Origin of the sequence: Roseicyclus sp., from assembly GCF_965662675.1 — a bacterium.
GTDB lineage: Bacteria > Pseudomonadota > Alphaproteobacteria > Rhodobacterales > Rhodobacteraceae > Roseicyclus.
This window is the reverse complement of sequence record NZ_CBFIIK010000010.1, coordinates 1-45,886: the sequence shown is the minus strand read 5'-3', so window position 1 is coordinate 45,886 and position 45,886 is coordinate 1. Positions and strand designations below refer to the sequence as shown.

The window sequence follows — 45,886 nt, the reverse complement described above, 5'->3', positions numbered from 1 at the left end:
GCCGGCGCGCAAAAGCAGGTCGATGATGTCTTGACCGCCCGCGCGGCATAAATCCGCCGGTTACTCGATTTCAAAGCCCGTCGCGCCTATGGCGCGGCGGGCTTTGTTGTTAAAATCATCCCGTTTATTGTGTCATGCCATCGGCCACGGCCGATGCACAGGAAGGATGAAGATATGCGTCTCAAGTTTGGCGCGGCCCTGATCTCGGCCGTCGTTTTGCTCTCTGCCTGCCAGCCCACACCACAAAATCAGGCCGCGCTGGGCGCGGTTTTGGGCGGCGCTGCGGGGCTCGCCGTGGCCGAGTTGACCGATGCCAATCCGCAATGGACAGCGCTTGCCGTGATCGGTGGCGCTGCGGCCGGTTCAGTGGTGGCACAGAACCAGACGACCAATGAATGTGCCTATGCTGACGGGCGCGGCGGCTATTTCGTGGCGCCCTGCCGCTGAGGCGCTGAAGATCGGCGCGCGGCGGGGTTGAGTTCCCGCCGCGACTCGGTGCAGGTCAAGACCAGCATCGAGAGAGGGACGCCGCGGATGAAACGATCCACCATTAACGCGATCATGGCCGAGGCGGATGAATTCATCCGCACCTTCGGTTTTGTCCTGCCGCCCTTCGCCTATTGGACACCCGAGCAGATGCGCACCAACCGTGAGGCCGCCGCGGCCCTGATCGCGGGGCGCATGGGCTGGGACATCACCGATTACGGGCAGGGCCGCTATGATGAGATGGGCCTGTTCCTGTTCACGCTCCGCAACGGGCGCTTGGCCGATCTGCAACGCGGCGGCGGCATGTGTTACGCCGAGAAACTGTTGATCTCCAAGCAAGATCAGCTTTCGCCGATGCATCGCCACTATCTCAAGGCCGAGGACATCATCAATCGCGGCGGCGCAAGCTTGGCGGTGGAGCTTTACGGCTCGGCCCCGGATGGGGCGTTCGACCCGCAGGCGGGCGGGCGCGTGATCTGTGACGGGATCGCGCGCGATTACGCCCCGGGCGAGGTGTTGATGCTTGCCCCGGGCGAAAGCGTCACGCTGATGCCCTGCGATTGGCATGCTTTCTGGGGCGAAGGCGGCGATGTGCTGATCGGCGAGGTCTCGACCGTCAATGATGACGAGACCGACAACTGGTTCCGTGACCCCATCGGCCGCTTCGCCGCCATCGACGAGGATGAGGCGCCGACGCATCTGTTGGTGTCGGATTACGGGACATGGCTGGCCTGAACTGGCACCCTGCGCTGCGCGCGCAGGCGCGGCTTGCCACGTGTCAGAGCGCCCGCCAGCCGATATCGCGCCGATAGACCCCATCGGGCCAGTCGATCCGTTCGACCATCCCGTAGGCGCGCGCGCGCGCCTCGGCCAGCGTCGCACCGCGCGCGGTGACGTTCAGCACCCGCCCACCATTGGCCCGGATCGTACCGCCCTCGGCCTTTGTCCCTGCGTGGAAAACCATGTTGTGGGAATCCTCCGGCAAGGCGTCGAGCCCGCCGATCACGCTGCCCTTGGCATAGCTACCCGGATAGCCCTTGGCCGCCATCACAACGGTCATGGCGTGATCATCGGCCCAATTCACCGCCATCTCGGCCAGCCGTCCCTCGGCGCAGGCCAGCATCAGGTCGAGCGCTTGGCCCCCCAAGCGCATCATCAAGACCTGACATTCCGGGTCGCCGAAGCGCGCATTGTATTCCACCAGCCGGGGTTGGCCGTTCTCGATCATCAGCCCGGCGTAAAGCACACCGCGATAGGGCGTGCCGCGCCGCGCCATCTCGGCGATGGTGGGTTTGACGATCTGGTCCAGTGCCAGCTGGGCCACGGCATCCGACAGGATCGGCGCGGGCGAATAGGCCCCCATGCCACCGGTATTGGGCCCGGTGTCGCCATCGCCGATGCGTTTGTGGTCTTGCGCGGTGCCGATGGGCAGAACGGTTTGTCCATCGCTCAGCACGAAGAACGAGGCCTCTTCGCCTGTCATGAACTCTTCGATCACAACTTCGGCGCCGGCCGCGCCGAAGGCACCGCCGAACATGTCGGTGATCGCGTCATGTGCCTCGGCGATGGTTTGAGCCACGACAACGCCCTTGCCTGCGGCCAGACCATCGGCCTTGATCACGATGGGCGCACCATGCGCGGTGACATGGGCGCGCGCGGCTTGCGCATCGGTAAAGCGCGCCCAGCCTGCGGTGGGCGCAGCACAGGCGTCGCAAATCTCTTTGGTGAAGGTCTTCGATGCCTCGAGCCGTGCCGCCTCCCGCGAGGGGCCGAACACCAGTACGCCAGCGGCCGCCAGTGCATCGGCCACGCCTGCGGCCAGCGGTGCCTCGGGGCCGATGATCACGAAATCGATCGATTCCTCGACAGCGAAGCCGACCACCGCTTCGCCATCCTCGACATCAAGCGCCGCGCATTCCGCGATCTTGTCGATCCCGGCATTGCCCGGTGCCACGATCAAACGGTCACATTTCGGGTTTTGCAGCACCGCCCAAGCCAGCGCATGTTCGCGCCCGCCACCACCGAGGATCAGGATGTTCAATTCCACCGCTCCGCTTGCTAGGATGGGGGTGCAATAGCGGGCCTTTCGGGGCGACACAACCAGCGGAGCCGGGCAAAGCATGGATGATCTGATCGAGGGCGACGGTCCGGGCCCCAACCCCGGCAATGCCCCGGAATTCACGGTTTCGGAAATCTCGGGCGCGGTGAAGCGCACGATCGAGGGCGGTTTTTCTCATATCCGCGTGCGCGGCGAGGTGGGCCGCCTATCCTTGCCGCGCTCGGGCCATGTCTATCTCGATCTCAAGGATGATCGCAGCGTTCTTGCCGCCGTGATCTGGAAAGGCACCGCCGCCCGCCTGACCCATCCGCCCGAAGAGGGGATGGAGGTGATCGTGACGGGCCGCCTGACGACCTTCCCCGGTCAGTCGAAATACCAGATGGTGATCGAGGATCTGCGCCCCGCGGGCGCGGGTGCGCTGATGGCCATGCTCGAAAAGCGGCGGTTGATGCTGGCGACCGAGGGGCTGTTCGATCCGGCCCGCAAGAAACCGCTGCCCTTTTTGCCCGGTGTGATCGGTGTCGTCACCTCGCCTTCGGGCGCGGTGATCCGCGATATCCTGCATCGGTTGCGCGACCGCTTTCCGCGTCATGTGCTGATCTGGCCCGTGGCCGTACAAGGCGCCAATTGCGCGCCTGAGGTCGCCCGCGCGATCCGGGGCTTCAACGCGATCACCCCCGGCGGTCCGATCGCGCGCCCCGATCTGATCATCGTGGCGCGTGGCGGCGGTAGCCTTGAGGATTTGTGGGGCTTCAACGAGGAAATCGTGGTGCGCGCCGCCGCTGAAAGCGCGATCCCGTTGATCTCGGCGGTGGGCCACGAAACCGATACCACGCTGATCGACCATGCCGCCGATCACCGCGCGCCTACGCCCACTGCGGCGGCCGAACGCGCGGTGCCGGTGCGGATGGACCTGCTCAATTGGCTGCGCCAACAAGATGGTATCCTGACCCGCGCCATGACCAGCGCGCTGGGCGCGCGGCGTCAACGCCTTGCCGATTTGTCACGCGCCTTGCCGCGCCCCGAAAGCTTGCTGGATGCAGCGCGTCAGCGCCTCGATCTGGCGGCGGCGGGGCTGGCACCGGCGCTCCGCCATCGCGGCAGCTTGGCGCGTGTGCGTGCCGATGGGGCGGCGGCCCGGCTTGGCCCGGCGCTTGAACGCACCTTGGCGCGCAAACGCCTTGGGCTTGGTCAAGCGGCCGCACGCCTCCACCCGGCGGCACTCAACGCCCAAACACGGCAGGCCCGCACCGATCTTGATCGGCTGATGCGCCGCCTCGATCCCAGCCGCGAGGCCCGCCGCTTGAGCGAGGCGCGCGCCCGTCTGGCCGATCTGGTCGGCCGCCTCGACCGAACGGCGGGACACACCATCGCCATGCGCCGTGAACAACTTGGTGCGCTTGACCGGCTTCATCGCACCTTGGGCTACACCGAGACGCTCAAGCGCGGCTACGCGGTGGTGCGCGCGGGCAAGGCCGTCGTTACGACAGAGGCCATGGCGCGTGGTCATGCAGCGCTCGAGGTCGAATTCGCCGATGGCAAATTGGCCGTTACCCCCTTGGGGGCCACGCCCAAGACCGCGCCGAAACCCGCACCGCCCAAAGCCGGCCCCGATCAGGGCCAGCTCTTTTAGCGCACAGGCCATCTTTGCTTCAAAAATACTCAGCAGCCGTTGCCACCCGCAGGCCACGCTTTGCGGAGCGGGCCCGTCATGATGCCCGCGAGACAGGCTCAGGTGCCGTAGGCGCGTGTCTGTCCCTGCACATCCTCGGCCGCGGCAATCAGCGCATCGGCGATGAAATCCAGCTCCGGCTTTGTCAAACGCACTGGCAGGCGCACGTCGCAGGCGCGCATCAGCATCGCACGCGTTTGCGGCAGGTCGGGCGTCTGGCCGGGAATGAAATGCCAGTTCCAGAAGGCGCGCGCATTGTCGGTCGACAGGCCGAAGATCTGCACCTTGACGCCGCGCGCCTCGGCAGCGGTGGCAAAGGCGCGCGCGTCGGCATCGGTGTCAAATCCCACCAGGTTGAACTGGATCGAGTCCGGCGCGCGATCCTCGGGCGCCAAGGGCGGGGGCACATCGAGCCAAGGCGAGCCGTTCAGCCGCCCCGCGACATAGTCGTGATTGGCCAGCCCATCGCGCACCCGGCGGGCAAGCTCGGGCAATTGCGGGCGGATCACCGCCGCCGACAAGTTTTGCAGCCGCATATTGTAAAGCGGCAACTGGTTTTGCCAGCGCGCAAAAGCCATCGCCAGTTCCGGGTCATTCTGCCCCTCGGGGCCTTTGTGCTTTTTCCAGTTATGCTCGTAAGCGCCTGACATGATCACGCAGCGCGCCGCCAGATCGGCATCATCGGTGATCAAGATGCCACCCTCGCCCGCATTGATCATCTTGTAGGATTGGAAGGAGAAACAGCCGATCTTGCCGATAGTCCCGATCTTGCGGCCATGCCACAGCGTGCCCAGCGAATGGGCCGCATCCTCGATCACCGGGATACCGCGCGCGTCGCACAGCGCCATGATGGCGTCCATGTCCGAGGTGTGACCGCGCATATGGCTGATGATCACGGCCTCGATCGTGTCATCGAGCTTGGCTTCGAAATCACCCATGTCGATGCGATAATTCTCGCCCACCTCGACCAGAACGGGCTGGAGGCGCGCATGCACCACCGCCGAAGGCACGGCCGCGAAGGTGAAGGCCGGGATCAAGACCCTTGCCCCCGGCGTCAGGCCCAATGCTTCGAGCGACAGAAAGATCGCCGCCGAGCATGACGATACGGCAAGCGCATATTTCGCGCCCAAGAGATCGGCGAATTCGCGCTCAAGCAGGGCCACAGGCGCGTCAGAGGGGGCGGTGTAGCGGAAAAGGTCACCCGATTGCAGCAGCCGGTCGATCTCGGCACGCGCGGATTCGGGGATCGGTTCGGCGTCGTAGACATTGGGTGCCAGCGCCATGGTTTCACCTTTTTGAAAACTACTATTCGGGAAATCTTATCCTGTCGGCCATGCGAAATCCAGCATGTCGTGGCGTCGTCATGAAAGCTTCACAGATATGGTGCGTGTCAGACGCCCAGCCTGTCGCGCAGGGCAAACCATGTCATGGCCAGCGTCAGGATCGGCGCACGCAGGCCAGCGCCACCGGGAAAGCGCCCCACCGGCAAAGCGGCCAGCGTCGTCAGCCCATCCTCTTGGCCCATCACGGCTTGGGCCATCACGCGCCCCGCCATGCCCGATAGCGCGACCCCATGCCCCGAAAACCCCGCCCCCGAGATAATGTTGGGGGCGACTTGGGCCACATGGGGCAGGCGCGACATGGTGATGCCAAGCGCGCCGCCCCAGACATGGGTGATGCCCACGCCCGCCAGTTGCGGGAAAAGCCGCAGCATGCGCGCCACCAGTGCGGTCTTGATGTCGCGCGGATAGGCGATGGAATAGCTTTCCCGCCCCCCGAACAGGAAGCGCCGTTCGGCGCTGAAGCGGTAGTAATTCACCACGAATTTGGAATCGGAAACCGCGATGTCGTCAGCCAAGACATCTTGCCAACGGTCGGGCAGGGGATCGGTCGCCGCGATGAAAGAGTTGATCGGCATGACGCGGGCATTCACTGCAGGCAAGATATTGGGCAAATAGCCATTGCCCGCGACGATGACATGGCCTGCCGTGACCTGTCCCTTGGGGGTTGTCAGCACGATCTTGGCACCGGGCGTGACCGACAACACCTCGGTCGTCTCGTAGATCACCGCACCCGCCGCCTCGGCCGCGCGGGCCAAGGCACGCGCATAGGCCAGCGGGTGCAGATGCCCGCCCGAAGGATCGAAGCCGCCACCGACATAAAGCGGCGATTTCACCAGCGCGCCGAATGCAGCGCGCTCCATGATGGTGATGTCCTGGCCATAGTGGTGGGCCATGTGATCGGCCTCGGCGCGCAGGTGATCAAGATCGGCCAAGCGATATTCGCCATGTGCCAGACCGGGACGAAACGCCGCCTCGGGCGCATGGGTTGTGCAGAAATCGCGCAGTTGATCCTTTGCCGCCTCTGACATGTCCCAAAGCGCGCGGGCGGTGCTTTGGCCCAAGCGCGATTCAAGCCAGCTTTGCGGCTTGTTGAAGCCCGATTGCACCTGCCCGCCGTTGCGCCCTGATGCACCGAAACCAACGCGGTGCGCCTCGAGGAGCATCACCTTGCGGCCCGCGCGCGCCAGCGTCAGTGCCGCCCAAAGCCCGGTGTAGCCCGCCCCGATGATCACCACATCGGCGCGATGCGCGCCCTGCAGTTCTGGGCGCAGCGGTTCGGGTGGCAAGGATGCGGCATACCAGCTGGGCGCATGTTCGCCGCGCGTATCGTTTCGATAAAGCGGGTTCATACGTTCAAGAGCAGATGCTGACGCTCCCACGGCGAGATGACTTGCAAGAACTCGTTATGCTCCAGCTCTTTAACGGCTGAATAGACGCGGCAGAACTCTTCGCCCAGCGTGCGTTGGATCGTCTTGTTGGCGCGCAATAGCCCCAGCGCGTCGCCCAAGCCCCGCGGCACGCCGCTTTGCAATTGATAAGCATCGCCCGCGAAAGGATCGGAAGGGCCGGTTTTCTCGATCAGCCCAACCAGCCCGCAAGCCAGCGATGCGGCGATGCCTAGATAGGGGTTGCAATCCATCCCGGGCAGGCGGTTTTCCACCCGCCGCGCCGAAGGCTCCGACACCGGCACGCGCAGCCCCGTGGTGCGGTTGTCGCGCCCCCATTCCAGATTGATCGGGGCTGCGAAATCGGGGACGTAGCGGCGATAGCTGTTCACATAAGGCGCCAAGAGCGCGATGACCGCGGGCATGTTGCGCTGCATGCCGCCGATGAAATGCATGAATTCCGGCGTTTCCGTACCATCGGGGTTTGAAAAGATATTCTCGCCCGTTTTCAGGCTGACCACCGAGTGATGGATATGCATGGCCGAGCCCGGTTCCCCCTCGATCGGTTTAGCCATGAAGGTGGCATAGCAATCATGACGCAGCGCCGCCTCGCGGATCATGCGTTTGAAAAAGAACATCTCGTCGGCAAGTTTCACCGGATCGCCATGGCGCAGGTTCAACTCGATCTGGCCCGCGCCGCCCTCTTGCAAGATCCCGTCGATTTCAAGGCCCATGGCTTCGGCGAAATCATAGATATCGTCGATCACCTTGCCGTATTCATCGACTGCCGACATGGAATAGGCCTGACGCGCGGCCGCGCGCCGCCCCGAGCGGCCCATCGGCGGCTCGATCTCGCGGGCGGGGTCGGTGTTGGGGGCGACAAGGTAGAACTCCATCTCGGGGGCGACGATGGGGTCAAGGCCCATCTCGTTATAAAGCTCCACCACCCGTTTGAGCACATTTCGCGGTGCGAAGGGCACGGGGTTTCCCGCCTGATCCTTGATGTCGTGGATCACCTGCAGCGTGGTATCGGCTGTCCAAGGCGCGGGTGTGGTGGTCGAGAAATCAGGCGTCAGGATCATGTCGGGTTCGGTGAACCCATCGGCGACATCATCGGCCCAATCGCCGGTGATGGTTTGGAAAAAGATCGAATTGGGCAGGTAGAAAAAGGGCTGGCGGGCGAATTTGCCACCGGGCATGGCCTTGCCGCGTGCGATGCCCGCCAGATCGGCGACGATACATTCCACCTCGTCGATGGCGCGCCCCTCAAGATAACTGCGCGCAACATCGGGCAATTTTTCCAACAGCTCGTGGACGGATTGCGAACTCATGCGCGCACCTCTTGGGCAAAGGGGATGCGGGTCGCGGGCGCGCCCTCCAACACATCGGCGAGCCAATCGCCGATCATTGCGCTGTTGACGGGGCGATCCAGATCGGCGCGCGCTTGGGCCAGCATCTCTGGCGGCACGGTGGTGGGGCGGTTGTCGATCAGCGCATCGATTACGCTGGGCGGAAATTCTGGGTGGGGCTGAATGGTCAAGATATGCGCGCCATGGGCCAAAACGGCGTTTTGGGTAAAGCTGTTGGCGCCCAAAACGCTGGAGCCTGGGGGCAGGGTCACGACCTGATCTTGGTGCCAGGCAAATAGAGAGACATCGCGCCCGCCGATCTGGTAATTGCGATGGCCCGCTGACCAGCCGCCGGTGAACTTCTCGACCCGACCGCCAAGGGCTTGGGCGATGATCTGGTGACCGAAGCAGATGCCCACCATGGGCTTTTGCAGGTCGCGGATATCGCGGATCAAGTCCTCGAGCGGGGCGATCCACGGGTGATCCTCGTAAGCGCCATGACGCGAGCCGGTGACGAGCCATGCATCCGCATCATCCGGGCCGGAGGGAAAATCCATATCCACCACCGAGAATGTGCGCAGGGTAAAGCCGCGATTGGCGAACAGCTTGCCGAAAAGATCGGTATAGGTGCCATCGCGTGCTGCGACCTGTTCGGGAACATGGCCGGTCTGAAGGATGCCGAGGATCATGATTTGGCTCTTTTGAAAGAATACCCACAAGCTATGCCTGCCCGCGTCGCCGGGCAAGGGGGCGCGCTTAGCGGATCAGTTGTGGCCGGATACGCAGCCGCGTGCGCTGTGTATTGGGCAGGTGACGATTGAGGCGCGCATTGATCAGCGCGAACACCGCGATGATCACCAGTGTCAGCGCCACGAAGTAAAGCGCCACGATGGGATAGGGGATGAAGGGGTTGAAGGTGCGGTCGGCGAAGTAGTTGGCGTAATAAAGCGCATCGCCGCGCTGTTGAAAGGCGGGGAAGGACGAGAAGAACACCAGCGCAGTGGCATGGAAGAGAAAGATCGCCTCATTCGTATAGGCGGGCCAAGCGAGCCGCATGGTGGTGGGGAAGGTGATGCGCCGAAAGCGTTTCCAGCCCGACAGACCATAGGCATCGGCGGCTTCCAGATCGCCCTTCGGCACATTCCTGAGCGCGCCGTAGAAAATCTCGGCCGAATAGGCGGATGTGTTGAGGAAAAGCACGATCAGCGCGCCCAGCCACGCACGCGCGAACCAACGGGTTTCTGCCGCGATCTCGACCCCCAACAGCGTGAATTCGATGCCCACACGCGGCAGCATCACGAAAGCTTCATAGGCCATGAAGAATTGAATGAAGAGTGGCGAGCCTCGGAAGATGAAAATGAACCATTCGGCGGGCTTGCGGATCAGGCGGCTGGGCTGGGCCTTGGCCACGGCCAGCGCCACGGCGAAGAAAAAGCCGAAACTGAGCGCCAGAATGCCAAAATAAACATTCCACATCATGCCCGAGCCGATCAGCACGAATTGTTGGCACAAGCTGATATCAGCCTGCGGCAAAAGCCGCTCGCCGATCCCAAGCGCGCGCAGCCCATATTGTTCCAGCGCCTCTGCGCAGATCATGTCGTGGCCTTTCGGAACGCCTCGCCCGCCGCTGTCGCCTGTCCGCGCGACAATCGCACGGTCAAGCGCGCCAGCCCGATCTCGGACACCCGCGTCAGCAAGAGGTAAAAGACCAACAGCGCCAGGAAATACCAAAACCGCCAGTCGGGGTGGGGGTATTGGTAGGCCGAATTGCGCGAGCCGCCCAGTTCACGCGCCCAATAGACGATGTCCTCGATCCCCAAAAGGAACAATAGCGGCGTGGCCTTGATCAAGATCAGCCAGATATTGCTCAACCCCGGCAGGGCATAGATCCACATCTGCGGCACGAGGATGCGCCAGAACACTTGCCCGCGCGACATGCCATAGGCGGCAGCGGTTTCCAGCTGCGCATGGGGGACCGCGCGCATCGCGCCGTAAAGCACATTGCCGCAAAAGGCGCCAAAGACGATGGCATAGGTGAAGACCGCCAAGCCGAAGCCGTAAAGCTCATGCACCCATTGGGGCGCGTTGCTCGATGGGGTGCGTGCTTCGGGGCAAACCAGGAAATTGGCGCCTTGGCGGATATCCTCGGTCCAATCGGGGCAGGCGATCTGGTGGCGCAGATATTCGATGCCCTGGTCGAGCACGAGGATGAAGAAGAGGAAGAAGACGATATCGGGCACGCCGCGCACCATGGCGGTGTAAAGCTTGCCCAGCCATGCGACCGGCAAGATCGGGCTGCGCGATGCGGCGGCTGCCGCGAAGCCGAAGGCAAGCGAGACAGGGGCCGTCACGGCCAAAAGCGCGAAAACGACGAGAAAGGACTGGTAGAACAGGAAATGCGCGCCGTTGGTCAGGTAGCAGCTGAACCAACGGAAGGTCTCGAGGGTCGCGGGATCGGTGCAGAACTCGAACATGCGCTCTTTCGGTCAGATCGCGGGGGGCGCTGCCCCCCTTCGCGCTTGCGCGCACCCCCCGGAGTATTTGGGAAGCAAAGATTGAGGCGGCGTTAACCTTGATGGAACGGAAAAGGGGGGCGGGCGCATGGCCTGCCCCCCAAGCCCATGGATCAGAAGGTTGCGGCGCCCTCGCCGAACCACTGCAGGATCAACGCGTTGAGCGAGCCGTCTTCCTTCATCGCGGTGATGGCGGCATCAAAGGCTTCGCGACGCGCGTCACCCTCGCGCAGCGCCATGCCGACACCGCCGCCGAGCTGGACGGGCTCGCCCACGATCATCAGATCGGCGTCTTCATCTGCGATGGGCAGAAGGTAGTCGCCATCGGCGAAAACGGCGTCGGCCTCGCCGTTGCGGACGGCGGCGACGGTTTCATCGGGGGTGGCGAACTCGATCAAGGTCGCGCCGGAGGCAGCGATATAGCCCGCCTGGATCGTGTTGGTCTGGGCTGCGATGACGGCACCCTCAAGCGTGAAATCCTCGGACATGCCCATGAAGAGCGAGGAAGCGGGCGGGTAGTAGGCTTGGGTAAAATCGACGATCGCCTCGCGTTCCTCGGTGATCGACATGCCCGCGATGATGGTGTCGTAATTGCCGCTCGTCAGGTTGGGGATGATGCTGTCCCAATCATTGGTGACCCATTCACAGGTCAGCTGCGCGCGCGCGCACATCTCGTCGCCCAGATCGCGCTCGAAGCCTGCGATCTCGCCTTGGTCATTGATGAAGTTGTAGGGAGGGTAGGCGCCCTCCGTGCCCATGCGCACGACGTCTTGGGCGCTTGCAGCACCGGCTGCGATGGCCAGAAGGCTGGCGGTCAGTATCAGGTGTTTCATCTTGGTCTCTCCCGGTTCTTTGTTGGGGTCGGTCTTGCCTCAGGCCGCTTTGAAATGGCTGAGGAATTGCTGCAGGCGCGCGGATTGCGGGGCGCCGAATAGGGTGTCTGGCGGGCCTTCTTCTTCGATCTTGCCTTGGTGCAGGAAGATCGTCCGGCTCGACAGGTCGCGGGCCATGCGCATGTCATGGGTGACGAGGATCATGGTGCGCCCTTCTTCGGCGAGCGCGCGGATCACGCGCACCACCTCTTGTTCCAATTCGGGGTCGAGGGCGGAGGTGGGTTCGTCGAAGAGCAGGGCGCGCGGTTCCATGCAAAGCGCGCGTGCGATGGCGGCGCGTTGTTGTTGGCCGCCCGAGAGCTGTGCGGGCCAAGCATCTGCCTTGTCGGCGATGCCCACTTTCTCGAGATAGGCGCGCGCGCGGGCCTCGACCTCGGCCTTGGGTTGGCCAAGGACGCTGACCGGGGCCTCCATCACATTTTGCAAGATCGTCATATGCGACCACAGATTGAACTGCTGGAAGACCATCGACAGGTTGGTGCGGATGCGGCGGATCTGTTCGGTATCGGCGGGGCGGCGGCTGGCGCCTGCGCCCTTCCAGCGGACCGGCTCGCCCTCGAAGATGATCTCGCCCGCTTGGCTGTCTTCGAGCAGGTTGGCGCAGCGCAAAAGCGTCGACTTGCCCGAACCCGATGAGCCGATGAGCGCGATCACCTCACCGGCATGGGCGGTCAGGTCGACGCCACGCAGAACCTCGAGCGACCCGAAGCTTTTGTGCAGGCCGCTAATCTGGATGACCGGTAATGTGGCAGCGCTTGCCGCAGGCATGCAGGCGATTTCCCCGTGCTGATCGTGGGATTTGCACTTAACCGTCATGCGATTGCAACAGTGATGTGGCAATTGACCTTGGGTCAATGCCTGCCTTCTTTGCATCGCTTGGGTGTATGCTCAAGGATCGGGCGGCAGCGGCAGCGCGAGATAGGCCGCCTTGTCGATCTGCACGATGCCGCGCAGATCGAGCGCTGCGCGCGCGGCCGGATCAAGCCGTGCAAGACCTTGTGAAACGGCTTCCGCCACCGCAGATGGCGGGTGCGCAAGGGCGGTGATCAGCGGCAAGCCGGGGGTGGGTGGCGTTCGCGCGATCTCGAACGCCGGGTCCGCCCCCGCGTGGCGCAGCAATAGCCGCCAAGTCTGCGCATCGATCGCGGCCAGATCCGCCAAGCCATCGGCCACCGCGCGGGCCGAGGCGGCATGGGCCCCCGTCACCGTCACGTGGCCGAACGCGATATCGTGCGCGACGGTCCATGCCGCGAGGGCCGCCCAGCCCGATTGGCTGAGCGGGTCGTTGATCGCGAGCCTTGGGCGATGGGGCAGCGGGCCGGGCCGCGCGATGATGACCGAGTTGTAATGGCCGGGCGGGCAGCCGGGCAGGTCGTAATCGGGCGTGGCGACAAGTGCCACCTTGTCATGCAGATGCGCTCGAAAAGGTAACCCGCAGGTCTGTGCCAAGACCAAGCCCGGATCTTGCCACATGGCCCATGGATCGCCATCGCGCACCAGCGTGTCGGGGGCGGCGATCTGCATGCCGCGCAGCGCGTCGCGAATATGGCCCCAGAATGTATCGCTCGCCCAGCGGATCTCTGGGCGGTCATACATGGGAAGGGCCGCGATCATCGGGTCGGCTAGCCGCTGTAATGGGTCTGTTCGACCCGCAGCCGGGCAAGGTTGCTGTCGCGATCATTGACGCCGAGCATGGGCGCGACCATGCGCAAAAGCGCGTCTTCTTCATGGTCGCGGGTGCCATCGGCGAGGGCCACGAACCACATCGCCTCGATCACTTGCACACGGTCCTCATAGGGCACGCAATCCTTGATCGCGCGGGTAAAGCGCACAGTATCGGGGGCGGCAGCCTCGAGCGCTTCTGCCTCAGCACGCAGCGCAGTCGCGGCGCTGTCCGACAAGGCGTAGCGATGGGCCAAGGCGCGGTCGATCTGCATCTGTTCGATCACGGCATAATCGCCATCGGTGCGGGCCACGCGCACAAGCAATGCTGCCAGCGCAAGGCGTGCGTCGCCATTGGGCAGGGGGGCGGGGTCTGTGGCCGTCAAGCGGCGGATCAGGTCAGTTATCATGGTGACCGATATAGGCCCGCTTGGCGGCGCTGGAAAGCACCCTTGGCGCCGATTGGGTGCGCATCATGCCCCAGCGGCCTTTTCGCGAATCCTTTGACAGCTTGCCAAGTGCTGCGGTATGAATTGAACAAGCGTTCAATTAATGGAGGGGTTGGCGCCATGTTTCTTGGTTCGATGCGGTTCGATCTGGGCGAAGAGGTCAACGCCTTGCGCGACATGGTGCATGCTTGGGCGCAAAAGCGCATCAAGCCACTGGCAGCCGAGACCGATCGCGAAAACGCCTTTCCCAACGCGCTATGGCCCGAAATGGGTGCGCTGGGCCTGCTTGGGATCACGGTCGAAGAGGAATTCGGCGGCGCGGGCATGGGCTATCTGGCCCATCTGGTCGCAGTCGAAGAGGTCAGCCGCGCCTCAGCCTCCATCGGGTTGAGCTATGGGGCGCATTCCAATCTCTGCGTCAACCAGATCCGCCTGAACGGCACCGCGCCGCAAAAGGCGCAATTTCTGCCCGGGCTGGTCTCGGGCGAACATATCGGCGCGCTGGCCATGTCGGAGGCCGGGGCAGGCTCTGATGTCGTGGGCATGCAACTGCGCGCCGAAAAACGAAACGATCGCTACGTTCTGAACGGCACGAAATATTGGATCACGAACGGCCCCGATGCCGACACGCTGGTCGTCTATGCCAAGACTGACCCGGCCGCTGGCTCCAAGGGGATCACCGCCTTCATCGTGGAAAAGACGATGAAGGGCTTCAGCGCCTCACCGCATTTCGACAAGCTGGGCATGCGCGGCTCGAACACTGCCGAGTTGATCTTCGACGATGTCGAAGTGCCGTTCGAGAATGTGCTGGGCGACGAGGGGCGCGGTGTGCGCGTCTTGATGAGCGGGCTGGATTACGAGCGCGTCGTGCTTTCGGGCGTCAATATCGGCATTATGGCGGGCTGTCTCGACGAGGTGATGCCCTACATGGTCGAGCGCCGCCAGTTCGGGCAAAGCATCGGGAATTTCCAACTGATGCAGGGCAAGATCGCCGATATGTACACCGCGATGAATTCGGCCCGTGCCTATGCCTATGAGGTGGCGAAGGCCTGTGACCGGGGCGAGGTCACCCGCGCCGATGCCGCCGCTTGCGTCCTTTATGCCAGCGAAGAGGGGATGAAGGTGGCCCATCAGGCGGTGCAGGCGATGGGGGGCGCGGGCTTTTTGGCCGATGCGCCCGTCGCGCGCATGTTCCGCGATGCCAAGCTGATGGAAATCGGGGCAGGCACCTCCGAGATACGGCGCATGCTGATCGGGCGCGAATTGATGGCGGCGATGGCATAGGTGGGCGTGTTGCGTGGTCTGATCCTTCCATTGATTGCGGGTCTGGTCGTGGCAGGGGCGTTCGGCCTGTGGCTGGGTTTGCGCGCCCTGCCGCCCGGCGAGACCGCGATCATCGAAGCACAGGCCGCGCGCTATGTCGCCGAAACGGGCGGCCAGCCCACCGATTGCGCCGCGCGCCCGGCCGCGATCGCAGGGGTGCGGCTGGTCGTGACCTGCCGTGCCGATTGGGCCGTGGCGGTCGATAACTGGGGGCGCGAGGTCGCGCTGCCCGATTTGGGGCCGAAGACATGAGGCAACATCATGCGCAGCGTAGGATCTCGCGCCAGAGGGGGGGCACGCCATGCGCCTGACATCGCAGTTCACCGCCACCGCGCAGGAGGCGCGCGACAACCGCGCGGCCCATCTGAGCGCCTTGGACGAGATCGCACAGGCCGCCGCCTTGGCCGCCGATGGCGGGGGGCCAAAAGCGCGTGATCGCCATGTCGCACGCGGCAAGATGTTGCCGCGCGCGCGGGTGGCCAATCTTCTGGATGCGGGCGCGCCCTTTCTCGAGATCGGGGCGCTGGCGGGCCATGATCTGCACGACGGCGCGGCCCCTTGTGGCGGGCTGATCGCCGGTGTCGGTCTGATCGAAGGGCGGCAGGTCATGGTGATCTGCAACGACGCCACGGTGAAGGGCGGCACCTATTTTCCGATCACCGTGAAAAAGCACCTGCGCGCCCAAGAGATCGCCGCCCAATGCCGCCTGCCTTGTGTCTACCTTGTCGATAGCGGCGGTGCCAACCTGCCCAATCAGGACGAGGTTTTCCCCGACCGCGATCATTTCGGCCGGATCTTCTACAATCAGGCGCAGATGTCGGCAGCGGGCATCGCCCAGATCGCGGTCGTGATGGGATCATGCACTGCGGGCGGTGCCTATGTGCCGGCCATGTCGGATGTCTCGATCATCGTGAAAGACCAAGGCACGATCTTTCTGGCAGGGCCACCCTTGGTGCGCGCGGCCACGGGCGAAATCGTCAGCGCCGAGGATCTGGGCGGCGGCGATGTGCACACGCGCCTCTCGGGTGTGGCAGATTACCTGGCCGAGGATGATGCCCATGCGCTGGCGCTGGCAAGGCGGGCTGTGCGGTCGCTGGGGCAGGGCGGAGGCGGCACTTGGATTGCACCCACCCTACGGGGCCGCGATCCGGCCTATGATCCGGATGAATTGCTGGGGGTCGTGCCCGCCGCGTTGAGCACGCCCTATGACATCCGCGAGGTGATCGCGCGCATCGTCGACGACAGCTGGTTCGATGAATTCAAACCCCGTTTCGGCGAAAGCATCGTGACGGGGTTCGCCCAAGTGATGGGCATGGATGTGGGGATCGTGGCCAATAACGGCGTGCTGTTTTCCGAAAGCGCGCAAAAGGCGGCCCATTTCGTGCAGCTATGTTCGCAGCGCAAGATCCCGCTGGTGTTCTTGCAGAACATCACCGGCTTCATGGTCGGCCGCAAATATGAAAACGAGGGCATCGCGCGGCACGGGGCCAAGATGGTGACGGCGGTGGCGACCACGGCGGTGCCGAAGATCACCATGCTGGTGGGCGGCTCGTTCGGGGCGGGCAATTACGGCATGGCTGGGCGCGCCTATTCCCCACAATTCCTGTGGGCCTGGCCCAACAGCCGCATATCCGTGATGGGCGGCGCACAGGCAGCAGGCGTGCTTGCAACCGTCAAGCGCGACGCGATGGAGCGCGCGGGCCAAGACTGGTCGGCCGAGGCCGAGGCCGAATTCAAGCGCCCCACGATCGAGATGTTCGCGCGGCAATCGCACCCGCTTTATGCATCGGCGCGGCTGTGGGATGACGGGGTGGTCGATCCGCGCAAGTCGCGCGAGGTGCTGGGGTTGTCGCTGGCGGCGGCGCTCAATGCCCCGGTGGAGGAGACGCGCTTTGGCGTCTTCCGGATGTGAGGGCTGGTAGGTCTTGTGCTTGGGGGCTTCGCCAAAGGCTGCGGGTCCCCTAGCGATCATTGGGAAACAGGGAACATGGTGACATTGGCCGAGGTGAAGGCGCGCTATCCGGGGGCCGAGACCTACCGATTTGGTGAAAGTGCAGCGTTATCTGACGCATTGTTGTCGCTGGTCCGGGCGGGCAAGAAGCGCGCCACCTGCGCCTCGGACGCGGAGATCGCGGCGGGAGAGGCGCCGGCGGTGGTCGGGCGCTGCGATATCGTACTCGATTTCGAAGATGTGCCGCAGCTGGTGACAAGGACGCTGGAGTTGGTGCGGGTGCGCTTCTGCGACATGACCGAGAAGATGGCGCTGATGGAGGGCGAGGACGAGAGCCTCGCCGATTGGTGCGCAGGGCACGAGCGCTACTATCGGGGGCTCGGCATTTTCGACCCGGACATGTGGCTCATTTGGGAGCGGTTCGAGATTGTCGAGGACCTGAGGGAGGGACGCTGATGTTCCGAAAGATCCTGATCGCGAACCGGGGCGAGATCGCCTGCCGCGTGATCGACACCTGCCGCAGGATGGGTGTGGGCACGGTGGCCGTATACTCCGACGCGGATGCGCGCGCCCGGCATGTGGCGATGGCCGACGAGGCGGTGTGGATCGGCAGGCCCAAGCCCTCCGAAAGCTACCTGAGGGGCGATACGATCATCGCCGCGGCGCGGGCGACGGGGGCGCAGGCGATCCATCCGGGCTACGGGTTCCTGTCGGAGAACCCGGGTTTCGTGGAGGCGGTGGAGGCGGCGGGGCTGGTGTTCATCGGCCCATCGGCGGCGGCGATCCGGGCGATGGGGCTGAAAGATGCCGCCAAGGCGCTGATGGCGCAGGCCGGTGTGCCGGTCGTTCCCGGCTATCACGGCGACGACCAAGACCCCGCGCATTTGGCGAATGCCGCCGATGCCATCGGCTACCCGGTTTTGATCAAGGCCGTTGCGGGCGGCGGCGGCAAGGGGATGCGTTCAGTCGGCCGCGCCGAAGACTTCGCCTCCGCGTTGCAGAGCGCCAAGGATGAGGCGGCCGGCGCCTTCGGCAATGACGCTGTTCTGATCGAAAAACTCATCAATGCCCCTCGCCATATCGAGGTGCAGATCTTCGGCGATGGCACGCGCGCGCTGCATCTGTTCGAGCGGGATTGCTCGCTCCAGCGTCGCCACCAGAAGGTGATCGAGGAGGCGCCAGCACCCGGCATGACCGCGGAAATGCGTGCCGCGATGGGGCAGGCGGCGGTGCGGGCCGCCGAGGCGATCGGCTATGCCGGTGCAGGCACGGTCGAGTTCATCGTCGACGGCTCCCGCGGGCTGCGCCCGGACGGGTTCTGGTTCATGGAGATGAACACGCGGTTGCAGGTCGAACATCCGGTGACGGAGGCGATCACCGGCGTCGATCTGGTGGCATGGCAGTTGCGCGTGGCGGCTGGCGAGGCGCTGCCTTGCGCGCAGGCGGATCTTGCGATCACCGGCCATGCCTTCGAGGCGCGGCTTTATGCCGAGGATGTGCCCGCGGGCTTTTTGCCTGCCACGGGGCGTCTGACGCATCTGCGGTTTCCCGATGCAGTGCGCGCCGATACCGGGGTCAGGGCAGGCGACGAGATATCGCCTTGGTATGATCCGATGATCGCCAAGATCATCGTCCATGGGCCGACGCGCGCCGTGGCGCTGCAGCAGCTCTCAGCCGCGCTGGCTGGTACGCAGGTGGCGGGGTCGGTGACGAACCTGTCCTTTCTGCGCAGGCTGGCCATGCATGCCGATTTTGCCGTGGGCGATGTCGATACGGGGCTGATCGGGCGCGATCTCGATGCTCTCGCGGCGGCCCCCGTCCCTTGCCCGCGCGTATGGTCGCTTGCCGCAATGGGTGCGCTTGGGCTTGACGCGGTGGCGGGGCCGGTCAGCGGTTTCACGCTATGGGCGCCGCTCAAGCGGCAAGTGGCGCTGCGCCATGAAGGCGAGACGCAGTTGTTGGCAGTCGAGCTGTTGCCCGGCGGGGTGGGCCGTGTCGATGTCGCGGGGGCTGTACATCTCGTGGCGCGCGGGCCTACGGGCTGGCGGATCGACGGTGCGCCGGTTGCGGCCGAAATCGTGAACGCGGCGGCGACGGTGAGCGTTTTCTGGGACGATTGCTACAGTTTCGATATCGTTGACACCTTGGCGGTGGCCAGCGCCGCCACGGAAGGGGCGGGCCGGATTGCCGCGCCGATGCCGGGGCTCGTCAAGGCGGTCTTCGTGGCTGCTGGCGACAGCGTGGCGGAAGGCGACAGGCTGGCCATCCTCGAGGCCATGAAGATGGAACATGTGTTGGTCGCCGGTCGCGATGGGATCGTGGCCGAGGTACTGGTCGATGCCGGTGCGCAGGTCGCGGCCGGAGCGACCTTGATCAACTTGGCGGAGGAGGATGCATGATCCGCTTGCATCACGTGCCATGGGGGCGCTCGTTCCGGGTGATGTGGCTCTTGCGGGAGATGGGCATCACCCCTGACGAGATCATCCGTTACCGCATCGGCGCGCCCGAGATGCGCGCGCCGGGGCTGATAGGTGTCTCGCCCGCGGGCCGCATCCCGGCGCTGGAAATCGATGGGATCACGATCTTCGAAAGTGCCGCGATCTTGCAATATTTGTGCGAAACGCGCCCCGCGCTTGGTTTCGGTCGGGCGCCGGGTCATGTCGAGCGGGTGCGCTATCTCGAGGCATTGGGATTTGCCGAAACGCAAGCCAGCCTGATCGAACAGTTGAACCTTAACCACCTATTCTTGCGCCCGCCCGCGCGGCCATCGGCGACGGTGGTCAAGCTCAATACCCTCAGGCTTGCTGATACGCTGCGCGCGCTCGAGGGGATGGTGCAAGGCGATTACCTGCTGCCATCGGGTTTTTCTGCGGCGGATGCGATGCTGGGCTTCAACCTGTTCGCAGCACCCTTTTTTGTGCGGATGGACCCCTACCCGACGCTCCGCGCCTATTGGGAGCGTCTGCAGGCGCGGCCCGCTTTTCAAGCCGCTGCAGCGATCGAGGGGCCGCAGACATTCTATGCGCAGGATTTCTACCCGGTGCCGGTCGATGGCTGAGCGAGTCGAGATTTTCGAGGTCGGCCCGCGCGACGGGTTGCAGAACGAAAAGCGCCTGATCCCTGCTGCCGACAAGATCGCGCTGGTCGATGCGCTGTCGCGTGTCGGGTTTCGCCGGATCGAGGTGACGAGTTTCGTCAGCCCCAAATGGGTGCCGCAAATGGCCGATGCGGCCGAGGTCATGGCCGGGATCGCAAGGGCTCCGGGGGTGCGCTACGCAGCACTTGCGCCGAACCTCAAGGGTTTCGCGGCGGCAGTGGCGGCGGAGGCCGATGAAGTGGCGATTTTCGGCGCGGCGTCCGAGGCGTTCTCAAAGGCCAATATCAATGCCAGCATCGCCGAAAGCCTTGACCGCTTTGCCCCGGTGGTCGCGGCGGCGCAGGACTTGGGCATGCCGGTGAGGGGGTATGTGAGCTGCGTCGTGGCCTGCCCCTATGCCGGGGACATCGCACCGGAGCAGGTGGCGCGTGTCGCCGCGGCGATGCGGGAGATGGGGTGCTACGAGGTCTCGCTTGGCGACACGATCGGTGCGGGCCGGCCCGAGACAGTGGCGCGGATGCTCGACGCGGTGGCGCAATCAGTGCCTGTGGATCGCCTTGCGGGGCATTTCCATGATACCGGGGGGTGGGCACTTGCGAATATCGATGCGGCCCTCGATCTTGGGCTTCGGGTATTCGATGCGGCCGTGGGTGGTTTGGGTGGCTGCCCCTATGCGCCGGGTGCGCCGGGCAATGTGGCCACGGAAGCAGTCGCGCGGCACCTTGCGGCGCGGGGCTATGACACGGGGCTGGATTTCGATGCGCTGGGCGCGGCGGTGGGCTTGGCCAAGGGGATGCATGATGGAAACGCTTGATCTTGATGTGGACGGCGATGGCGTGGCTTGGCTGCGGTTGAACCGGCCCGCCGTGCATAACGCGATGGATGCCGAGATGATCGACGCCTTGACCCAAACGGCCGGTCGCTTGGGGCGCGATCCGGCGGTGAGGGTGGTGGTTCTCACCGGGAATGGCGCGTCATTTTGTGCCGGGGGCGATCTGGGCTGGATGAAAGCACAGATGGCGGCCGATGGGGCGAGCCGGGCGAAGAATGCAACGGCTTTGGCGCAGATGCTTTCAGCGCTCGACACCATGCCAAAGCCCTTGATCGGTCGTGTGCAGGGGCAGGCTTTTGGTGGTGGGATCGGCTTGATCAGCGTCTGTGATGTGGCCATCGCCACGCAAGATGCGCGATTGGGGCTGACCGAGGTGCGGCTGGGGCTGATCCCGGCCACCATTGGCCCCTATGTCGTTGCCCGGATGGGGGCTGCAAGGGCGCGCGAGGTGTTTTTCTCAGGGCGTCTGTTCGATGCCGATGAGGCGGTCAGGCTGGGTCTATTGGCGCGTGCCGTCCCCGCCGCGGGCCTGGATGCGGCGATCGCCGCCGAGATCGCGCCCTATCTGCGCGCGGCACCCGGTGCTGTTGCGGCGGGAAAAAAGCTGGTGGCCGATCTGGCCGCGCCCATCGACGCGGCGGGAATTGCCATGACGATCGACGCGTTGGTGTCGCGATGGGAAAGCGAAGAAAGCGCCGAAGGGATCACTGCGTTTTTCGAGAAACGCCCGGCGCGATGGGTCCGATAGACATCTGTTTGGGGGGTGCGAATTTTCGGACGAAAATTCGGGGGGCGCTGCCCCCGCCGCGGCTTTGGGCCGCGTCTCCCCCGGGATATTTATGAAACGAAGAAGCGAAGAGGGTGAGATGCAGGCTGTTTGGTATGAAGACTTCGGTGCGGCGCATGATGTGCTGCAACTGGGTGAGATGGCGACGCCGCAGGCGGGGCCGGGCGAGGTTTTGGTCGCGCTCAAGGCATCTGGCGTGAACCCGTCCGATGTGAAGCTGCGCGCTGGTGCGCGGGTGGGCGCCATGATGGTCTATCCGCGTGTCGTGCCCCATTCCGATGGCGCTGGTGTCATCGAAGCGGTCGGTGCCGGTGTCGATCCGGCCCGGATCGGTGAGCGGGTCTGGGTTTGGAACGCGGGCTGGCAGCGGGCCTTGGGCACGGCTGCAAGCCATGTGGCCTTGCCCGCCGAACAGGCGGTGCGCCTGCCCGATGCGACGACTTTCGCCGAAGGGGCGTGTTTTGGCATTCCGGCGATGACCGCATGGTATGCGGTGATGGGCGATGGGCCTGTCGCGGGTCAGACCGTTCTTGTGACGGGCGGGGCGGGCAGTGTGGGGCGCTACGCGGTGCAGATGGCGCGGGCCGCCGGCGCGCGGGTGATCGCCACCGTTTCATCGGCGAGCAAGGCGGCGCATTCAACCGCGCAGGAATGGGTGAATTATCGTGATACCGATGTCGCCGAGGCGGTGCGCGAGATGACCGGTGGGGCGGGTGTCGACCGGATCGTGGATGTCGATTTCGGCGCCAATCAAGCTGCCAATCTGGCCTTGATCAAGCCCGGCGGCACGATCGCGGCTTATGCCAGTGCCGCGGATATGTCGCCGACGTTGGATTTCTATCCCTTCATGTTCCGCAACACGCGGCTGCATATGCTGATCGTTTACCAGCTTGCCGGTGCGATGCGGCGGGCGGGCGAGGTGCAGGTGACGCGGTGGTTGGAGGCGGGTGTGCTCGACCATGCCGTTGTGCCCGGTGGCGGGCTTGCCGATTGCGCGCATGCCCATCAGTTGGTCGCGGCAGGCGAAAAATTGGGGACGGTTGTGCTGGACATCTGACCCCGCCGCCGTGTTAGCGTGCCGTCCGGGAGGCGCGCAGGGCCCCGAAGGTCTTGCCGCGTGAAGGGGAGGGATCAGATGACTGGCTATCCAAATCGGCATGCCGCGGTGGTGATCGACGCGGTGTCGATCACCCAAAAGCTGATGGAAGGTCGGGTCGGGCGGCGCGACGAAACGGCCATCATCGATGGGCCGAGTGGTCAGGTAATGACGGCTGGCCAGATGATCGAGCGCATAGAACGGCTGGCTGGCGGGTTGACCGAGCGTGGGGTTCTACCCGGCGGCACGGTCGCGATCTTGGCGCCGAACATGCCCGACTACCCGGTCGTGTTTCACGGTGTGGCCTGGGGCGGGGGCACGGTGACGACCATCAACCCCAGCTATACCGCGCCTGAAATTCACTACCAGCTCAACGATGCAGCGGCGGTGATGCTGGTGACGATACCCGCCTTTGCCGAGATCGCGCGCAAGGCCGCGGAAGGCACGGCCGTGCGCGATATCGTGGTGATCGGGGCGCAATCGGGGCTGTCGCTCGAGGATATGATGGGCCAGCCGATGCGTGAGCAGGCGCCGATCGACCCCGAAACGCATGTTGTCGTCTTGCCCTATTCATCGGGGACGACGGGCCGGCCCAAGGGTGTGATGCTCACCCATCGCAACCTCGTGGCCAATGTGACCCAATCGGGGGCCGTATCGGGCGTGACGCCGCAAGATGTCGCCATCGCGTTTTTGCCGTTCTTTCACATTTACGGGATGACGGTGTTGATGAACCTGTTCTTGCAGCAAGGTGCGCAGCTGGTGACGATGCCGCGCTTCGATCTGGAGATGTTCTTGCGCCTGATCGAAACCCATCGTGCGACGCGGCTTTATATCGTGCCGCCCGTGGCGCTTGCCTTGGCCAAGCATCCGCTTGTCGATCAACATGATGTCTCGAGCGTGGTCGAGATTTTCTCGGGTGCGGCCCCCTTGGGCGCAGAGACCGAGAAGGCCATCGCCGCACGTTTCGGCGCGCGCGCGGTGCAGGGTTATGGCATGACCGAGTTGAGCCCGATCTCGCATATGACGGTGGCCGGACATATTCGCCATGGCTCCAGCGGGCAGGCCGTGCCGCTGACCGACTGCCGGATCGTCGATCCGTCCGATCTGCGCGATCTGCCCCCCGACACGGAGGGCGAGCTTTGGATTCGCGGCCCACAGGTGATGAAGGGCTATCTGAACAACCCCGACGCAACCGCCGAGACCTTGACCCAAGATGGCTGGTTGCGGACCGGCGATCTCGCGATCATCGACGCGGATGGGTTCATGTTCATCCGCGACCGCTTGAAGGAGCTGATCAAGGTCAAGGGCTTCCAAGTTGCCCCCGCCGAGGTCGAGGCGGCGCTGTGCAGCCATCCCGCCATTGCCGATGCCGCCGTGATCGGGCGCCCCGACGAAGAGGCGGGCGAGGTGCCGGTCGCATTCGTCGTCGCCGCTGCGGGTGCCACGCTTGATGCCGCGGTGTTGCGCGCCCATGTCGCCGCATGCTTGGCCAGTTACAAACATCCGGCCGAATATCGCTTTGTCGAGAGCGTGCCGAAAAGCGCCTCGGGCAAGATCCTGCGCCGCGAATTGCGCGCGGTGCTTTAGGAGGGTCTTAGGGGCGGGTGGCCATCATCATCTCATGCACCGCTGCCATGCCGCGATCCGCCATTGCGCTGACCTCGGCGGCATGGGCATGCAGGGCTGCGACCAATGTGGGGTCGGTGCTGGTTTGGGTCACGATAATTTCCGCATCGGTATAGTCGATCACGGTGTCGAGCCGATCGCCGCGCGCAAAGAAGATATCGAGCGTGGGGCTTTGGATGAAGATCTGTGGATCGCGCCCCTGTTCGACGCGCGCGATCATGCCCGCCACATGGGCAATCAGCGCATCCATCACCGCCGGGTCGCTTGATCCCGTAACCGTGCGGATCCCGTCGGGCAGATTTTCGACCGTCCGGCTGATCGTGGTGAAGTTCTGAAACATCACAGCCAGTTCGGCAGTTTCCTGATCCGTGGCATCGAGGCCGCGCAGACCTGGCATATTGGCCATATCATGGCCCATCATGCCGCCCGCCCCATGCTGATGCATGCCATGCCCGTGGCCCGCCATTTGCGCCAGCGCCCCGCCCTGCCACAAAAGCGCAAGACCCGCGCCAAGCGCGACGGCGAGGGCAAGTACAAAAGGACGGCGGATCAGCATGGGAGGACTTTCGCGAAATTGATTTACAATGTCATCTATATCAGACGTAGCGCGGCGTCCATCAAAGATCGCCCGCCACCCCGTTTTGCCGCACCTCGCCCCGTTGACCCCTTGCCGCGCGCGGCGTAAATCAACCCACAAGCGACCGGACCGGCGGGGTATCTCGCCTGCGTCACAGATCACCCCAGGGACGAGCCAAGGGATACCCATGACCGCGCTCATGTCAGATTACGCCCCGATCCTGATTTTCCTGGCCCTTGCCATCGGGCTGGGCCTTGTCTTGATCCTTGCCGCATTTGTCGTCGCGGTGAAGAACCCCGATCCCGAGAAGCTGTCGGCCTATGAATGCGGGTTCAACGCCTTCGATGACGCGCGGATGAAATTCGACGTGCGCTTCTACCTCGTGTCGATCCTGTTCATCATCTTCGACCTCGAGATCGCGTTCCTGTTTCCATGGGCGGTGGCCTTTCCGGGTCTGAGCGATCTGGCCTTTTGGTCGATGATGGTTTTCTTGGGCGTGCTGACGATCGGCTTTGCATATGAGTGGAAGAAGGGGGCGCTGGAATGGGAGTGATGACAGGCACCAATACAGCCGGCCCCGATCTTGAAGTCACGACCGCCGCGTTGAACCGCGATCTGCAGGACAAAGGGTTCCTCGTCACCTCGACCGAGGACATCATCAATTGGGCGCGCACGGGTTCGCTGCACTGGATGACCTTCGGTCTCGCCTGCTGCGCGGTCGAGATGATGCACACCTCCATGCCGCGTTATGACGCGGAACGCTTCGGGATCGCGCCGCGCGCCTCTCCGCGCCAATCCGATGTGATGATCGTGGCGGGCACCTTGACCAACAAGATGGCGCCGGCGCTACGCAAGGTCTACGACCAGATGCCCGAGCCGCGCTATGTCATCTCGATGGGGTCTTGCGCCAATGGCGGGGGCTACTATCACTACAGCTATTCCGTGGTGCGCGGCTGTGACCGGATCGTGCCGGTCGATATCTACGTGCCGGGCTGCCCGCCGACCGCCGAGGCGCTTCTTTACGGTATCCTCCAGTTGCAGCGAAAGATCCGCCGCACAGGCACCATCACGCGGTAAGCTGGCGCTTGCGCGAAGGAGACGACAGATGAGCCGTGATGCCCTGAATGAACTGGCCGCCCATATCGCGGAAAAGCAGCGCGATGCCGTGATCGCCACCACCGTGTCCGATCATGGCGAATTGACGGTCGACATCACCGCTGCCGCCGCCTTGGATTTCATCGAGTGGCTGAAAGCCGATCAAAGCTGCAAATTCTCGACGCTGATCGACATCACCGCCGTCGACTGGCCCACCCGCGAGCGCCGCTTCGAGGTGGTTTGGCATTTCCTGAGCATGTATCAAAACCATCGCATCCGCGTGAAATGCGCGCTGCGCGAGGATGAGATGCTGCCCTCGATCACCGGGGTGCATCCCGGCGCTGGCTGGTACGAGCGCGAAGTCTTCGACATGTTCGGCATCATGTTCACGGGCCATGCAGACCTGCGGCGTATCCTGACCGATTACGGGTTCCGCGGCCATCCCCTGCGCAAGGACTTTCCCACCTCGGGCTACACCGAAGTGCGCTATGACGAAGAGCGCAAGCGCGTGGTCTACGAGCCGGTCAAGCTGGTGCAGGAATATCGGCAGTTCGATTTCATGTCGCCATGGGAAGGGGCCGATTACATCTTGCCCGGCGATGAAAAGGCCAAGGAGGCGGCGAAATGATGGACGGCGCCAAGGGATTCCAAGACGCCCAGACGGGCGAGCAGAAAATCCGCAATTTCAACATCAATTTCGGCCCCCAGCATCCGGCTGCACATGGTGTGCTGCGCCTTGTGTTGGAACTTGACGGCGAGATCTGCGAACGCTGTGACCCGCATATCGGCCTGCTTCACCGCGGCACCGAAAAGCTGATGGAAAGCCGCACATATCTGCAGAACCTCCCCTATTTCGACCGGCTCGATTATGTCGGCACGATGAACCAGGAACATGCCTGGGTTCTGGCAATCGAAAAGCTGACGAACACGCCTGTGCCCCGCCGCGCGCAACTCATCCGGGTACTCTATTGCGAGATCGGGCGCATCCTCAACCACCTGCTGAACGTCACGACGCAGGCCCTCGATGTCGGCGCATTGACGCCGCCCTTGTGGGGCTTCGAAGAGCGTGAAAAGCTGATGATCTTCTATGAACGCGCCTGCGGGGCGCGCCTCCATGCCGCCTATTTCCGCCCCGGCGGCGTGCATCAGGATCTGCCGCCCGCGCTGATTGACGATATCGATGCTTGGGCCGATGAATTCCCCAAGGCGCTGGCCGATATCGACACGCTCCTGACCGAGAACCGCATTTTCAAACAGCGCAACGTCGATATCGGCGTGGTGACCGAAGACGACATTCTGGAGTGGGGTTTCTCGGGCGTGATGGTGCGCGGCTCGGGGTTTGCATGGGATCTGCGCCGCGCCCAGCCCTATGAATGCTACGATGAGTTCGAGTTCCAGATTCCCGTCGGCACCAATGGCGATTGCTACGATCGCTACTTGTGCCGCATGGCCGAAATGCGCGAGTCGACCTCCATCATCAAGCAAGCCTGTGCAAAGCTGCGCCTGCCCGAGAACCAAGGCCCGGTGATGACCCGCGGCAAGATCAGCCCGCCCAAGCGCGCCGAGATGAAGACCTCGATGGAGGCGCTCATCCACCACTTCAAACTCTACACCGAAGGCTTCCATGTGCCCGCGGGCGAAATCTACGCCGCGGTCGAGGCGCCCAAGGGTGAGTTCGGCGTCTATCTCGTGGCCGATGGCACAAACAAACCCTACCGCGCGAAGCTCCGCGCGCCGGGTTTCGCGCATCTGCAAGCGATGGATTACCTCTGCCGCGGCCACCAGCTGGCCGATGTCTCGGCGATCTTGGGTTCCCTCGACATCGTCTTCGGCGAGGTGGACCGCTAATCGCCGCCATCGCTTCTTCGTTTCATAAATATCCCCGCCGGAGGCCGCCGCCCTTTCCGACCCGCCACCGGACGATCAAGCCAGGATAGACGACCACATGCTCCGCCGCCTTCATCCCGACCAGCCTGCCAGCTTCGCCTTCACGCCCGAGAACCTTGCTTGGGCTCAGGCGCAGATCACCAAATACCCCGAGGGGCGGCAGGCCAGCGCGATCATCCCGCTTTTGTGGCGCGCGCAGGAGCAGGAGGGTTGGCTGACCCGTCCGGCAATCGAATGCGTGGCCGACATGCTGGGGCTTGCGCATATCCGCGCGCTCGAGGTCGCGACCTTCTACTTCATGTTCCAGCTTCAGCCCGTGGGCGCGGTCGCGCATATCCAGATCTGCGGCACGCTCTCGTGCATGATCTGCGGCGCCGAGGATCTGATCGCGGTCTGCCGCGAAAAGATCGCGCCGAAGGCTCATCAACTCTCGGCCGATGGCAAGTTCAGCTGGGAAGAGGTGGAATGCTTGGGCGCATGCGCCAACGCGCCGATGGCCCAGATCGGCAAGGATTACTATGAGGATCTGACGGCCGAGAAACTGGCCACGATCATCGACGAGATGGCAGCGGGCCGCGTGCCCACGCCCGGCCCCCAGAATGGCCGCTATGCCGCCGAGCCCTTGGGCGGACCCAGCACGCTGACCGATCATGTCGCGGGCCGCGATACGCTCAACGCATCGGCGCGTCTGGCTACCGATATCGGCGATACGATCAAGCGCATCGATGGGACCGAGGTGCCGCTTCTGGCGCCTTGGGGCCGCCAATCGGGGGGTGACACCGCACTCGCGCCGCCACGGCCTGCGGCCGAAAAGGCCCGCCCGACCCCGGCGCGTGCCCGCAAGGCCGCTCCTCCGGCCCCGGCCAAGCCCGCGACACCCGCCGCCGCGAAAAAGGCCGACAAGGGCGCGGCACCTGCCACGGTCGCGGAAGCGGCCCCCGCCCAGCTATCCGCCCCGCGCGGCGGCGCCGCCGATGATCTCAAGAAGATCTCGGGCGTCGGCCCCAAGCTCGCGGCGCTGCTCAACGAGATGGGTTTTTGGCATTTCGACCAGATCGCGGCTTGGACACCGGCCGAGGTCGCATGGGTCGATGCACGGCTGAAATTCAAGGGCCGCATCGAGCGTGACGACTGGATCACACAAGCCGCCACACTGGCTGCGGCACGGGGCTAGCCTTGGTGGCCAATATGTCGCGGTCATTGTGACTGGTCAGGGGGGCATGGCTGGCTAGCTTGCCGCTTTCACGAAGAAATGGAGCAGTCGTCATGTCGGAATTTACAAGCGGTAAGCGTATCGTCGCCATCATGGTCGTTTGGACCGTTGCTGCGATCCTCGGCCTGACGGTCGCACTTTTCGCAGTGGGCTTTTTGGGTCTTTGGGTCGCGGTTGGCGCCTTTGCCGGGCTTGGTACCGTGGCGGTTAGCGGATGGCTCGGCCAAATCGCCTTTGCCACTGATTTCGACGCGGTGATCGCGGCGCGTGCAGCCAAAGCACAGGGCCGCGACACTGTGTCCTGAAATACAAGACAAACCGATTTTCCCGCGTTAGAAATATGCAATCGCGTAAAAAACGAACGGGGGAATTGACATGAATTCGACATCTGGCGGATGGATCAATCTGCTGATCGTATGGGGGATCGCCTCGGCAATCGGGTTTGTCTCGATGGCCGTTTTGATGATGGTGGGCGATTGGAGCGTGATGCAGGCGCTTTTCGCTGCGGCGGTTATTTTCCTGGGCCTCGGCATCGTGCTGTCCGTCTTGTTCTTGAACCCTCTCCCCGGCCCACAGGTGCCGGGCAGCGCAGGCAAGAACCCGACGATGGGCGTCACCAAGCCCGGCTCTGCCGCACCCGCCCCCAAATCGGCGCCAGCATCAGCATCAGCACCAGTCGCTGCGCCCGTGGCTGCAGCCCCGTCAAAACCGGCGCCTCCCGCTGCAAAACCAAAGGTGGCCGCCGCGCCACCCGCGTCTGCGACAGCGCCGGCCCCTGCGGCCGCCGCAGGTCCGGGCAAGCGGCCCGCCGCCTTGTCGGCTGCGCGTGACAACCGCCCCGATGACCTGAAGCGCATCAAGGGGATTGGCCCCAAGCTTGAGAAGCTTTGCAATAGCTTGGGTTTTTTCCATTTCGACCAAATCGCCAAATGGACGGATGAGGAAATCGCATGGGTCGATCAAAACCTTGAAGGGTTCAAGGGCCGTGTCGTCCGCGATGACTGGGTCGCGCAAGCCCAAGCGCTTGCAAACGCAGGCTGAGACAGGCCAAGGCACGTACACCATCAAGGCCCCATCGCTGCGCGGCCGGCCCGCGCAGCGCGCTACCCTTGCAAGCTGCAAAGACACCGCACTCGCGCAAAGAACCGAGATACATGCCCAGATCACCAGAAGACACCGAGGCCGAGCGCCGCTACCGCGGCCAGATCCGCATCGCGGCGATCGTGATGGCGTTGACGATGATCCTTTGGATGGGAGCCAGTTTTCTGGGAGGTCAATTGGGCCTGCCTGTCCGCTTGGCCTTTCTGTTCGACCTTGCGGCGATTGCCGCACTGGTCTGGGCCTTGATTGTGACTTATTGGGTGTGGAAAGCGCGCCGCGCCGAGCGCATGAATCGCTGACACGAACAGACAGGCCCGTCAGATCCGGGCCGACAACGACGTGAGAGAGCCAAGATGCTGCAGGACAAGGACCGGATCTTTACCAATATCTACGGCATGCATGATCGCAGCCTGAAAGGCGCGATGGCGCGTGGGCATTGGGATGGGACCAAGGACATCATCGCCCTTGGTCGCGACAAGATCGTCGAGATCATGAAGGCCAGCGGTCTGCGCGGGCGCGGCGGGGCCGGGTTCCCGACGGGTCTGAAATGGTCCTTCATGCCAAAGGAATCGGATGGCCGGCCCAGCTATCTGGTGGTGAATGCCGACGAGTCCGAGCCCGGCACCTGCAAAGACCGCGAAATCATGCGCAACGATCCGCACACGCTGATCGAGGGGTGCCTGATCGCCAGCTTCGCGATGCAGGCGCACGCCTGCTACATCTATATCCGCGGCGAATACATCCGCGAGCGCGAGGCGCTACAGGCGGCCATCGACGAATGCTATGCGGCGGGGCTTTTGGGCAAGAACGCCGCCAAATCGGGCTGGGATTTCGATCTTTACCTGCATCACGGGGCAGGGGCCTATATCTGTGGCGAGGAAACTGCGCTGCTCGAATCCCTTGAGGGGCGCAAGGGCATGCCGCGGATGAAGCCGCCCTTTCCGGCGGGCGCGGGGCTTTATGGCTGCCCGACCACGGTCAACAATGTCGAATCGATTGCTGTCGCGCCCACCATTCTACGCCGTGGCGCGGAATGGTTCGCGGGCTTTGGGCGTCCGAACAATGCCGGCACCAAGCTTTTCGCCATCTCGGGCCATGTGAACAAACCCTGCGTCGTCGAAGAGGAGATGAGCATCCCCTTCGACGAGTTGATCGAGCGCCATTGCGGCGGGATTCGCGGTGGCTGGGATAATCTCAAGGCAGTGATCCCGGGCGGGTCATCCGTGCCGGTCCTGCCCGGTGAGGTGATGCGCGAAGGCGCGATCATGGATTTCGATTGGCTGCGCGAACAGCGCTCGGGCCTCGGGACGGCGGCGGTGATCGTGATGGATCAATCCACCGATATGGTCAAAGCGATCTGGCGGCTGTCCAAGTTCTACAAACATGAAAGCTGTGGCCAATGCACGCCTTGCCGCGAAGGCACGGGCTGGATGATGCGGGTGATGGAGCGCTTGGTGAAGGGTGAGGCAGATGTGGCCGAGATCGACATGCTGCTTGATGTCACCAAGCAGGTCGAAGGCCACACGATTTGTGCGCTGGGCGATGCGGCGGCATGGCCGATCCAAGGGCTGATCCGCCATTTCCGCCACGAGATCGAGGACCGCATCCGCGTCAAGCGCGGGGGTGTCGCGGGGATCGCGGCGGAATAACCGCATGGAAGGGCAAGGGCGCATGGTACGCATAATCGCCGGATCTGAGGGGCGCTTCGGTGCGCGCCGACTTGCTTGCTTGATCTCTGGCTTCGGGATTGTGGCGCTGCTGGCCGCTTGTGGTGGCGAGTTCGACCGCGGCCCGCGTGGCGCGGGTTTGCCTTATGATGCGCGGCTCAGCACCGGCGAGACGTGGCGGGATTTCACGATATTGGTGCGCGCGCCCGGTGTGTCGCTTGCCGATGCTCGCGAAAGTGCGCGCTTTGTCGCCACCCGCCATTGCATCGAACGCACCGGTGCATCCTCGGTCGATTGGGTCATTGATTCTGCCACCGGCGATTGGTTCGTGACACGCAATGACGCGGGTGAACCCATGATCGCTGGCCGTTGCAGCGCGCGTTGAACGCTGTCTCATCGCATGACTGCGCGGCAAAGCTGCCACAGGGCTGACGCGCCCCCGCAGCGATTGCATTGCGGCAATGGACGATCTTTCGTATCATTTGAATCAAAAGACCAAAGCCCCGGCAGAGCGGGCTGTGTTGAGGTAGCGTAAGGGCGGCATTTCATGGTGCGTTTGTTTTGGTATGGGCTGGCCTCCATTTATCTGACCTGCTGTGTTGCAGGCATGATCCTCGGCTATAATTGGGGCATTGGTGGCTCGATCTTGGGGATCGTGATCGGGGCCATGATGGCATCTGGTGTGGCCATCGCGCTGAACACACCCGAGCGGATGGAAGCGGCGGTATATGCGATCTTGTCCGTCGTGCTGATCGTCGGGCTGATTTGGCTGATCGTCGCCTTCTGGGGCGTCCGCATCTAGGCGCGCCATCGGCAGGGCCATGCCGATCAAGCGTGGCGTTTGCCCGCTGTTATTGCATAACCTTCTCGGAAATCCCCATTTGTGCGATGTTGGATGCGTGCAAAAAGGTGATCGGCCGATGGGCAGCTATGCAAAGATTCTGACGATGTCGCTGTTGATGGCGGCGACGGGGCTTTTGACGGTCGTGGGCAGTGCGCGCGCTGATCGCTTTGACGCGCTGCGCAATGACCCGCGTTTGCATCAAGGTCTTTTGGCGATCACCGTGGGCCGTCATATCGAACGGACCTGTCCCGATCTGGCGCGGCGCGATCTTGCGGCCAATGTTTTCCTGCTGGGATTGGCCACTCATGCCATGTCGCTCGGCTTCAGCCGGGCAGAGGTGACCGCCTATGTCGAAGATGATACCGAGCAAGATCGCTATATCGCGTTGGCGCGCGATTATTTCGCGGCCCGCGGTGTGATGCAGTCCGAAGATGTCGCCGGGGCCTGTCGCGTGGGGCGCGACGAAATCGCATCCGGATCGCCCATTGGCAGACTGCTTCGCGGGGGCTAAAAGGCTGCGAACCGCGACTGCGTCGGGTGGGGGTGCCGGACCGCTCCCCTTCATCGCCCGCGCCGAGGAAGGAACGCACCCCATGAGCGACCTGCGCACGATCATCATCGACGGCCAAGAGATTGCCGTCGATCCGGCCATGACCTTGATCCAAGCCTGCGAACAGGCCGGGATCGAAATACCGCGGTTTTGTTATCACGAACGGCTCTCGATCGCGGGCAACTGCCGGATGTGTCTGGTCGAGGTTGTGGGCGGCCCGCCCAAGCCCGCCGCCTCTTGCGCGATGCAGGTGCGCGATCTGCGCCCCGGCCCCGAGGGTCAGCCCCCGGTGATCAAGACCAACTCGCCCATGGTGAAAAAGGCCCGCGAGGGTGTGATGGAGTTCCTCCTGATCAACCATCCGCTGGATTGCCCGATCTGCGATCAGGGTGGCGAATGCGATCTGCAAGACCAAGCCATGGCTTACGGCGTCGATTTCTCGCGCTACCGCGAACCCAAGCGGGCGTCTGACAATCTCGACCTCGGCCCCTTGGTGAAGACCGAGATGACGCGCTGCATTTCCTGCACCCGCTGCGTGCGCTTCATCACCGAGGTGGGCGGGATGCCCGAGATGGGCCAGACGGGCCGTGGCGAAGATAGCGAGATCACCAGCTATCTGGGTGCCTCGCTGGTGTCTGAGTTGCAGGGCAATATCGTTGATCTCTGTCCCGTGGGCGCGCTGACCTCGAAACCCTATGCCTTTACCGCCCGCCCGTGGGAGCTGACCAAGACCGAATCCATCGATGTCATGGATGCGCTGGGCAGCAATATCCGCATCGACACCAAGGGGCGCGAAGTCATGCGCCTGTTGCCGCGCAACCATGATGGCGTGAATGAGGAATGGCTGTCGGACAAATCCCGCTATGTCTGGGACGGGCTGCGCCGTCAGCGCCTTGACCGCCCCTATATCCGCGAAAACGGCAAGCTGCGCGCGGCAAGCTGGCCCGAGGCGCTGGGCTTGGCCGCCGCCAAGATGAAGGGCGCCAAGAAGCTGGCCGGTTTGGTGGGCGATCTGGCCCCGGTCGAAGCCATCTTTGCGCTTAAACAACTGGTCGAGGGGCAGGGTGGTTCGATCGAATGCCGCGTGGATGGCGCAAAGCTGCCCGCCGGCAACCGCGCGGCCTATGTCGGTACCGCGACGATCGAGGATATCGACAGCGCAAAGGCGATCCTGTTGATCGGCACAAACCCTCGCGCCGAGGCCCCCGTGTTGAACGCGCGCATCCGCAAGGCATGGACGCGCGGCGCGCAGGTGTCGTTGATCGGCGAGGCGGTCGATCTGACCTATCCTGTCACGCATCTCGGCACCGACCGGGCGGCGCTTGCTGGCCAGATCGGCATCGCGCATACCACATCGGCTGATGTCGAAAGTATCGTCATCCTCGGCCAAGGCGCGCTGCGCGAGGCTGATGGCGAAGCGGTGTTGGCCCATGCGATGCAGATCGCATCCGAATCCGGCTCTGGTCTTTTGATCTTGCACACGGCCGCGGCACGCGTTGGCGCGATGGATGTGGGCGCGGTGAGCGAGGGCGGGCTTGCCGACACGGTCACGGGCGCGGATGTGATCTATAACCTCGGCGCCGACGAGGTCGATATCGATGCCGGGCCATTCGTCATCTACCAAGGCAGCCATGGTGACCGCGGTGCCCATCGTGCCGATCTGATCTTGCCTTCGGCCGCGTGGACCGAGGAACAGGGGCTTTTCGTCAATACCGAAGGTCGTCCGCAACTGGCGCTGCGCGCAGGCTTTCCGCCGGGCGAGGCAAAAGAGAACTGGGCGATCTTGCGCGCCCTATCGGGCGAGATCGGTGCTGTTCAGCCTTGGAACAGTTTGGCCGAACTGCGCCAAGCGCTGATCGCCGTGGTGCCGCATCTGGCGATGATCGACGAGGTGGCGACGAACAGCGGCGCGGCACTTCCTTTGGGCAAGCTTGGCGTGGCCAGCTTCGTGAACGCGGTGCGCGATCATTTCTTGACCAACCCTATCGCGCGCGCCTCGACGCTGATGGCGGAGTTGTCCGCCAATGCGAAAGCCCGCGAAAAGACAGCGATCGCAGCGGAGTGAGGGCCGTGCCGGTGGTGCATGGTGCGATCTTATCCTGTGTGGCGGTCATTTTCTTGGCCGCCTGCGCCGCGACGAACGAGGTGCCGACGCCGCGCGAAGCCCTGCGCTACGAAGGTGTGGAGACAAGATTGCTCGACGATGATTTGGTAAATTTCCAGGTTCAGCTGCGCGGCGCGGCGACCCGCGACGAAGTGGACGCTTACGCTCGCTGCGCTGCTGCGCAATACGCCCTTATCCGTGGTTTCGGTTTTGCGCGACATGTCCGCACAAATGTGCGCGAACAGGGTGGTGTTTGGATCGGAGATGCGGTTTACACCATCTCGCCGGCGCTCCCGCGGGGGTTGCAGACACTCGACGCCGAAGTTGTGGCGGCCGCGTGCGCCGAACAGGGGATACCGACGGTTTAGGAACGACCCATGGACGGCTTTTTTTCGACCACTTTGGGCCTGATGGCGATCATGGCGGCGCAGAGCTTGCTTGTGATCGGTTTCGTCATGGTGAGCCTTTTGTTCCTCGTCTATGGCGACCGCAAGATCTGGGCCGCCGTGATGATGCGGCGCGGTCCCAATGTCGTGGGCGTTTTCGGCCTGCTTCAGACGGTAGCGGACGCGCTCAAATATGTGGTCAAGGAGGTGGTGATCCCCGCTGGTGCGGATCGCCCCGTGTTCTTGCTGGCACCGATGACAAGCTTTGTGTTGGCGATCCTTGCATGGGCCGTGATCCCCTTCAACGAGACTTGGGTGCTGGCCGATATCAACGTGGCCATCCTTTATGTCTTCGCCATGTCCTCGCTCGAGGTTTACGGCGTGATCATGGGCGGCTGGGCGTCGAATTCGAAATACCCCTTCCTCGGATCGCTGCGCTCGGCCGCGCAGATGATTTCCTATGAGGTCTCGATCGGTCTGATCATCATCGGGGTGATCATCTCGACCGGATCGCTGAATTTTGGCGCGATCGTGGCCGCGCAGGATACCGATTACGGGCTTTTCGGCTGGTATTGGCTCCCGCATCTGCCGATGGTGTTCTTGTTCTTCATCAGCGCGCTGGCCGAAACCAACCGCCCGCCCTTTGACCTACCGGAAGCGGAATCGGAATTGGTGGCGGGCTATCAGGTCGAATATTCCTCGACGCCGTTCTTGTTGTTCATGGCGGGCGAATACATCGCCATCTTCCTGATGTGCGCGCTGATGACGCTGCTGTTTTTCGGCGGCTGGCTCAGCCCCATCCCCTTCATCCCCGACAGCCCGTTGTGGATGGTGGCCAAGATGGCGTTCTTCTTCTTCCTCTTCGCCATGGTGAAGGCCATCGTGCCGCGCTACCGCTATGATCAGCTGATGCGGCTTGGCTGGAAGGTCTTCTTGCCCTTCAGCTTGGGCTGGGTCGTCTTCGTGGCCTTCATGGCGAAATTCGAAGTTTTCGGCGGGGCCTATGCCCGCTGGGCAGTGGGGGGCTGAGATGACGCAGATCGATTGGAACCGCGCGACCAAGTATTTCTTGCTCGGGGACATTTGGGCCGGCATGCGGTTGGGGCTGAAATATTTCTTCGCGCCAAAGGTGACGGTCAATTACCCCCATGAGAAAGGGCCGCTTTCGCCCCGCTTCCGTGGCGAACATGCGCTGCGCCGCTATCCCAATGGCGAAGAACGCTGCATCGCTTGCAAGCTTTGCGAGGCGATTTGCCCCGCGCAGGCGATCACCATAGATGCCGAACCGCGCGAGGACGGCTCGCGCCGCACCACGCGTTACGACATCGACATGACCAAGTGTATCTATTGCGGCTTTTGCCAAGAGGCCTGCCCGGTCGATGCCATCGTCGAGGGGCCGAATTTCGAATTCGCCACCGAAACGCGCGAAGAGCTTTACTACGACAAGGAAAAGCTTCTGGACAATGGCGCGCGCTGGGAAGCGGCGATTGCACGCAATCTCGAACTGGATGCACCCTACAGATGAGCGATACCCCCCAAAACCCCTTCGAGGCGATGATGCGCCAAGCACAGGAGATGACCGATGCGTGGACCAAGACACTTGGGTCCGGCATGGGCGGCTTCAACCCGGCGCAGATGGATAAGCTGTGGCCGACCGTGCCCGCCGAGATGCTCGAGGCGTTTTTCGGCAAGCAATTCAATCCGACGGGGCTTGATGCCAAGACCCGGCTCTTGCTCACCCTTTTGGGGCTGACAATCCAAGGCGCGCTGGCTGAAGGGCAGATCCGGTTGACCGTGCGCCACGCCATCGAAGCGGGGGCCACCAAGCAGGAGGTCGCCGAAACCATCGGGATCGGCGCACTTTTCGGCGGCGTGCCGGCGATGAACAAGGCCATGGAATTGGCGGCAGAGGTGCTGGACGCCAAGGAGTCGGGTTGACATGAGTATGGGCGATTTCACCTTTTACCTTTTTGCGATTTCGCTGCTGACCGGCGGCTTGCTGACCGTGATGGCACGCAACCCGGTGCATTCGGTGCTGTGGTTGATCTTGGCTTTCTTGTCGGCGGCAGGGCTTTTCGTGCTGATCGGGGCGGAATTCGTCGCGATGCTCCTGATCATCGTTTATGTCGGCGCGGTTGCGGTGTTGTTCTTGTTCGTGGTGATGATGCTCGACATCGATTTTGCCGCTCTCAAGGCAGAGATGGCGCGCTACCTGCCCTTGGGGGCCTTGATCGGGGTCGTGTTGCTGATGCAGCTGGGGCTGGCCTTTGGCGTTTGGGAGTTCTCGGACGGCGTCGATACCCGCCTTGGCAATCCGATCCCGCCATTGGAGCAAGCACATAACACCCAAGCCTTGGGGCTGATCCTTTATGACCGCTATATTTTGCTGTTCCAACTTTCGGGGCTGATCTTGTTGGTCGCGATGGTGGGGGCGATCGTGCTGACCTTGCGCCACCGGACGGATGTAAAGCGCCAGAACGTGGTCGCCCAAATGATGCGCGATCCGGCCAAGGCTTTGGAATTGAAAGATGTGAAACCGGGGCAGGGACTATAAGCCGCGCGCCCGGTTATTCGAAAGAATGATCGAATAAACCCGCGTTCCAACGCGGCGACGGATGAAAGACGAAGCGGGGCCCATGTGCCTTGCGGAGGGGCAAGATGACGATCGGACTTGAACATTACCTGACGGTTGCCGCCGCGTTGTTCGTGATCGGCATCTTCGGCATTTTCCTCAACCGCAAGAATGTGATCGTCATCTTGATGTCGATCGAATTGGTTCTGCTTTCGGTCAACATCAACCTTGTCGCCTTTTCGGCATTCCTGGGCGATCTGACGGGGCAGGTCTTTACGCTCTTCGTGCTGACCGTCGCGGCCGCAGAGGCCGCGATCGGGCTGGCGATCTTAGTGTGCTTCTTCCGTAACCGCGGCACCATCGCGGTCGAAGACGTCTCGAATATGAAGGGCTGAGGCATATGGAAACGATCCTCCTTTTCGCCCCGCTTCTTGGTGCGCTCATCGCAGGCTTCGGCTGGCGTTTCATCGGCGAGACCGGCGCACAGATCGCTGCGACCGGGATGCTGTTTCTCTCATGTCTTTTGTCGTGGGTGATCTTCCTGAGCTTCGACGGGACGACTTATACCCACAGCCTGTTCACATGGATCGAGTCGGGCACGCTGTTTACCGATTGGGCGATCCGCATCGACCGGCTGACCGCTATCATGCTGATCGTGATCACCTCGGTCTCGGCGCTCGTGCATCTGTATTCCTTCGGCTACATGGCCCATGACGAGAACTTCAAAGAGGGCGAAAGCTATCGGCCGCGGTTCTTCGCCTACCTGTCGTTCTTCACCTTTGCCATGCTGATGCTGGTGACCGCCGACAACCTGTTGCAGCTGTTCTTCGGCTGGGAAGGGGTGGGTGTCGCCTCGTATCTTCTGATCGGCTTCTATTACCGCAAGCCATCGGCGGGGGCCGCCGCGATGAAGGCCTTCATCGTCAATCGGGTCGGCGATTTCGGCTTTCTTTTGGGCATCTTCGCGCTGTTCTGGCTGACGGATTCGATCCAGTTCGACGTGATCTTGCCGATGGGGGCGGAACTTGGCCAAATGACGATCAGCTTCCTCGGGATGGAGTTGAACGCGGCCAATACCATCGCGATGCTGCTGTTCATCGGCGCGATGGGCAAATCCGCCCAATTGATCCTGCACACATGGTTGCCCGACGCGATGGAGGGGCCGACGCCGGTGTCGGCGCTGATCCACGCCGCGACTATGGTGACCGCGGGCGTCTTTCTTGTCTGCCGCATGTCGCCCTTGATGGAATACGCCCCTTTTGCCACGAACTTCATCATCGTGCTGGGGGCGGCGACCGCGTTTTTCGCCGCGACCGTCGGTTTGGTGCAAAACGACATCAAGCGCGTGATCGCCTATTCGACCTGTTCGCAGCTGGGCTACATGTTCGTGGCTGCGGGCGTCGGCGTCTATTCGGTGGCGATGTTCCACCTGTTCACCCACGCGTTTTTCAAGGCGATGCTGTTTCTGGGCGCGGGCTCGGTCATCCATGCGATGCATCACGAGCAGGACATGCGCAATTACGGCGGTTTGCGGAAGAAGATCCCCTATACCTTCGCCGCGATGATGATCGGCACGCTTGCCATCACGGGCGTGGGCATTCCCACCACCTATTTCGGGTTCGCGGGCTTCTTCTCCAAGGATGCGGTGGTTGAAAGCGCCTATGCCTTCGGCGGGCAGCTTGGCCAATATGCCTTTTGGGCGCTGATCGTGGCGGCTGTGTTCACCAGCTTTTATAGCTGGCGGCTGATGTTCCTCACCTTCTTCGGCGAGGCGCGCGGCAACAAGCACACCCATGATCATGCCCATGAAAGCCCTTGGACCATGCTGGTGCCCTTGGGTGTTCTGGCGGTGGGTGCCGTATTCTCGGGCGTGGTCTGGTACAATTCCTTCTTCGGCAAGACCGATGAGGTCGGCCGCTTCTTCGGCGTGCCCTACGCGGTCGAGGAACATGCCGATGACGCCGCGCATGGCGCAAGTGACGCGGCGCATGGCGAGGCCAAGCCCGAAGGCAAAGCGGCCTATGCCCATTATAACCTGATCGGCGCACCGGGCGAGGGGGCGATCCACGCCGCACCCGACAACAACATCCTGAACGAAGCCCATGAAGTGCCCAAATGGGTCAAGTGGAGCCCGTTCTTCGCAATGATCCTTGGCTTTGTGACCGCCTATTGGTTCTACATCGTCAACCCGTCGTTGCCGCGCCGCTTGGCCGAGAACCAGCGCTATCTCTACCTGTTCCTTTTGAACAAATGGTATTTCGACGAGATCTACGACTTCCTGTTCATGCGTCCTGCCCAATGGCTTGGCCGCTTTTTGTGGAAGCGTGGTGACGGCGCTGTCATCGACGGCGGGATCAATGGGCTGGCCATGGGGGTCATTCCCTTCATCACCCGCCTCGCGGGCCGGGCGCAATCCGGCTATATCTTTACCTATGCCTTCGCCATGGTGTTGGGGATCGTCCTCCTCATCACTTGGGTGAGCCTGCGCGCCGGAGGCTGAGAGACGATTCATGGACAATCTGCTTTCCATCGTCACCTTCTTGCCGCTGATCGCGGCGATCATCTTGGCCGTCTTTTTGCGCGGCGATGATGCGGCGGCACAGCTCAATGCCAAGCGTCTGGCCTTGGCCGCGACCGGCGCGACCTTCCTCATCTCGCTTGCGCTGTTGGTGGAGTTCGACCCCAATGACACGGGCTTTCAGTTGGTCGAGGAAACGACATGGCTGTTTGGGCTGACCTATAAGCTGGGCGTCGACGGGATCAGCGTGCTTTTCGTGCTGCTGACCACCTTCCTGATGCCGATCACCATCGCGTCGTGCTGGGGTGTCAGCACCCGCGTCAAGGAATACATGATTGCGCTTTTGGTGCTGGAAACGCTGATGATCGGCGTGTTCGTGGCGCTGGATCTCGTGCTGTTCTACCTGTTCTTCGAGGCGGGCCTGATCCCGATGTTCCTGATCATCGGCATCTGGGGCGGCAAGGATCGCATCTATGCCGCCTTCAAGTTCTTCCTCTACACCTTCCTCGGCTCGGTCCTGATGCTGGTCGCGATGATCGCGATGTATGTCGATGCAGGCACGACCGATATCGTGGCGCTTTTGGCGCATGATTTCGATGCAGGCCCGATCAGCCTGATGGGGTGGCAGATCGCGGGCGGCATGCAGATGCTCTTGTGGCTCGCCTTCTTCGCCAGCTTCGCGGTCAAGATGCCGATGTGGCCGGTGCACACATGGTTGCCCGACGCCCACGTTCAGGCGCCGACCGCGGGCTCGGTCGTACTGGCCGCGATCCTCTTGAAGATGGGCGGCTACGGCTTCTTGCGCTTCTCGTTGCCGATGTTCCCGGTCGCCTCCGACATCATGGCGCCGCTGGTGCTATGGCTCTCGGTCATCGCGATCATCTACACCTCGCTCGTGGCGATGGTGCAGGAGGACATGAAAAAGCTGATCGCCTATTCATCCGTCGCGCATATGGGCTTTGTCACCATGGGTATTTTCGCGGCCAACCAGCAGGGCGTGGATGGCGCGATTTTCCAGATGATCAGCCACGGCTTCATCTCGGGCGCGCTGTTTCTCTGCGTTGGCGTGATCTACGACCGGATGCATACCCGCGATATCGACGCCTATGGCGGGCTTGTGGTGCGGATGCCGGCCTATGCGGCGATCTTCATGCTGTTCACCATGGCCAATGTGGGCCTGCCGGGCACCAGTGGCTTTGTGGGTGAATTCCTGACGCTGATCGGTGTGTTCCAAGTCAACACATGGGTCGGCCTGCTGGCGGCGACGGGCGTGATCTTGTCGGCGGGCTATGCACTGTGGCTTTACCGCCGGGTCGTGTTTGGCGATCTGATCAAGGAAAGCCTGAAATCCATCACCGACATGGATCGGCGCGAGCGGGCGATCTTTGCGCCGCTTGTCGTCATGACACTGCTTCTGGGCGTCTATCCCAGCCTTGTGACCGATATGATCGGCCCCTCGGTCGAGGCGCTTGTTTCCACCTACGACATCGCGCTTACGGCCCATGCTGCCGACGCGATGGTCGCGGCCAATAACTGAGGTGACCCGATGATCGGCGCAGATCTCATCCTTCTGATCCCCGAGATCATCTTGTCGCTTTTCGCGATGATCGCGCTGATGGCGGCGGTCTATACCTCGAAGGATGGCATGGCCGCATCGCTGACCACCGGCACGGCGTTGGTCTTTGTCGTGATGGCTCTTTACATCGGCATCACGGCGGATGGTACGCGTGTGGCCTTTGGTGGCATGTTCGTCGATGACGCATTCGCGCGTTTCGCCAAGATCACCATTTTGCTCTCGGCCGCGGCCGTCCTGCTGATCGGGCGCGATTACATGCAAAAGGCCGATATCTTGCGCTTCGAATACCCGGTGCTGGTTACGCTGTCGGTCGTGGGCATGATGATGATGGTCTCGGCCGGTGACCTGATCGCGCTCTACATGGGGCTCGAGCTTCAGTCGCTGGCGCTTTACGTCATTGCATCCTTGCGCCGTGACAGCGTGCGATCGACGGAAGCGGGGCTGAAATATTTCATCCTCGGCGCGCTCTCTTCGGGGCTTTTGCTTTATGGCGCGTCGCTGACCTATGGCTATGCAGGCACCACGCTGTTCTCGGGCATCATCGAGACCGCCACGGCGGGCGAGATGCCCTTGGGCCTGCTCTTCGGTCTGGTTTTCGTGATGGCGGGTCTGGCCTTCAAGGTGTCGGCCGCGCCCTTCCACATGTGGACACCCGATGTCTATGAAGGCGCACCCACGCCGATCACCGCACTTTTCGCCACCGCGCCCAAGGTTGCGGCGATGGCGCTGTTTGCGCGCGTGGTCTACGACGCCTTCGGCGGGGCGGTGGGCGATTGGCAGCAGATCGTAGCCTTTCTTGCCGTCTTCTCCATGTTCCTGGGTGCGATCGCCGCGATCGGGCAGACCGACATCAAGCGCCTCATGGCCTATTCCTCGATCAGTCATATGGGCTTTGCGCTGATGGGCTTGGCATCGGGCACCGAGCAAGGTGTGACCGCCATGCTGATCTACATGGCGATCTATGTGACGATGAATATCGGCACCTTTGCCTTTATATTGAGCATGGAAAAAGATGGCCGCCCCGTGACCGAGATCAGCGCGCTGTCGAGTTTCGCCACGCGCGACGGCACCAAGGCGCTGGCGCTGTTGATCTTGATGTTCAGCCTTGCGGGCGTGCCGCCGATGGTCGGTTTCTTCGGCAAATATGCGGTGCTTTTAGCGGCGGTCGATGCGGGCATGGCCTGGCTCGCCATTGCGGGTGTGATCGCCTCGGTCATCGGGGCCTATTACTACCTGCGCATCGTCTATCTGATCTATTTCGGCGAGAACCGCGAAGGTCTCGATGGGCGGATGGGCCCTGTCCAATATGTCGGTCTGATGGCGATGGCCGCGCTGATCGCGCTGGCATGGCTGCCCGGTGTCAATCTGCTCGGGCTTGAAGGCATGGCAGCACAGGCGGCCCAAACGCTTGTCCGCTGAATTGGCAGATTGGCCCGTGGGGCTGGATCGGCTGATCCTGCCCACGACCGACAGCACCATGCTTGAGGCCGCACGGCAGGCCCCGTCCTTGCGCGCGCCCACATGGATCTTGGCCCATGAACAGACCGCCGGGCGCGGGCGGCGCGGCCGGGCTTGGGCCATGCCGAAGGGCAATTTCGCGGCCTCCCTTGTCATGCGCCCCGATGGGACCCCTGCACAGGCGGCACTTCGGTCTTTCGTCGCTGCATTGGCGCTGCGCGATGCGCTGATCGCGGTGACCGGACGGCCCGAGGGGTTGGCGCTCAAATGGCCCAATGATGTGCTTTTGAACGGCGGCAAGATCGCAGGCATCTTGTTGGAAAGCACCGGGAAGGGCGGTCGTGTCGATAGCCTGATCATCGGGATCGGCGTCAATCTGGCTGCCACCCCCGATCCCGCAACGCTGGAGCAGGGCGCAGTTGCCCCGGTCAGCCTGACAGGGGAAGGCGGGGTCTTGGTAACGCCCGAGGATTTCCTGACCCATCTCGCGCAAAGCTTTGCCCACTGGGAGGGCCAGTTCGCAACCTATGGCTTTGGCCCGATCCGCACCGCATGGCTGCAAAATGCCGCGCGCATCGGTCAGGCCATCACCGCGCGCACGATGCGCGAGCAGGTCACCGGCACCTTCGTGGACATGGACATGGAGGGGCAACTCGTGTTGGAAACAGCCAAAGGGCGTCAGCATATCGCGGCGGCCGATATTTTCTTCTGATGGGGGGCGGCATGCTTCTCTGCATCGATTGCGGCAATACGAATACGGTCTTTAGCGTTTGGGACGGCGCGCGGTTCTTGTGCACGCTACGCACCGCGACCGATCACCAGCGCACCGCAGATCAATACTACGTCTGGTTCTCGACCCTGATGGGGCATCACAAGATCGAGATTGCGATCACCGAGGTGATCCTTTCCTCGACCGTGCCGCGGGTTGTCTTTAACCTGCGGGTGCTCTGCGACCGCTATTTCGATTGCCGCCCGCTGGTGGTGGGCAAGCCTGAATGCCTGTTGCCGCACCCGCCGCGCGTAGATGCGGGCGCGCAGGTTGGGCCTGATCGTCTGGTCAATACCGCCGGCGCCTTTCAACGCCATGGCGGCGATCTGATCGTGGTCGATTTCGGCACCGCGACCACATTCGACGTTGTGGCCCATGACGGGGCCTATATCGGCGGCGTCATTGCGCCGGGTGTGAACCTGAGCCTCGAGGCGCTGCATCGCGCTGCCGCCGCCCTTCCGCACGTCGATGTCACCAAGCCGCAGCGCGTGATCGGCACGAATACGGTTGCCTGCATGCAGTCGGGTGTGTTTTGGGGGTATGTGGGCCTTGTACGCGGCATCTGCGATCGTATCCGCGGCGAACTCGATCGGCCCATGCGCATCATAGGAACGGGCGGTCTTGCCTCGTTGTTCTCACAAGGTGATGTGCTATTTGACCAGATCGAAGATGATTTGACCATGCATGGCCTGACGGTCATCCACCAGTATAATAAGGACCAAGGCAGCATATGACAGACCGGAACCGGCTGATCTACCTCCCCCTCGGCGGCGCGGGGGAGATCGGCGTGAATTGCTACGTCTATGGCTACGGGCCCGTCGACAAGGAACGGCTGATCGTGGTCGATCTGGGCGTGGGCTTTCCCGATATGGACGGCCAGCCCGGTGTCGATCTGATCTTGCCCGATATCGGCTGGCTCGAGGCACGGCGCGACCGCATCGATGCGATCTTCATCACCCATGCCCATGAGGATCATGTGGGTGCCGTAGGCCACCTGTGGTCGCGGCTGCGCGCACCGATCCATTGCCGCGCCTTCACGGCCATCC

At 63.0% G+C, this 45,886-nt stretch carries 50 protein-coding genes; 38 read left to right on the top strand and 12 right to left on the bottom strand.

Annotation, left to right across the window (positions count from 1 at the left end; genetic code table 11):
* The first annotated feature begins 174 nt into the window (after nt 1–174).
* Nucleotides 175–447, top strand: coding sequence for a glucose-6-phosphate isomerase (locus ACTG4J_RS03750; RefSeq protein WP_439137225.1), 273 nt, complete (start codon nt 175–177; stop codon nt 445–447).
* A gap of 87 nt (nt 448–534) precedes the next feature.
* Nucleotides 535–1,221, top strand: a complete 687-nt coding sequence (locus tag ACTG4J_RS03745; RefSeq protein WP_439137224.1) for a D-lyxose/D-mannose family sugar isomerase — start codon at nt 535–537, stop codon at nt 1,219–1,221.
* 43 nt (nt 1,222–1,264) lie between these two features.
* Here the strand turns inward: ACTG4J_RS03745 and purD are convergent, their stop codons facing one another.
* On the bottom strand, nt 1,265–2,527 hold the full coding sequence (gene purD, locus ACTG4J_RS03740; protein WP_439137232.1) for a phosphoribosylamine--glycine ligase: 1,263 nt from the start codon (nt 2,525–2,527) through the stop codon (nt 1,265–1,267).
* A 79-nt stretch (nt 2,528–2,606) separates the two neighbouring features.
* Here purD and xseA point away from each other — a divergent pair, with 79 nt between their 5' ends.
* The gene (xseA, locus tag ACTG4J_RS03735; RefSeq protein ID WP_439137223.1) at nt 2,607–4,178 is read left to right on the top strand and encodes an exodeoxyribonuclease VII large subunit; all 1,572 of its coding nucleotides are present in this window, start codon (nt 2,607–2,609) and stop codon (nt 4,176–4,178) included.
* A gap of 98 nt (nt 4,179–4,276) precedes the next feature.
* Here the strand turns inward: xseA and ACTG4J_RS03730 are convergent, their stop codons facing one another.
* The 10 genes from ACTG4J_RS03730 to ACTG4J_RS03685 form a co-directional block, all read right to left on the bottom strand.
* Nucleotides 4,277–5,500, bottom strand: coding sequence for a DegT/DnrJ/EryC1/StrS family aminotransferase (locus ACTG4J_RS03730; protein ID WP_439137221.1), 1,224 nt, complete (start codon nt 5,498–5,500; stop codon nt 4,277–4,279).
* 107 nt (nt 5,501–5,607) lie between these two features.
* Nucleotides 5,608–6,909, bottom strand: coding sequence for an NAD(P)/FAD-dependent oxidoreductase (locus tag ACTG4J_RS03725; protein ID WP_439137220.1), 1,302 nt, complete (start codon nt 6,907–6,909; stop codon nt 5,608–5,610).
* Nucleotides 6,906–8,276 (bottom strand): glutamine synthetase family protein, encoded by a 1,371-nt coding sequence (locus tag ACTG4J_RS03720; protein WP_439137219.1) that lies wholly within the window; start codon nt 8,274–8,276, stop codon nt 6,906–6,908. Before ACTG4J_RS03720 ends, ACTG4J_RS03725 begins: the two co-directional genes overlap by 4 nt.
* Nucleotides 8,273–8,983, bottom strand: coding sequence for a type 1 glutamine amidotransferase (locus ACTG4J_RS03715; protein WP_439137218.1), 711 nt, complete (start codon nt 8,981–8,983; stop codon nt 8,273–8,275). The genes ACTG4J_RS03720 and ACTG4J_RS03715 overlap by 4 nt, the downstream gene beginning before the upstream one ends.
* 67 nt (nt 8,984–9,050) lie before the next feature.
* Nucleotides 9,051–9,890 carry an ABC transporter permease gene (locus tag ACTG4J_RS03710; protein WP_439137216.1) on the bottom strand — a complete coding sequence of 280 codons (840 nt, stop codon included), beginning with the start codon at nt 9,888–9,890 and terminating at the stop codon, nt 9,051–9,053.
* Entirely contained in the window at nt 9,887–10,768 is an 882-nt protein-coding gene (locus tag ACTG4J_RS03705; protein ID WP_439137214.1) for an ABC transporter permease, read from the bottom strand. The genes ACTG4J_RS03710 and ACTG4J_RS03705 overlap by 4 nt, the downstream gene beginning before the upstream one ends.
* A gap of 152 nt (nt 10,769–10,920) precedes the next feature.
* Nucleotides 10,921–11,640 carry a transporter substrate-binding domain-containing protein gene (locus ACTG4J_RS03700; RefSeq protein WP_439137212.1) on the bottom strand — a complete coding sequence of 240 codons (720 nt, stop codon included), beginning with the start codon at nt 11,638–11,640 and terminating at the stop codon, nt 10,921–10,923.
* Between the two features lie 39 nt (nt 11,641–11,679).
* On the bottom strand, nt 11,680–12,468 hold the full coding sequence (locus ACTG4J_RS03695) for an ABC transporter ATP-binding protein (protein WP_439137211.1): 789 nt from the start codon (nt 12,466–12,468) through the stop codon (nt 11,680–11,682).
* Nucleotides 12,469–12,588: 120 nt separating this feature from the next.
* Entirely contained in the window at nt 12,589–13,296 is a 708-nt protein-coding gene (locus tag ACTG4J_RS03690) for a phosphate/phosphite/phosphonate ABC transporter substrate-binding protein (protein ID WP_439137209.1), read from the bottom strand.
* Between the two features lie 26 nt (nt 13,297–13,322).
* The gene (locus ACTG4J_RS03685; protein WP_439137207.1) at nt 13,323–13,772 is read right to left on the bottom strand and encodes a TerB family tellurite resistance protein; all 450 of its coding nucleotides are present in this window, start codon (nt 13,770–13,772) and stop codon (nt 13,323–13,325) included.
* A gap of 159 nt (nt 13,773–13,931) precedes the next feature.
* On the opposite strand from ACTG4J_RS03685, the gene ACTG4J_RS03680 reads away from it, so the two are divergent.
* The 10 genes from ACTG4J_RS03680 (at nt 13,932) to ACTG4J_RS03635 (ending at nt 24,484) form a co-directional block, all read left to right on the top strand.
* Nucleotides 13,932–15,095: an acyl-CoA dehydrogenase family protein gene (locus ACTG4J_RS03680; RefSeq protein ID WP_439137205.1), complete on the top strand. Its 1,164-nt coding sequence runs from the start codon at nt 13,932–13,934 to the stop codon at nt 15,093–15,095.
* Nucleotides 15,096–15,104: 9 nt separating this feature from the next.
* Entirely contained in the window at nt 15,105–15,386 is a 282-nt protein-coding gene (locus ACTG4J_RS03675) for a hypothetical protein (protein WP_439137203.1), read from the top strand.
* 49 nt (nt 15,387–15,435) lie between these two features.
* A complete protein-coding gene (locus tag ACTG4J_RS03670) occupies nt 15,436–17,046 on the top strand; it encodes a carboxyl transferase domain-containing protein (protein ID WP_439137202.1) in 1,611 nt (536 codons plus the stop codon).
* Nucleotides 17,047–17,121: 75 nt separating this feature from the next.
* Entirely contained in the window at nt 17,122–17,541 is a 420-nt protein-coding gene (locus ACTG4J_RS03665) for an ASCH domain-containing protein (protein ID WP_439137201.1), read from the top strand.
* The gene (locus ACTG4J_RS03660) at nt 17,541–19,484 is read left to right on the top strand and encodes a biotin carboxylase N-terminal domain-containing protein (protein WP_439137199.1); all 1,944 of its coding nucleotides are present in this window, start codon (nt 17,541–17,543) and stop codon (nt 19,482–19,484) included. Before ACTG4J_RS03665 ends, ACTG4J_RS03660 begins: the two co-directional genes overlap by 1 nt.
* On the top strand, nt 19,481–20,143 hold the full coding sequence (locus ACTG4J_RS03655; RefSeq protein ID WP_439137197.1) for a glutathione S-transferase family protein: 663 nt from the start codon (nt 19,481–19,483) through the stop codon (nt 20,141–20,143). The genes ACTG4J_RS03660 and ACTG4J_RS03655 overlap by 4 nt, the downstream gene beginning before the upstream one ends.
* Nucleotides 20,136–20,996: a hydroxymethylglutaryl-CoA lyase gene (locus tag ACTG4J_RS03650; RefSeq protein ID WP_439137196.1), complete on the top strand. Its 861-nt coding sequence runs from the start codon at nt 20,136–20,138 to the stop codon at nt 20,994–20,996. Before ACTG4J_RS03655 ends, ACTG4J_RS03650 begins: the two co-directional genes overlap by 8 nt.
* Nucleotides 20,980–21,762 (top strand): crotonase/enoyl-CoA hydratase family protein, encoded by a 783-nt coding sequence (locus ACTG4J_RS03645; RefSeq protein ID WP_439137194.1) that lies wholly within the window; start codon nt 20,980–20,982, stop codon nt 21,760–21,762. The genes ACTG4J_RS03650 and ACTG4J_RS03645 overlap by 17 nt, the downstream gene beginning before the upstream one ends.
* A 118-nt stretch (nt 21,763–21,880) precedes the next feature.
* Nucleotides 21,881–22,858, top strand: a complete 978-nt coding sequence (locus ACTG4J_RS03640) for an NADPH:quinone reductase (RefSeq protein ID WP_439137192.1) — start codon at nt 21,881–21,883, stop codon at nt 22,856–22,858.
* A gap of 78 nt (nt 22,859–22,936) precedes the next feature.
* Nucleotides 22,937–24,484, top strand: a complete 1,548-nt coding sequence (locus ACTG4J_RS03635) for an AMP-binding protein (RefSeq protein WP_439137190.1) — start codon at nt 22,937–22,939, stop codon at nt 24,482–24,484.
* Between the two features lie 7 nt (nt 24,485–24,491).
* Here the strand turns inward: ACTG4J_RS03635 and ACTG4J_RS03630 are convergent, their stop codons facing one another.
* Nucleotides 24,492–25,079 carry a hypothetical protein gene (locus ACTG4J_RS03630; RefSeq protein ID WP_439137188.1) on the bottom strand — a complete coding sequence of 196 codons (588 nt, stop codon included), beginning with the start codon at nt 25,077–25,079 and terminating at the stop codon, nt 24,492–24,494.
* Between the two features lie 208 nt (nt 25,080–25,287).
* On the opposite strand from ACTG4J_RS03630, the gene ACTG4J_RS03625 reads away from it, so the two are divergent.
* The 25 genes from ACTG4J_RS03625 to ACTG4J_RS03505 all read left to right on the top strand — a co-directional run.
* The gene (locus tag ACTG4J_RS03625; RefSeq protein WP_439137186.1) at nt 25,288–25,653 is read left to right on the top strand and encodes an NADH-quinone oxidoreductase subunit A; all 366 of its coding nucleotides are present in this window, start codon (nt 25,288–25,290) and stop codon (nt 25,651–25,653) included.
* Nucleotides 25,653–26,177 (top strand): NuoB/complex I 20 kDa subunit family protein, encoded by a 525-nt coding sequence (locus ACTG4J_RS03620; protein ID WP_439137230.1) that lies wholly within the window; start codon nt 25,653–25,655, stop codon nt 26,175–26,177. The genes ACTG4J_RS03625 and ACTG4J_RS03620 overlap by 1 nt, the downstream gene beginning before the upstream one ends.
* Nucleotides 26,178–26,205: 28 nt before the next feature.
* Entirely contained in the window at nt 26,206–26,823 is a 618-nt protein-coding gene (locus tag ACTG4J_RS03615) for an NADH-quinone oxidoreductase subunit C (RefSeq protein ID WP_439137184.1), read from the top strand.
* Nucleotides 26,820–28,043, top strand: coding sequence for an NADH-quinone oxidoreductase subunit D (locus ACTG4J_RS03610; protein WP_439137182.1), 1,224 nt, complete (start codon nt 26,820–26,822; stop codon nt 28,041–28,043). The genes ACTG4J_RS03615 and ACTG4J_RS03610 overlap by 4 nt, the downstream gene beginning before the upstream one ends.
* Nucleotides 28,044–28,140: 97 nt before the next feature.
* The gene (locus ACTG4J_RS03605; RefSeq protein ID WP_439137180.1) at nt 28,141–29,256 is read left to right on the top strand and encodes an NADH-quinone oxidoreductase subunit E; all 1,116 of its coding nucleotides are present in this window, start codon (nt 28,141–28,143) and stop codon (nt 29,254–29,256) included.
* A 92-nt stretch (nt 29,257–29,348) separates the two neighbouring features.
* Complete coding sequence (locus ACTG4J_RS03600) at nt 29,349–29,600, top strand: hypothetical protein (RefSeq protein WP_439137179.1); 252 nt, start codon at nt 29,349–29,351, stop codon at nt 29,598–29,600.
* A 70-nt stretch (nt 29,601–29,670) separates the two neighbouring features.
* Nucleotides 29,671–30,336, top strand: a complete 666-nt coding sequence (locus ACTG4J_RS03595; protein ID WP_439137177.1) for an NADH:ubiquinone oxidoreductase — start codon at nt 29,671–29,673, stop codon at nt 30,334–30,336.
* Between the two features lie 113 nt (nt 30,337–30,449).
* Complete coding sequence (locus ACTG4J_RS03590) at nt 30,450–30,695, top strand: DUF5337 domain-containing protein (protein ID WP_439137176.1); 246 nt, start codon at nt 30,450–30,452, stop codon at nt 30,693–30,695.
* A 54-nt stretch (nt 30,696–30,749) separates the two neighbouring features.
* On the top strand, nt 30,750–32,045 hold the full coding sequence (nuoF, locus tag ACTG4J_RS03585; RefSeq protein WP_439137174.1) for an NADH-quinone oxidoreductase subunit NuoF: 1,296 nt from the start codon (nt 30,750–30,752) through the stop codon (nt 32,043–32,045).
* A 22-nt stretch (nt 32,046–32,067) separates the two neighbouring features.
* A complete protein-coding gene (locus ACTG4J_RS03580; RefSeq protein WP_439137172.1) occupies nt 32,068–32,448 on the top strand; it encodes a hypothetical protein in 381 nt (126 codons plus the stop codon).
* 162 nt (nt 32,449–32,610) lie between these two features.
* Nucleotides 32,611–32,865: a hypothetical protein gene (locus tag ACTG4J_RS03575; protein ID WP_439137171.1), complete on the top strand. Its 255-nt coding sequence runs from the start codon at nt 32,611–32,613 to the stop codon at nt 32,863–32,865.
* A 118-nt stretch (nt 32,866–32,983) separates the two neighbouring features.
* Complete coding sequence (locus tag ACTG4J_RS03570; protein ID WP_439137170.1) at nt 32,984–33,418, top strand: DUF5333 domain-containing protein; 435 nt, start codon at nt 32,984–32,986, stop codon at nt 33,416–33,418.
* Between the two features lie 82 nt (nt 33,419–33,500).
* Nucleotides 33,501–35,522, top strand: a complete 2,022-nt coding sequence (nuoG, locus tag ACTG4J_RS03565) for an NADH-quinone oxidoreductase subunit NuoG (protein WP_439137168.1) — start codon at nt 33,501–33,503, stop codon at nt 35,520–35,522.
* Between the two features lie 47 nt (nt 35,523–35,569).
* The gene (locus tag ACTG4J_RS03560) at nt 35,570–35,929 is read left to right on the top strand and encodes a hypothetical protein (protein ID WP_439137229.1); all 360 of its coding nucleotides are present in this window, start codon (nt 35,570–35,572) and stop codon (nt 35,927–35,929) included.
* A gap of 9 nt (nt 35,930–35,938) precedes the next feature.
* Nucleotides 35,939–36,976: an NADH-quinone oxidoreductase subunit NuoH gene (gene nuoH, locus ACTG4J_RS03555; RefSeq protein ID WP_439137167.1), complete on the top strand. Its 1,038-nt coding sequence runs from the start codon at nt 35,939–35,941 to the stop codon at nt 36,974–36,976.
* 1 nt (nt 36,977) lies between these two features.
* A complete protein-coding gene (gene nuoI / locus ACTG4J_RS03550) occupies nt 36,978–37,472 on the top strand; it encodes an NADH-quinone oxidoreductase subunit NuoI (RefSeq protein ID WP_213684492.1) in 495 nt (164 codons plus the stop codon).
* Nucleotides 37,469–37,885 (top strand): carboxymuconolactone decarboxylase family protein, encoded by a 417-nt coding sequence (locus tag ACTG4J_RS03545; RefSeq protein WP_439137166.1) that lies wholly within the window; start codon nt 37,469–37,471, stop codon nt 37,883–37,885. Before nuoI ends, ACTG4J_RS03545 begins: the two co-directional genes overlap by 4 nt.
* 7 nt (nt 37,886–37,892) lie before the next feature.
* Nucleotides 37,893–38,501: an NADH-quinone oxidoreductase subunit J gene (locus ACTG4J_RS03540; protein WP_439137228.1), complete on the top strand. Its 609-nt coding sequence runs from the start codon at nt 37,893–37,895 to the stop codon at nt 38,499–38,501.
* 104 nt (nt 38,502–38,605) lie between these two features.
* Entirely contained in the window at nt 38,606–38,914 is a 309-nt protein-coding gene (gene nuoK / locus ACTG4J_RS03535; RefSeq protein WP_213684490.1) for an NADH-quinone oxidoreductase subunit NuoK, read from the top strand.
* A 5-nt stretch (nt 38,915–38,919) separates the two neighbouring features.
* Nucleotides 38,920–41,019, top strand: coding sequence for an NADH-quinone oxidoreductase subunit L (gene nuoL, locus ACTG4J_RS03530; RefSeq protein WP_439137163.1), 2,100 nt, complete (start codon nt 38,920–38,922; stop codon nt 41,017–41,019).
* A 10-nt stretch (nt 41,020–41,029) separates the two neighbouring features.
* Nucleotides 41,030–42,574: an NADH-quinone oxidoreductase subunit M gene (locus tag ACTG4J_RS03525; RefSeq protein ID WP_439137161.1), complete on the top strand. Its 1,545-nt coding sequence runs from the start codon at nt 41,030–41,032 to the stop codon at nt 42,572–42,574.
* A 9-nt stretch (nt 42,575–42,583) separates the two neighbouring features.
* Nucleotides 42,584–44,032: an NADH-quinone oxidoreductase subunit NuoN gene (gene nuoN / locus ACTG4J_RS03520; protein WP_439137159.1), complete on the top strand. Its 1,449-nt coding sequence runs from the start codon at nt 42,584–42,586 to the stop codon at nt 44,030–44,032.
* 1 nt (nt 44,033) lies between these two features.
* Entirely contained in the window at nt 44,034–44,783 is a 750-nt protein-coding gene (locus ACTG4J_RS03515) for a biotin--[acetyl-CoA-carboxylase] ligase (protein ID WP_439137227.1), read from the top strand.
* 11 nt (nt 44,784–44,794) lie between these two features.
* Complete coding sequence (locus tag ACTG4J_RS03510) at nt 44,795–45,574, top strand: type III pantothenate kinase (protein ID WP_439137157.1); 780 nt, start codon at nt 44,795–44,797, stop codon at nt 45,572–45,574.
* On the top strand, nt 45,571–45,886 hold a 316-nt coding region (locus ACTG4J_RS03505), incomplete at its 3' end, for an MBL fold metallo-hydrolase (protein ID WP_439137155.1). The genes ACTG4J_RS03510 and ACTG4J_RS03505, both read left to right, overlap by 4 nt.

What these genes read in the sequence shown, in the direction of transcription:
- ACTG4J_RS03715 (WP_439137218.1), bottom strand. Translation starts at nt 8,983, where the DNA reads ATGATCCTCGGCATCCTTCAGACCGGCCATGTTCCCGAACAGGTCGCA.
- nuoL (WP_439137163.1), top strand. Translation starts at nt 38,920, where the DNA reads ATGGAAACGATCCTCCTTTTCGCCCCGCTTCTTGGTGCGCTCATCGCA.
- xseA (WP_439137223.1), top strand. Translation starts at nt 2,607, where the DNA reads ATGGATGATCTGATCGAGGGCGACGGTCCGGGCCCCAACCCCGGCAAT.
- ACTG4J_RS03655 (WP_439137197.1), top strand. Translation starts at nt 19,481, where the DNA reads ATGATCCGCTTGCATCACGTGCCATGGGGGCGCTCGTTCCGGGTGATG.
- ACTG4J_RS03730 (WP_439137221.1), bottom strand. Translation starts at nt 5,500, where the DNA reads ATGGCGCTGGCACCCAATGTCTACGACGCCGAACCGATCCCCGAATCC.
- ACTG4J_RS03705 (WP_439137214.1), bottom strand. Translation starts at nt 10,768, where the DNA reads ATGTTCGAGTTCTGCACCGATCCCGCGACCCTCGAGACCTTCCGTTGG.
- ACTG4J_RS03580 (WP_439137172.1), top strand. Translation starts at nt 32,068, where the DNA reads ATGGTACGCATAATCGCCGGATCTGAGGGGCGCTTCGGTGCGCGCCGA.
- ACTG4J_RS03630 (WP_439137188.1), bottom strand. Translation starts at nt 25,079, where the DNA reads ATGCTGATCCGCCGTCCTTTTGTACTTGCCCTCGCCGTCGCGCTTGGC.
- ACTG4J_RS03620 (WP_439137230.1), top strand. Translation starts at nt 25,653, where the DNA reads ATGACAGGCACCAATACAGCCGGCCCCGATCTTGAAGTCACGACCGCC.
- ACTG4J_RS03745 (WP_439137224.1), top strand. Translation starts at nt 535, where the DNA reads ATGAAACGATCCACCATTAACGCGATCATGGCCGAGGCGGATGAATTC.
- ACTG4J_RS03590 (WP_439137176.1), top strand. Translation starts at nt 30,450, where the DNA reads ATGCCCAGATCACCAGAAGACACCGAGGCCGAGCGCCGCTACCGCGGC.
- nuoI (WP_213684492.1), top strand. Translation starts at nt 36,978, where the DNA reads ATGACGCAGATCGATTGGAACCGCGCGACCAAGTATTTCTTGCTCGGG.
- nuoF (WP_439137174.1), top strand. Translation starts at nt 30,750, where the DNA reads ATGCTGCAGGACAAGGACCGGATCTTTACCAATATCTACGGCATGCAT.
- ACTG4J_RS03685 (WP_439137207.1), bottom strand. Translation starts at nt 13,772, where the DNA reads ATGATAACTGACCTGATCCGCCGCTTGACGGCCACAGACCCCGCCCCC.
- nuoK (WP_213684490.1), top strand. Translation starts at nt 38,606, where the DNA reads ATGACGATCGGACTTGAACATTACCTGACGGTTGCCGCCGCGTTGTTC.
- nuoN (WP_439137159.1), top strand. Translation starts at nt 42,584, where the DNA reads ATGATCGGCGCAGATCTCATCCTTCTGATCCCCGAGATCATCTTGTCG.
- ACTG4J_RS03690 (WP_439137209.1), bottom strand. Translation starts at nt 13,296, where the DNA reads ATGTATGACCGCCCAGAGATCCGCTGGGCGAGCGATACATTCTGGGGC.
- ACTG4J_RS03700 (WP_439137212.1), bottom strand. Translation starts at nt 11,640, where the DNA reads ATGAAACACCTGATACTGACCGCCAGCCTTCTGGCCATCGCAGCCGGT.
- ACTG4J_RS03680 (WP_439137205.1), top strand. Translation starts at nt 13,932, where the DNA reads ATGTTTCTTGGTTCGATGCGGTTCGATCTGGGCGAAGAGGTCAACGCC.
- ACTG4J_RS03750 (WP_439137225.1), top strand. Translation starts at nt 175, where the DNA reads ATGCGTCTCAAGTTTGGCGCGGCCCTGATCTCGGCCGTCGTTTTGCTC.
- ACTG4J_RS03510 (WP_439137157.1), top strand. Translation starts at nt 44,795, where the DNA reads ATGCTTCTCTGCATCGATTGCGGCAATACGAATACGGTCTTTAGCGTT.
- ACTG4J_RS03605 (WP_439137180.1), top strand. Translation starts at nt 28,141, where the DNA reads ATGCTCCGCCGCCTTCATCCCGACCAGCCTGCCAGCTTCGCCTTCACG.
- ACTG4J_RS03615 (WP_439137184.1), top strand. Translation starts at nt 26,206, where the DNA reads ATGAGCCGTGATGCCCTGAATGAACTGGCCGCCCATATCGCGGAAAAG.
- ACTG4J_RS03570 (WP_439137170.1), top strand. Translation starts at nt 32,984, where the DNA reads ATGGGCAGCTATGCAAAGATTCTGACGATGTCGCTGTTGATGGCGGCG.
- ACTG4J_RS03695 (WP_439137211.1), bottom strand. Translation starts at nt 12,468, where the DNA reads ATGCCTGCGGCAAGCGCTGCCACATTACCGGTCATCCAGATTAGCGGC.
- ACTG4J_RS03725 (WP_439137220.1), bottom strand. Translation starts at nt 6,909, where the DNA reads ATGAACCCGCTTTATCGAAACGATACGCGCGGCGAACATGCGCCCAGC.
- ACTG4J_RS03670 (WP_439137202.1), top strand. Translation starts at nt 15,436, where the DNA reads ATGCGCCTGACATCGCAGTTCACCGCCACCGCGCAGGAGGCGCGCGAC.
- ACTG4J_RS03640 (WP_439137192.1), top strand. Translation starts at nt 21,881, where the DNA reads ATGCAGGCTGTTTGGTATGAAGACTTCGGTGCGGCGCATGATGTGCTG.
- ACTG4J_RS03540 (WP_439137228.1), top strand. Translation starts at nt 37,893, where the DNA reads ATGGGCGATTTCACCTTTTACCTTTTTGCGATTTCGCTGCTGACCGGC.
- ACTG4J_RS03610 (WP_439137182.1), top strand. Translation starts at nt 26,820, where the DNA reads ATGATGGACGGCGCCAAGGGATTCCAAGACGCCCAGACGGGCGAGCAG.
- ACTG4J_RS03625 (WP_439137186.1), top strand. Translation starts at nt 25,288, where the DNA reads ATGACCGCGCTCATGTCAGATTACGCCCCGATCCTGATTTTCCTGGCC.
- ACTG4J_RS03545 (WP_439137166.1), top strand. Translation starts at nt 37,469, where the DNA reads ATGAGCGATACCCCCCAAAACCCCTTCGAGGCGATGATGCGCCAAGCA.
- ACTG4J_RS03665 (WP_439137201.1), top strand. Translation starts at nt 17,122, where the DNA reads ATGGTGACATTGGCCGAGGTGAAGGCGCGCTATCCGGGGGCCGAGACC.
- ACTG4J_RS03595 (WP_439137177.1), top strand. Translation starts at nt 29,671, where the DNA reads ATGAATTCGACATCTGGCGGATGGATCAATCTGCTGATCGTATGGGGG.
- ACTG4J_RS03525 (WP_439137161.1), top strand. Translation starts at nt 41,030, where the DNA reads ATGGACAATCTGCTTTCCATCGTCACCTTCTTGCCGCTGATCGCGGCG.
- ACTG4J_RS03660 (WP_439137199.1), top strand. Translation starts at nt 17,541, where the DNA reads ATGTTCCGAAAGATCCTGATCGCGAACCGGGGCGAGATCGCCTGCCGC.
- ACTG4J_RS03650 (WP_439137196.1), top strand. Translation starts at nt 20,136, where the DNA reads ATGGCTGAGCGAGTCGAGATTTTCGAGGTCGGCCCGCGCGACGGGTTG.
- nuoG (WP_439137168.1), top strand. Translation starts at nt 33,501, where the DNA reads ATGAGCGACCTGCGCACGATCATCATCGACGGCCAAGAGATTGCCGTC.
- ACTG4J_RS03645 (WP_439137194.1), top strand. Translation starts at nt 20,980, where the DNA reads ATGATGGAAACGCTTGATCTTGATGTGGACGGCGATGGCGTGGCTTGG.
- ACTG4J_RS03710 (WP_439137216.1), bottom strand. Translation starts at nt 9,890, where the DNA reads ATGATCTGCGCAGAGGCGCTGGAACAATATGGGCTGCGCGCGCTTGGG.
- ACTG4J_RS03635 (WP_439137190.1), top strand. Translation starts at nt 22,937, where the DNA reads ATGACTGGCTATCCAAATCGGCATGCCGCGGTGGTGATCGACGCGGTG.
- ACTG4J_RS03720 (WP_439137219.1), bottom strand. Translation starts at nt 8,276, where the DNA reads ATGAGTTCGCAATCCGTCCACGAGCTGTTGGAAAAATTGCCCGATGTT.
- nuoH (WP_439137167.1), top strand. Translation starts at nt 35,939, where the DNA reads ATGGACGGCTTTTTTTCGACCACTTTGGGCCTGATGGCGATCATGGCG.
- ACTG4J_RS03600 (WP_439137179.1), top strand. Translation starts at nt 29,349, where the DNA reads ATGTCGGAATTTACAAGCGGTAAGCGTATCGTCGCCATCATGGTCGTT.
- ACTG4J_RS03575 (WP_439137171.1), top strand. Translation starts at nt 32,611, where the DNA reads ATGGTGCGTTTGTTTTGGTATGGGCTGGCCTCCATTTATCTGACCTGC.